This is a genomic window from Myroides sp. LoEW2-1 (assembly GCF_009767705.1).
In the GTDB taxonomy this organism is placed as follows: domain Bacteria; phylum Bacteroidota; class Bacteroidia; order Flavobacteriales; family Flavobacteriaceae; genus Flavobacterium; species Flavobacterium album_A.
Genome location: NZ_WSPP01000107.1, coordinates 1 through 55,019 on the forward strand (window position 1 = coordinate 1; position 55,019 = coordinate 55,019).

A 55,019-nucleotide genomic window follows, 5' to 3' on the forward strand; every position below is an offset into this window, starting at 1 on the left:
AGAACATTACAGATTTATATCCTCATAACTATAAAACATTAAACTCAAACGTTGTAGAAGAATAATTATATCTCACAAGATGTACTTGCTCGGGTGCATACATTCCTTTCATAGTTTACAAATAAGCCTTAAGGGAAAGGCTTATTTAACTCCCTATCCTATGGTAACTTTGCCATTTATACTGTATGTAATTTACTTTGAAACAAGTGCCTTACATCGATCTGATTTTGAAAACCATACCTCAACTATGGGGCACTGACCAAACGTATATTCGAGATAGCATAAGTACCTTTGCTTCTGCCTTAGTAAGTTCGTTTGTTTGCAACCGTAAACTACCTTCCTTTATCAGCATTAAAACTCCTCTCCCTTACCAACCAATAAAGCACTGATCGTTTTATAGCTATAAACCGAAGTATCCACTAATGCTCTTTAATGATATCATAGATGCAGTCTTTCTTTAGAGTTCTTTTAAGTGGAAATCACCATAGACCTCTAAACCTACCATTTGAACAATAATAAAATGCTATACTAAACAAATAGGCCTGGTTAGCTTTAGCACTTGGGAGCTCTCAACTATCAGACAATAGCCTTGTGATATATTCTTCATAACAAGGCATAACACTATCCCTTTCTAACAAAACATACAATCACTTTTATCCACAAAAAAAGGGTGGCCTCTAAACGAAACCACCCAAAGTAAAAATCGATTACTTTATAACTAACTTTAACTTTTTCTCTACTACAGCAGTTACTCTATAGCAAAGTAATAATAACTAACCTTAAATATAACTTTATAACAACCCTAGTTAGTAATCGATAGCTACACGTTGTTCTACAACAGATTTTATAAAAGAAACAACCTTCAAATGTTCAGGATGTTTCGCATAAATATCCAAATCTTCAAAGTTTTCAAACTTCGTAAAAAGCATTACATCGCAATTGCCTGCATCTGCTTCTGGTAGATTAAACTCTACTCTAATTTCGTTCAACTGAACTATCTTATCTTTAAGTGCTAATAACTGTTCTCTCATCTCAAGTTTATTAGCTTCCTTATTCTCTGCTTTCAATTTCCACATTACAATATGTGTCACCATGATGATATCATTTTTAAAATTACGTGTACTAAAGATAAAAACTCCTTTTCGATATTCTACTTCTTTAGCTTATCTTTAATTCGATTGGCCTCTTTAATAAACTTGCCCAGTTGTTCGGTATCACGTTGTTCTAAATAATTTCTAAACGAACTCAACTTATCCAAATAAATATCTAAAATAGGTAATATATGATCCGCATTCTGTTCAAATATAGGTAGCCACATATCTACGGAACTCTTTGCAAGTCGAACGGTAGAAGCAAATCCCCCTGCGGCAAGATTAAATATTGCCGTGTCATCTTTCTCTTTATCCAACACCGCTACAGCAAGTGCATAGGAGATAGCATGCGACAAATGAGATACATATCCCACATGTTCATCATGAGAATGAGCATCCATTAGTATCAAACGCATATCCAAATGATAATACATCTCTGAAATTACATTTAATGCTTTAGGATTTGATTTCTCTGGATCGCAGATAATTGCGACTCTATCTTTAAACAATCCCTTAAATGCTGCCTCAGGTCCGCTAAACTCAGTTCCAGACATTGGATGTGTTGCTACAAAATTACCGCGATTGGCATGATTGGCCACCGCATCAGACAACATTGATTTTGTCGAACCAACATCTAACACAAACTTGTCCTCTGAAATCCTATCCAGGACATAAGGAACCAATTCAACTGTTGCATTTACAGGAGTTGCTAATACAATAATATCAGAACGTGAAATTAAATTATCTAAGTCGACTGCTTCGTCAATAATCTTTAATTCTAATGCCTTTTTTAAGTTAGTATCTGATAAATCACTACCAATAATTTTAGATGCAAATCCTTTTTCCTTTAAATCTAAAACCATGGATCCCCCAATCAATCCAACACCAACTAATCCAATTACTTTTGCCATACTTTCTTTTTATCCCACAAACTTATATAAATAAGTTTATACCAATCAATAGTTTAATTACAACATTGATGAAGGGCAAACAAATTTTGTTTTTGGCAATAAAGATTCATTTCGAATAACATTAAACCCACCTACTACATCAACAATATTTTTTATTCCGTACTTATACAACAATGAAGCTGCTATCATACTTCTGTATCCTCCTGCACAATAGACAATCAACAAATCCTGCTTTGAAACTTCACTTACTCTATCTTCCAGTTGATTCAAAGGAAGGTTTATAGAGTTTTCAAGATGTTCGGCATTATACTCATTGATTTTCCTAACATCAAATAAAACAGCTTTACTCTTTTCTTTTAGTGCGTCTAATTCCTTCGCTTCTATGCGCTTAATTTTTTCAACAGGCAAATTAGCAGACTTCCACGTATCAAAACCACCTTCTAAATAACCAATTGTATTGTCGTATCCTACACGTGACAAACGAATCATACTTTCCTCCTCACTTCCTTTCTCTGTGATGAGTACAATTTTTTGTTTGATATCTTTGATCATCTCTCCTACCCAGACAGCAAATGGCCCTTTCAATCCTATATTCAAACTATTTGGAATAAATCCTTCCGAGAAAGTCTGAGCATCTCTTGTATCGAGAACTAATATTTCTTTGTCGTTCAATAGGCCTTTAAACTCCTCTAATTTGATTGGTTTATTGGCGCGATCTAAAAGGTTATCCAAATTTTCATAACCCTGAATATTCATCAAGACATTATTTGGGAAATATTGTGGCGGAGTAGCTAAGCCCGTTAATAATTCTTTGACAAACTCATCTTCTGTCATATCAGCACGCAAAGCATAATTCGTTTTCTTTTGATTGCCCAATGTATCAGTCGTCTCCTTACTCATGTTTTTCCCACATGCAGAACCCGCACCGTGATTAGGATAGACAATTAAATTATCTGGTAAAGGCATAATTTTGGTGCGCAATGACTGAAATAAATGTCGAGCCAATATTTCCTCAGTAATCTCAGATTTTACTAACTGTACTAAATCAGGTCTTCCCACATCGCCAATGAACAGTGTATCCCCCGTAATAATTGCGTGTTTCTCTCCTTTTTCATCATAAACCAGATACGTACTACTCTCCATAGTATGACCTGGAGTATGTAAAACCTGCACTTTTATTTTTCCAATCTCAAATACTTGATTATCCTCAGCAACAATAGCATCATACCCAGGCTGTGCAGTAGGTCCAAAGACAATTTTAGCTCCTGTTTTCTTCACTAAATCTAAATGACCACTAACAAAATCTGCATGAAAATGTGTCTCAAAAACAAATTTAATCTTAGCTCCGTCTGCATCTGCTCTATCAATATATGGTTGAACATCTCTCAATGGATCAAAAATTGCCGCTTCTCCTTCACTTTCTAAATAATATGCAGCGTGTGCAATACAACCAGTATATATCTGTTCTATTTTCATATAATCAAAATTTACACAAGTAAAATTATCACAGTAATTGTTAAATAAATATGACATATATCAGTCAACAAATTATTTTAGAATCCCGTTTTGTAAAAAATCCAAATACACTGTGAAATATCGTTAAAAATGAGAGAAAGAGAATAATATTTCATAATTTAACGCATAAACTAACAATTATGACAAAGTATAAATTCGCATCACTTCAAGAATTACAAGAAAAAGGCCACAACATTCACAGATTGCCTTTCTCTATTCGTATTCTATTAGAGAATGTTTTGCGTAATCACGATGGATATGTGATTACAGACGAACATTTAGACACATTAATAAACTGGGATCCTAAGGGGACAGATAAAGACATTCCCTTTAAACCTGCGAGAGTTTTAATGCAAGACTTTACAGGGGTTCCTGCAGTAGTAGATATTGCATCGTTAAGAGATGAGTTCATCAGACAAGGTAAGGACGGAAACAAAATCAACCCAGCGATACCCGTTGATTTAGTTATAGACCACTCTGTACAAGTAGATTATTACGGAACTGACTACGCCTACCAAAATAACGTTGAAAAAGAGTACGAACGCAATTCAGAGCGATATGAATTGCTAAAGTGGGCTCAAAAAGAACTAAACAACTTTACTGTAGTACCTCCAGGTATGGGTATTTGTCACCAAGTGAACTTAGAATACTTAGCAAAAGGAATCATCGAGCGCGATGGATGGGCCTTCCCTGACACATTAGTAGGTACTGATTCACATACTCCGATGGTTAACGGTATTGGTGTGATTGCCTGGGGAGTTGGAGGTATAGAGGCTGAAGCAGCAATGTTAGGACAACCTATCTACTTTACTTGTCCAGAAGTTATTGGGTTAAAACTAACAGGAAAAATACCACAAGGAGCAACTGCAACAGATATGGTGTTATCCATTACAAAGTTATTGCGTCAACATGGCGTTGTAGGAAAATTCGTAGAGGTATTTGGCGATGGACTAGACAATCTTTCTGTAACGGATAGAGCTACTATTTCAAATATGTCTCCAGAGTTTGGATGTACTGTAACCTATTTCCCAATTGATGATCGTACGCTTGACTATATGCGCGCAACCAACAGAGAAGAAAAACAAGTACAATTAGTAGAAGAATATTGTAAAAACAATATGCTTTGGAGAACAGGAAAAGAAAACATTGAATACACTACTGTCTTAGAATTAGATCTAAATACACTGGAGCCAACGGTATCAGGCCCGAAACGTCCTCAAGATAAAATATTGGCAAAAGACTTAGGCAAATCATTCTCTACTCTATTACAAGATGAATATAAACGTACTTATGTAACGACAAAAGAGAGAAGAGAACACGCTTGGTTATCTGAAGGAGGATCAGGTACAGAATTTCAATATGAAGAAAGAAAAGAAAGTAACCAGCAAGTTGAAGTAGTACAAGACAGCCTTCGCTCTGTACGCATCAAACAAAAAAACAAAGAATATGTTCTCAGTGATGGAAGTATCGTTATAGCAGCTATCACGAGTTGTACGAATACATCAAATCCAGAAGTAATGATTGGGGCAGGTCTTGTAGCGCGTAAAGCCATACAAAGAGGGCTAAGAACCAAATCTTGGGTAAAAACAAGTTTGGCGCCAGGATCAAAAGTGGTGACCCAATACCTTCAACGCTCTGGATTATTGGAAGACTTAGAAGCACTGAGATTCCACACTGTGGGTTATGGGTGTACTTCTTGTATAGGTAACAGTGGACCTTTGCCATTACCTGTTGCTGAAGCAGTCAAAAAAGGAGACCTTATTGTTGCATCTGTGTTATCAGGAAACAGAAACTTCGAAGCCAGAGTTCACCCTCAAGTGAAGATGAATTTCTTAATGTCACCAATGCTTGTAGTTGCTTATGCATTAGTGGGACGAGTTGATATTGATTTAATCAATGAGCCTTTAGATTATGATCCTAATGGAGAACCTGTTTACTTAAAAGATATTTGGCCAACACATGAAGAAATTAGAGAGGTAATTAATCAATCGCTAAAACGCGAAGATTTTGATCAAGTATATAGTGTCATTTTTGACGGGGAAAAAGATTGGCAAGAACTACAAGCTCCGACAGGACAAAAATTTGATTGGGACAAAGACTCCACTTATATTAGACAAGCTCCATTCTTTGAAAACCTTCCTTCAGAATTAAAGCCTATTAGCGATATTCACAAAGCCAAAGTATTACTTTACCTTGGTGACTCAGTGACTACTGACCACATCTCTCCTGCAGGAGCCTTTAACGAAGAGTCAGCAGCAGGTAAATACTTGCTAAGTCAGGGAGTTTCACCTAAAGACTTTAACTCTTATGGCTCGCGTCGTGGAAATCACGAAGTCATGATGAGAGGAACTTTTGCAAACGTTCGCATTAAGAACAAAATTGCTCAAAGAGAAGGTGGGTACAGTACCTATTTACCAACTAATGAATCTCTGACTGTTTTTGATACGGCAATGAAGTACAAAGAAGATAACACTCCTCTAATTGTCATTGCTGGAAAAGAATACGGAAGTGGTTCATCAAGAGATTGGGCAGCAAAAGGAACTTACTTATTAGGAGTAAAAGCTGTTATTGCAGAAAGCTTTGAGCGTATTCACAGAAGTAATCTAATCGGTATGGGAATAGTACCGTTGCAGTTTTTAGAAAATCAAAATGCAGAAACATTGGGATTAACTGGTAAAGAAACGTTCACTATAACAGGATTAGAAGATGATATCAAACCACACAAAATAATAGATGTCACAGCTACATTAGAGAATGGAAAATCAATTCAATTCCAAGTAAAAGCTCGATTCGATTCACTAATAGAAATTGAGTATTACCGAAATGATGGTATTCTACAATACGTTTTGAGAGATTATCTCAAAAAGTAATACAAAGCAAAAGGCTCTTTCAATATGAAAGAGCCTTTTTTTATACAAATCCCAATTTAATTGCTTTCTGAATCAATGTTTGCGTATCAGCAACTTCGAATACTTGCTTCATTTTTGCCAATCGCTTTTTAATAGTAGGATTAGACAATGGAATGTGATTTTCCAATTCTTGTAACTTATATCCCTTTGACAAAAGAACTAAAATTGATCGATTATAATCATCATACATCATCTCTTTTCGCACAATCTCACTCAAACAATGTTTAACAATATCACTTTGATAACGTTCACCTTTTAAAACATCTTGAACAATGTCTATTAAACTTCCTGGTGAAATTTCATGCTTACTTGCCAAACCATTAGGTCGAATATTCTTGACAATCTCGTAAATGGTAATTACTTCAGTATGCCCTGTAATCATCACTGTTTTACAGCTTGGCATTACCTTATTAAGATAAAGAATAATATCTCACCCATCATTCCACTTAAAGTCAACATTACCTGGAACTGAGAAGTCTACAATTGCAATATCAAAGCTTTCTCCTTTTTCTACAGCAGTATCTATCATAGATTTTGCTGACAAACAATCGAAAGCTTTAGTAAATTTAGATGATACAAATGGGCTTCCTTCCTTACATAAGGCAAGAATATAGCCCTCCACAATTAAGGGGTGATCATCGACTAAGAAGATATTATACATTATGACAATTTTTAATTCACTATAAAGATAAATAAAACATAACAATTTATAAAATTAAGCATTTAATTAACTTTATTGACCCCATAAACATATCTCTGTTAACACCTAAATTAGCAAAACAAGGCATAAACAACTCGTTTTTAACATATTAAAAACAACAAAGACACTTCAAGCTTTTTATCTTTCTATGAAAAAATTTAATTATTTTTATAAAGCAACAAAGTCCCTTTAACAACTATAATGAGATTCTCCTACATACAAGGTATAACCTACATATTAATTATAGCTCTTTTCATTAACTGCAAAAGAGAAGCAAACAGCATCACACATCAACAGTCAGTAGAACAATTACCTCAAAAAAAATCTAATGACAGTCTTGCCAATCAAGAGATGGATAGCCTCCTTCACAAGGCCTTACGGCTAAGAAATAACGAAGAAAACAGAAATTACTCCTTAGAATTACTCAAAAAGGTAAGAAACCTTGATAATTTTCAAAGTCTAACTGCCTTTGATTCACTAAGTAATCAGTTAATATTATATTCCGAGAATAAAAGCGACTTTGAAATACAAGGACAAGTTTTTAAACTAAAGGCTCAAAAACACTATTTCGAAAATCAGTTAGATAGTACTTATCAATTTCTTGTCAAAGCAGAACAAAGTTACAATCAATTACAGGACAGCATTGAATTAGGTAGAATTTCAATTGCAAAAGCTCAGATAGTATTCGAGCACGGTATATATACGGAAAGTGAAAAGGAAATACTCAAAGGATTGCGCTTGCTAAAAAACACTAAAGATAAAACCATACTTTACAAAGCAAATCACCTTTTAGCCATTAACTTAATCGAACTCTTTGATTACTCTGAAGCTAAAAAGTACTTCGCCATTACAAAGACAATTGTCAATGAATTAAAAGACAGTAACGCAATTACACAACAAGAAGCAGAACATTATACTTCACATATAAACAACAATCTTTCTCACTTATACTACTATGAAGGAGATTTACAGAAAGCCAAAAAGTACGCTTTAAAAGGACTTTATGAATATCCTAATATTCCCAAAGAATCACGCCTATACAGCATCTTATTAACGAACCTCATCAAGGCTAAAATAGATTTGGGCGAGTTTGAAAACTTATTAGATTATATAGACGAAATTGTAGCTCTTGAAACAAAATACAACAGTAAAGGTACTTATAGTGGAGGACTTCCAAGCACTTACTTAGTAAAAGCTAAGTACTATATTCATCAAAATAATCTACCTAAAGCTCTCGAATATTGTAAGAAAGCTTATGATAGGGCAAACTATGAAAAACGATATCAGATTGCGAAAGAAGCCTTGGCCTTTATGTCGAAATACGATACCACAAATGCACAAGAACACATCAGTAAGTTTCTTGAACTAAATGATAAATTATTTAAGATTGAACGACAAAGCAAGAACAAATTTGCGCGAATTGAATTTGAAGCAGAACAATTGTCACTGCAAAATCAACAGTTAATAGCTGATAAAAAAAATATCATTCTCATCAGTAGCTTGATATTAATTGTTTTTATTGGAACAATTATCATGCTCATACTGTATATCAAAAACAAAAGCTTAAGGTATCAACATAGAAGTCAATTAGCTGATGAGAAGATTTACAAATTAATATTAGAACAAAAAGACCTCTCAGATAATGCAAAGTTTGAAGAAAGAAAAAGAATAGCAAAGGAACTACACGATGGCATTATTAATAGAATATTCACCACCAGATTCCATCTAATGCAGTTAGATGGAAACTCAAATGAAGAACAAAGAAAGCTTTTGATAAATGAATTACATGTAGCAGAAGAAGAAATAAGAACAATATCAACTATTTTAAGTCAGGAAAAATTGTCGGATCAAAATCCTTTTGATCAACTCATTGAAGACTTAATTTCAAATCAGCAAAATGCTTTTAACAGTCAATTTCACTACAATCCAGACGCAAGTATTAATTGGGATAGACTCAATAGTGAACAGAAGTTAAACGTCTATCGAATACTTCAAGAAGTATTTCAAAACATAAATAAGCATTCGAAAGCAACAGAAGTAATAGTTTCTACCATAAAACTAAGGGATGGCCGATTCCAATTAATCATAAAGGACAATGGCATTGGGTTTAATTCAAAAGATAATAGAATCTTAAGTAAAGGTACAGGCTTAAAAAATATGAAAGAAAGAGCTAAAGAGTTAGGTGCCAATCTGAAGATTACCAGTAAGCCGAATGAAGGAGTTACTATCTTATTAGATTTGGATATATATCAATAGAAAAAGGAGCTTATGAATTAGCTCCTTTTTCTATAAACACTATACTATTTTATTTTGAACAAGGTACTCAGCAATCTGAACTGTATTAGTAGCAGCACCTTTTCTTAAATTATCAGCAACTATCCACATATTAAGCGTGTTATCTTGAGTTTCATCTCGTCTAATTCGCCCCACAAACACCTCGTCTTTTCCCTCTGCATACAAAGGCATTGGATACGTATTTGTATCTGTGTTATCTTGAACAATGATTCCTGGTGTTTCATGCAATATTCGGCGAACCTCAGCTAAATCAAAACTATTCTCGAACTGAATATTTACAGATTCACTATGTCCTCCAACCACAGGGATTCTAACCGCTGTAGCTGTTACAAGAACTGTATCATCTCTTAGTATTTTCTTAGTCTCTTTTACTAACTTCATTTCCTCTTTCGTGTAGCCGTTATCTTCGAAAACATCACAATGAGGAATCGCATTTCTGTGAATTGGATAATTATAAGCCATTTCTCCTTTAATATCCTTATACTCATTCTCTAACTGTTTAACAGCTTTAACTCCTGTTCCAGTAATTGACTGATAGGTAGACACTACAACGCGCTTAATTGCATATTTTTTATGTAGTGGCGCTAAAGCCATTACAAGTTGAATAGTCGAACAATTTGGATTAGCAATGATCTTATCTTCTTTCGTTAAAACATCTGCATTAATCTCTGGTACAATAAGTTTCTTTGTAGGGTCCATTCTCCAAGCAGAGGAATTGTCTATTACAGTCGTTCCGTTTTCAGCAAACTTAGGTGCCCATTCTAAAGATGTAGTACCACCAGCAGAAAATATAGCTATTTCAGGCTTCATAGCAATTGCATCTTCCATAGACTTAATTACAAACTTTTTCCCTTTGAACTCAACTTCCTTTCCAACAGATTTCTCTGATGCTACTGGTATTAATTCCGTTACAGGAAAATTGCGCTCTGCTAAAACTTTTAGCATAATCTCTCCTACCATTCCGGTAGCCCCTACTACAGCTATTTTCATTTTTATATGTTTAATTGATTTTCACAAATTTATACAGTTTCATCCGTATTTTAAAAGCATTTCACTAAATTAAACTAGTTGCATATCTTTCATAACAAGCTGAGTCTTAACTTTTCCCTTCCACTCACTATCTTCGATACTATAAACGAAGTTAAAAAAACGCCTATTGTTGAGTTCTTCAAAGTACTTACCAAAACGAAAAGCAACCACAGGAAAAGATTGTTCTTCATTTCCCCTTTGCTTAACATAAAGGTACATATGCTCTTTATTCTTTCCAATTAAACGCTTCCCTCCCGTATCATAAATATTATTTGAAATAAACAAAGGCATTTCATTATCTGGGCCAAAGGGTTCGAACTGTCTTAAAATGCGAATTACCTTTGGCGTGAGATCAGAAAAATCAACTTCCGCATCGATGACCAATTCAGGAATCATATCTCTTTCATCTAAAGTGCGAGAGACTACTTCTTCAAATTTCTCTTTAAAGGCAGTGTAATTTTCCTTATACAATGTCAAGCCAGCAGCATACTTGTGACCTCCAAACTGAATTAAATACTCCGAACACTCTTTGATTGCTTCATAAACGTCAAAATTCTTGACAGAGCGAGCCGAAGCTGCTAAATACTCTCCACTTTCAGTAAATACAATGGTTGGTCTATAGTAGGTCTCTATTAATCGCGATGCCACAATTCCAATAACTCCTTTGTGCCATGTCGGATTATAAATTACTGTCGATTTATTAAAAACCTCTTTATTATCGACAATCATTTGCAAAGCTTGTTCTGTAATCTGTTGATCTATGTGTTTGCGCTCACTATTAATATCCATGATATACTTTGCAAGCTTAATAGCTTCAGTATAATCAGAAGTTGACAATAATTCTACCGCAAACTTTCCATGCTCTAATCTACCTGCAGCATTAATCTTCGGTGCAATCTTGAAGACAATATCGCTAATTGTAAAGGAGGATTGATCATAAGAAGATAGCAATGCGCGCAAACCTGGTCTCGGCGTTTTATTAATAACCTCTAAACCATAATAAGCCATTATTCTATTCTCTCCAGTCATCGGGACGACATCTGCTACTATTGCAGTTGCAACCAAGTCTAAATACTGAACTAAACCTTTTATATCTCTTTGTTGACTGATACTATAAGCTTGGATCAACTTAAAACCAACACCACAACCACATAGCTCTTTAAATGGATAATTACAATCAGAGCGTTTGGGATCCAATACCGCCTTAGCTTGAGGCAAAATTTCTCCAGGCAAATGATGATCACAGACAATAAAATCAATATCTAACTCCTGAGCATAAGCAATTTCATCAACAGATTTTATTCCACAGTCTATTGAAATAATTAGTTTTACATCATTTTGAGAAGCATAATCAATTCCCTGATAAGAAACACCATACCCTTCACTATATCTATCAGGGATATATGTATCGACATTAGGATAAAAACCTTTAAAAAAAGAAGCTAACATTGCAACCGAAGTTGTTCCATCTACATCATAATCACCATAGATTAAAATCTTCTCATTATTTTGAACTGCTTCCTTAATACGCACAATTGATTTGTCCATATCTTTCATCAAAAATGGATCGTGTAAAGCGTCTAAAGAAGGGCGAAAAAAGTCTTTTGCTTCGTTATAAGTACTGATACCTCTTTGAACGAGTAACTGAGCTATAATTTTATCAACTTTTAATACTTCTTGTAAATGCACAACTGCTTCGGCGATAACATCCGTTTTAAGCTTCCAACGCATTTACTATTTATTATGATAATGAATATTCGTTTCTACTTTAGCAAATTCTTTAAACATATTCATTACGCCACAATATTTCTCAATTGACATGTCAACGGCTCTTTTTAATTTTGCTTCATCAAGTTTACTTCCGTAAAAGTGATAATCTAATACAACAGTATGATAAGTTGATGGATCACTATCAGTTAACTTCCCCTCTGTTTCCATTTTAAACTCATCTACTTCCAAACGCATTTTCTTGATTAAATGTGCTATATCTAACCCACTACAGCCTGCTAAAGCAGATAACATTAATGCTTTGGGTCTAAGCCCTTTATTATCTCCACCATTCTCAGGTCCGGCATCAATTCGAATAGTATCTCCACTTGGGTTTGTAGATTCGAATTGCATATTCTCAATCCACGTTGTTGTTACTTTATGTGACATAATTTATTATCGTTTTTATCAAATGTATCAAAAAAAAGCCAATGTCTGATGCTACTTGTAACATCAGACATTGACCTTAACATATTTTAATTCAGTTATTATTTCTTTTTACCAGAAACAATCACTACTATTTCTCCTTTAGCTGGTTTGGCTTCAAAATGATTTAATACCTCGACAACTGTTCCTCTAACCGTTTCTTCATGTAGCTTAGACAATTCGCGAGAGACTGAGATTAAACGGTCTTCTCCAAAATATTCCTTAAACTCAGCTAACGTCTTATTAAGCTTATGTGGTGAAACATAGATAATCATAGTACGATCTTCTTCTGCTAAAATTAGATAACGTGTCTGTCTTCCTTTCTTATCAGGTAAAAAACCCTCAAAAACAAATTTGTCATTTGGCAAACCACTATTCACTAATGCTGGAACAAATGCAGTTGCTCCAGGTAAGCACTCCACTTCAACTCCCGCTTCAATACATGCTCTGGTTAATAAAAACCCCGGATCTGAAATAGCAGGAGTACCTGCATCAGAGATCAACGCAAATATTTCTCCAGACTGCATTCTTTTAACCAATCCCTCTACTGTCTTATGCTCGTTGTGCATATGATGACTAAACATAGGAGTTGTAATCTCAAAATGCTTTAAAAGTTTTCCACTATTACGGGTATCTTCTGCTAAAATATAATCTACTTCTTGCAAAACTTTAATGGCACGAAACGTCATATCATCAAGATTCCCAATTGGTGTTGGTACCAAATATAATTTACTCATACTATATAAATCGTTTCTCTACAATTGCGACAAAGCGCTCTTCATACTCTTCTTTTCCTTCCCAGTTATTGTATTCAGGTTTCACTAAATGTTCAATCAAGCTCATTGCTTCATCAAAATTACTAACTGTATTCAACTGTGAAAGTACTCGGTTGAAATCTTCTGCACTACCTCCAAACAAATGTTTCTCAAATGCAATCCTATCATTTAATCCTACAGATATAGACGAGTTATAGATGTCATTGATTGACTTTGATTTTGAAATACGCGGCTCTTTAACAGACATCGACTCAAGGTTAAATAACGTATTTTGACTTTGGTCCTCTTTTGCTTCTTCTTTCTCAGATTCGGTCGTTAATGAACTATCTTCATCATTTACTTGTGTAATAGCTTCTTCTGCCTTTAAAGAAGTATCATCAACTCTCTTAAAGTCTAAATCCATAAAATTAAAACCAGAGAAAGGATCCTCTTCTCTCTTCAAAGGAGAAATCGAATCATCAACAGGAACTATTCGATCTGCAACAATAGCTTCTTCTTTCACCACTTTTGGCAAATCAACCTCGACTTGAGCCTTATCTATCTCGACTTGAGAATGAATTAAATGATGAATTTCATCTTTAGTACTGATTACTTGTACTACATCTTCTTCCACCTTTAAGTCATCACCTGTAATAATAGTATTGTTATCTTCAGTCTTAGTGTTTGCAACTTCTTCTTTATTTACAACCAATTGTGGTTGATCTACAGTTACATCACTACTGACAACTTCATCTAAAGTCTCCTCTTGCTCATCCAAAAAACGATGAAGTTCGGCTTTATCTTCATTCTCCGATTCGACTATTGCAGGTCCCATAGATAGATCAGTAGAGTACTCTATCGGAAAAGTTGTAGGAATATCATCGTGAAGAATCTCAGGAGCTATCTTTTGTACAATATCAGAAATCACTTCATCCGCATTAGACAAATAACCTTCTTTCTCAGACTCTATTACGATTGGGTAATCTTCTTCTACCAAGTCAATAGGCATTTGATGGCGATCACTCTCATCTTTTTGATCAAAAGACTTGTTGGCATAATATGCGGTTAAATCAGCTTCAAATGTTTCATTTGTAGTATTTCCTTCTAAACCTTTATCATGGCAATCTTGATAGAACTGCAAGATTAATAGCTTTTCATATAAATTCTTAGCTTCAGTTAAGAGATTAGTTACATCCTTATCTTTCATCTGTAAAATGCGATGAGCAATACTGAGTAATTCTCCTTCTAAGACTTTCTTCATAACTTTTAATTTGGATTAGTAATTTCCCGAGCTTTTTTTGATAAATTTGTACTTTACAAAATAACAAAAATAAACGCTGATTTCAGCCTGAAATTTACAAAATGTTTCTCGAAAATCCTGTTAATCACAAAGAACAATTTGGTTGGATAGAAGTAATTTGCGGTTCTATGTTCTCTGGTAAAACCGAAGAATTAATTCGTAGACTCAAAAGAGCTCAATTTGCCAAACAGAAAGTTGAAATTTTTAAGCCTGCCATTGATACGCGCTACGATGAAGAATTTGTTGTATCACATGATGCTAATGAGATAAGGTCAACACCTGTCCCTTCGGCTGCACATATCCGTTTGTTAGGTGATAGTTGCGACGTTGTAGGTATTGACGAAGCACAGTTTTTCGACGATGAAATTGTAAATGTCTGTAATGATTTGGCAAATTCAGGCGTCCGAGTAATTGTTGCAGGTTTAGATATGGACTTTAAAGGGAAGCCTTTTGGACCAATGCCTGCACTTATGGCTACTGCTGAATATGTAACAAAAGTTCATGCCATTTGTACGAGAACTGGTAACTTGGCAAATTATAGTTTTAGAAAAGCGGCAAGTGAAGATTTAGTCATGCTTGGTGAAACGCAAGAATATGAACCATTGAGTAGAGCTGCTTATTACAACGCTATGAAAGAAGCCGAAAGAATAAAGAATCTATCAAAGAAGTAATTCTATTGATTTGACACTCGAATAACCACCACCTAAAAAGCTTTATGAAAAAAATATATAAGATCTACGTAGATTCGTATAGTGGACTATCGTCTGCATCGTGGATGCTAGCTATCGTGATGTTAATTAACCGAGCTGGCTCTATGGTATTCCCCTTTTTAGGTGTTTACATGACCAAAAAACTCCTGTTTACTGAAGAACAAACAGGATATGTTTTAGCGTGCTACGGTGTAGGGTCAATTATAGGTTCAACATTAGGTGGATGGATTACTGACAAAATCGGAAACTACAAAGTACAATATCTTAGTTTATTAGGAAGTATTCCTGTATTTATTCTACTTCCACACTTTACAACAGTTACTAGTTTAGCCCTCATGATTTTACTTCAGAGTACAGTAAGTGAAATGTTTCGCCCTGCAAACTCCGTTGCCATTACAATGTATGCTAAACCACAGAATATCACACGAGCTTTCTCTTTAAACAGAATGGCTGTAAATCTCGGTTTCTCAATTGGCCCAGCAATGGGAGGATTACTAGCGGCAATTTCCTATAGTTTATTATTCAATATTAATGCAGCTGCAGCTTTCATTGCAGCAATCGTTTTTATAAACTTTTTTAGAGGTAGAAAAACAAATAAAGAAAAATACAACGAAGAGGGTATTTTAGAGGATAGAACAGAGTTAGTAGGCGATAATAACAAATCTCCTTATAAAGACAAAATGTTCATTATTTATAGTGTATTCTGTACACTATATTCTATTGCTTTTCTACAGTTATTCAGTACAATGCCTTTATACTATGAAAAAGTAGGAGGGCTAAATGAATCACAAATTGGTTTGGTACTTGGTTATAGTGGTCTGTTAATCTTTCTAACGGAAATGTTACTTGTTCACCTTGCAGAAAAATATCTTACCATACGAAAGACCATTTACTATGGGGTTCTAATCAGTGCATTATCCTTTTTACTATTAGCTTTTGATCACAGTATTTTTACAATATATTTATCTATATCTGTGTTATGTGTTTCAGAAATGCTCGCAATGCCTTTTACGTCAACTGTAACAGCTATGAGAGCAGGAGCAAATAACAAAGGGGCTTATATGGGGGTAAATGGGTTGACTTTTGCAGTTGGATTTATAGTATCTCCCATTCTTTCTACAAAGATTGCCTCTCACCTTGGTTATGAAACCTTATGGGTGAGTACTGCCATCCTAATCGTTATTGCATCAATAGGTTTAAATTACTCTGTCAAAAAAATGATAGGATAATCAATATAACAATGGAACACGGTGATATGTAAATTAACATTTTCCAACTCTCTTTTCGAGTTTTAAGAAGTCATATTCACCTCCATTGGTCTTATTGTAAAAATGTCCTACTACCTCATAACCCGCTTTTTCAAAAACTTTTATCCCCATTTGATTCAATTTAGCTATAGCTAACACAAACTTACACACTGCTTTTTTAGTGATAAATGCCCATTCTATATAGTCAATTAATTCCTTTCCATATCCCTTTCCCATATAAAGAGGGTTAAGACCAAACCAATATTCTGCTGTATTATTATCGATGAGATCATAATTGAAAAAGGCTAAAATCTCAGTTAATCCTGGCTTTCTAACTGTAAAAGTATTTTGTCCACGTATTTGTGGATCTAAGAAATCTTCTAATTCTTCTTCGTCTTTTGTCATATCATAAAAGCTCAAAATACCAGGATACTTCCAATTAAAAGCTATTTCTTCAGCTTCTTCTTGTTCCATTACTGTAAATTGAAAATCATCTTCTTTCATACCGTTAACTACTGTTAAAGTTTAATTGTAATGTGATTGTTTAATATTCTCTTTCATTTATTTAAATATATTTGTCACTCTATGAACAAATACAATAAATATATAGCGTGGTTACTATGTTTAGTCTTCGCACTTTTTGGTGCTGAAAAGATAAACTTTGCTGTAGAAAATAGTTGTAGTAAAAAACTCACCTATTGTCCTACTGCCAGCCTCTATGTTTATAATATTAGTAGTAGTAAAGTAAACTCAGACAATGAGCCTACTTCAGAAAAATTAACTAACATTATTTGTGAAACTTTTTTTATTAATAATATAGTTATTCCAGAAATTAAGGGATCAACCATACATTACTTATTTGCCCCTTTCTTTTTCAAACATCGCATCCATTCGACACCATATATAACAGCAATCGATCCTCCTCCAATTGCATAGAGTTCTTTATTCTTTTTTCTAATAGCTTTTTATAGCTATTTTTTTTTACCTATTCAAGACTTATTCTTACAACTCATAGCTGACAATTCTTGCTGTCGAACCTCAATATATTAAACGATACATTAAAAACAAAAGTATATTGAAGTACAATAAAATAAGATGGGACATTACCATCCAATTCTCACCAAAACAATATACCTCCCTCATCCAAATACAATTAATCAAATCAAAGTTACGCCAATATAAGTAGTTTAAGTTATAAAACTTAAGGCATAAACATCACTTTTTCATTCAATTTCTATTCTATTAGTAAAAATGAAAAATCTAATTATTTTCCTACATTTGAGAAAACAATCAATTAAACTATGGAAAAATCAAATAAGCCCTTTATTACCTCAGAAATACAAGACAAAATAGCAACCCTAACTTTCTATAATCCTGCCAGCAATTCTTTTCCAAGTTATCAGCTAAGAGAACTTACAGACAAGATAGAAGAGCTAAGCAAAAACAAAGCAATTACAGTAGTTATCCTAAAAAGTGCAGGCACAGGTGCTTTCTGTGCAGGAGCATCATTTGATGAATTATTATCCATCAAAGACCAAGTGACTGGGAAGAAATTCTTTTCAGGGTTTGCCTCAGTAATAGATGCTATGCGCCGAAGTCCACAAATATTTATTGGACGTATTCACGGCAAGACTGTAGGCGGTGGTGTAGGATTAGCTGCTGCTTGCGACTATTGTTATGCAACGGATAAAGCGGCTATCAAGTTATCAGAATTAGCCATCGGTATAGGTCCGTTCGTCATCGAACCAGCTGTATCAAGAAAGATTGGAAAGACTGCATTCACAGAAATGTCACTCGCGGCACATGAGTGGAAAACTGCCACATGGGCAAAAACTCATGGGCTATATGCAGAATTATATGAAGATGATACCCGTATGGACTTAGAACTTGGTGATTTTGCTAAGCGTGTTAGTGAGTACAACCCACAGGCTCTCATCGCGATGAAGAAAATATTCTGGGAAGGAACAGAGCATTGGAGTGAACTTCTCCATCAAAGAGCTGAAGTTTCGGGTAGACTGGTTCTATCTGAGTTTACAATCAATGCACTTAATCAATTTAAAAAGAAATAATAATAGTTATTGAATATAGCATAAGCGAAAAAGCATATAAGTTATCTTATATGCTTTTTCGCTTTTTATTATATACCAATTATCCTATTATTCCTTTTCAAGTTCTTCCTATTTAATCTAAGCTAAAGAAACTTTGTCTTACAATTCCAAATTGTGAGCCATTCATAAAATACTCGTAATCAAAACCTTGCTGTAAAAAAAACACTATAAAAAAACATTACAAACCAATCCAAGGTATTTAAAGGAGAATGATCGGCTATAAAGTACCATTCTAAGTCTATCACTTCACCATCAAACGACAAGCACCAAACGAACAGCTCAAATCAAATACTATCAATAGTCACACATACATGTAAGAGTTCTACGTCATTAACACTACTACATACAGAAACTAATTACACTGAAAGCCCCTTTGTACAACACAGTGTTTTATGTAAAACAATTAAAAATCCAAAAAAATATAATAGCCTACCTCCTATTTTTTATATAATTTTAACAATCTAAAAATAAAGGTACTATAATTGCTATGAAAAGATTACTTACTTTAATCTTGTTAAGTTTCGTTTTGGGGTCTTACAATCTCAAAGCATCTACTGATAACAACACCATCCCTCCACAAGATTTGGTTGGACACCTAGTGGATAAATCTGGTGATGCCCACTTAGCCACGAGATTCTTAGACCACTTAAATATTTCTGCTGGTATCTCGACTTTAGGATTAACTATAGAAGCTGCTACACCATTAGCACCACATTTGAAGATACGCGCAGGGCTCAACTATCTAAATTACAACTCAAGCGCACAGAAACTAAACATAGAAGATCCCCAAGGATATTTTCTCAATTCCTTTGGATACTCGCCAAGATTGGAAGTCGAAGGCCGAATCAAGCTATTTCACGCCCACGCATTAGTAGACTTCTATCCCAATAAAGAAGGAGTGTTTTTCATCTCTGGAGGTTTTTACTTCGGTAGAAATACCGTTTCCGTCAAAGGTGGCTTCATCGATGACAAAGGAAATCCAGCAGATATACTCGTAGGGCACGAATGGCCCACTTTAGAATATGATGGAAATATCTTAGACTTAAATAAAGGGCGATTAGATGCAGAAATGCGTTTAGGAAATGTCGTAAAACCATACTTAGGTATAGGAGTAGGAAGATCTGTCAGTATGCGAAGAATAGGCATCAAGCTCGAAGTCGGTATGCTATATCAAGGCGACTATACTTTAAAACAAAATGGACAAAAAGTAACTACAGGTAAGGAGGCTGACGCAAGAGTAGAGGATACACAAAAATATAACGAATGGCTCAGGTGGTGGCCAAAAGCTGAACTGAAAATCAATTATCGTATTTTTTAATAATCATTTAATTTATGAAAACTAATGCACTATACCTATTGGTTTGTATTCTCCTAAGTATACTTTCTGTTAATGCTCAATCTGCTGATGGTTTTACTTTCCAACCAGAACCAGTTGCAAAACACTACTCAGACATTGCTTTTAGTGAATTATCAGTTGGTATTGGAATAACAAGTATGGGGATTACAGCAGAAGCGAGTTCACCCTTAACACCTAATCTTCAATTAAGAGCTGGTATCAATTTTTTCAAGTATAACTCTAAATACTATGATGGTACTCCCGATGACCCACGAAATGAATTAAGCAAAACTTTTGGCTACAGACCTGATCTGACAATGAAAGGAAAACTAAATATGTTTCATGGACATGCTTTAGTTGACTTTTACCCAGTAAAAGGAGGGTTGTTTTTTGTATCAGGCGGCTTATACATGGGAAATAACAAAGTGGACTTACACGGTTACTTGATTGATAAAGATGGTGAAAGAGCTAATCCACTAGAAGGTGAAGAATGGCCTACTTTAGATTTTCAAGGGAATGTTATAGACATCAATAATGGGAATATCGATGCACAAGCCACTGTTGGTAATGTAATTAAACCCTATTTAGGATTTGGAATAGGAAGAGCGATATCTAAAAGTAGATTGGGTTTCACTTTTGAACTTGGTATGATGTACCAAGGTGATTATACAATCAAACAAGGAGGGAGCAAAGTAGCGTTTGAACTTGATGAAAATGTCGAATATGATGAAGAAGCTGAAAAGTGGCTTAATCGTATCAAATGGTGGCCTAAAGTTTCCTTTCAATTAAAATACCGCATCTTCTAAGAGTAATAGTCCGTAAAAAGGCAGGGTTATATATGAATGTAAGGGCTTTTTTTTCCTTACCTTTGTCAAAATTTTTAGTTATGCCTAAGATTAGAATTACAAAACAATTTACATTTGAAACTGGACATGCCTTATTTGGATATGATGGCAAGTGTAAAAATGTTCATGGACATAGTTACAAATTAGCAGTAACTGTTATTGGTAGCCCTATTGAGGATACAAATAATGTAAAATATGGAATGGTTATAGATTTTGGAGATCTAAAAAAAATAGTGAAGGAAGAAATAGTTGACAATTTTGACCATGCAACTGTTTTTAATAAAAACACTCCACACATTGAACTTGCTAAGGAATTAGAACAACGTGGACACCATGTTATTCTGGTAGAGTATCAACCTACAAGTGAAAACATGGTCATCGATTTTGCTAATAAAATAAAAGACCGACTTCCTGATGGAATTGAACTATATTCATTAAGACTTCAGGAAACAGAATCTTCTTATGCTGAATGGCACCAATCAGATAATCTTTAGAATTTGGAAATAAATATTCAAACAAATAAGAAAGTATATTTTGCATCCGATCAACACTTTGGAGCACCGACTCGTGAAAAAAGTATTCCTCGTGAACAACTATTTTTGCAGTGGCTTCGCGATAAAGAACACGATATGGGAGCATTAATTATACTCGGTGATCTCTTTGACTTTTGGTTTGAGTATAAGACAGTTGTACCAAAAGGGTTTGTTCGAATTCTCGGAAAACTTGCTGAAATAAAGGATCGTGGTGTACCCGTTTACTTCTTTGTCGGTAATCACGACCTATGGATGGATGATTACTTCCAAAAAGAATTGGGTATTCCTGTATTTCACGAGCCAAAAATATTTAATATCAATGGCAAAAAGTTCTTTATTGGTCATGGAGATGGCTTAGGACCTGGAGATCTTGGTTACAAGAGAATGAAAAAAGTATTTACCAATAAATTCTCAAAATGGCTATTTAGATGGTTACATCCAGATATTGGCGTGAGATTAGGTTCGTACTTATCAGTAAAGAATAAACTTATCTCAGGAGAGGAAGATATCACCTATTTAGGGGAAGATAAGGAATGGTTAATTCTTTATGCCAAGCGCAAATTAGAAACGCAACACTACGACTACTTCGTATTTGGTCATAGGCATTTACCTATGGTATTGGATTTAAACCCAAATTCTAAATATGTCAATTTAGGAGATTGGATTAATTACTTTACGTATGCCGTTTTTAATAGTAATCTAGAATTAGTAGAATATAAGAAAGAAATAGAAAACAAAAAGCCTTGATTGTAATCAAGGCTTTTTGTTTTATTAAAATGGTTTCTCTAAGATCCAAGGACAGTGTGTGAAATAATTCCATCCTACATTACCTAAATCAACCGTATTATCAACAAATCTACTATAAGGACGTCCATTTATAGAGACAAAACTATCTGCGTATACAGCTACATCTTCTCCCTTAGCAGCATATTCTTTTTTGATTACCTGAGCCATTTGCCATATCATATCAGGTGAAGTTAAACGCGCCGCTTGCTTAGTAGATAAAACTTCTGCTAATGGATAATAACTTCTTGTTTTCGTATCTTTATTCTCTACAATAAAATCAGTATAACCTACACGAGAACGCAACATCATTCGCCAACTTAGACGATGACCTTCATCTGTCCAAAGTGTATCTCCCTTTATAAAGTGTATTCTCAAAGGCAATAAAACTTGCACAACCATAAACGCACTTAAAACATACAATTGCCCTTTGCTTAAAAAGTTCTGTGTACCGTAACTAGTCAAATCATCAGTCACTTCAAAAACAGGTTTCTTCTTGAAAAACAAACGACGTACTTGTTCTGGTTCATAAAAAAACACCGAAAAACTCAAAGCAAAATATGGAAAAATTCCAATATGTAAAGTTGCAGAGTTAAAAAGGTGAAAAGTCAAAGCTGCTATAACTCCTAATGTACGTGTCTTCTTCCACAACAACATCGGAACAATTAATCCATCGAAAATAATACCCAAATAAGCAATCGTAATGTAAAACCACTTCTGAGTAAACACTTCCTTAAATACTTCCGGAATATTAGCACTTTGGTACATTAAACGAGTAAAAGTTCCATCAAGCCAATCGGGATAAAACTTTGCAACTGTACCAAAAACATATAAAATAGTTACCTGAAAGATAAAAAACCACGAAAAGTAACGCGGCATATATAACTTTTTATCAACCCGACCTGCTTTTACATCCATAGAGGCATATTGATGTGCTGGTAAAAAGCACATATAAAAACAAATCAGCAACAACATATAATAGTGATTGTTATACGAAGTCTTCTGAATAAAATAAGCACCAGCCCATAAAATTGTCAATAGTACAATATTCAAGCGGTAGCGCCACCCTAACATAACAGCAATAGATACAAATCCCATCAATGCAAAATAAACATACATTTGAGGACCAACTAAGACCTGTAAAAAATCCATATAAATATGGGAGAAAGTCATCTGGACATCAACTAAATTTGTACGCACCCATCCAGTAGCTATAGCACCAAAAGACTCACATGCAAATAAAAATCCAAAGAAAATTCTAAATATAACTAGTGGGGAGTTATCAATTGGTTGAAGTGCTTTTTTCCACATACTTCTCAAAAAATTCACGAGTTACCTGTTCATCGTTGTGTAACTTAGCAATTAACTCGTCTAGATTGTTAAACTTTAATTCATCTCTTATTCTGTCTAAGATACGAACTTTTAAAATTTTATCATATAAATCTCCATCCCAATCTAGGTAATTTACTTCTATCGTATAAGGGTGTCCTTCAAAGGTTGGGTTCACACCTACACTCATCATCCCCTTTACGCGTTCACCATTTATTTCAGATTCCACTACATAAACTCCATTCTGAGGTATCAGTTTATAATCCTCGTCAATCTCAATATTAGCCGTCGGAAAACCTAATTTTCTCCCTAACTTCTTACCGTGAACAACGACTCCAGAAAAGAAATACTCGTAATCTAAGAACTCGTTAGCCATTGCCATATCACCAATCTCTAATGCATGGCGAATCTTAGTAGAACTAACAGAAACGTGATCTATTTCTTCTGCTGATATTTCTTCGACCTCGAAACCATATTTCTCACCGAATAGCTTTAAATCGTTAATATCTGCAGTTCTATTCTTGCCAAAACGATGGTCGTATCCAATAATTATCTTAGAAATATTAAACTTATTTACCAATACTTGCTCTACGAACTCCTCTGCAGTTAATTGTGAAAATTCGTAATCAAACTTCTGAACTACTAAATTGTCTAAACCTAAACCTTCTAATAATAGCTTTTTCTCCTCTAACGTATTCAACAACCTAATGCTATTGTCTTGTTTCAAAACCATACGAGGATGTGGAAAGAATGTTAGAACTAAACTTTCTCCATTATCCTTCTTCGCCGCTTCAACTAATCGGTGAATAATCTTCTGATGACCTTTGTGTACACCGTCAAATGTTCCCAATGTTGCTACAACTTTCTTTTCTGCATGAAACTCGTTTATCGAAGAAAATGTTCTCACTTTAATTTAAAATTTTAGATTAGATGTTTACTTTTGAGCGCGCCTAATAGCTCGTAAAGAAATGTAAAAATACGGCATTTTTACAAATTGTATTTACAAAATTTCTTTAATCTACCTATCTACAATTAGGTTTAACATATTAAATATCATATATGCCTCAAAAATCTTTTAAAACAACTGTTACACTATTTTTTTTATTATTCCTTTTACCATTATATGCACAAGTAACAATCATGACATGGAATTTAAATAACTTCGGTTCAAGTAAAACTACTGATGAAATTGAATTCATTGCTAAAACAATTAAATCTGCTGATATCGTCGCTATACAAGAAATAGTCACCAATCCCTCAGGGGCAAAAACACTGGCCGCACTACATCTTGAATTAACTAATTCGACAGGTACCAAATGGGATTACGCTATTAGCCCACCGACAGATAGTAGCCCTTATCGCTCAGAACGATATGCTTACCTTTGGAAAACAAGTAAAGTAAAGCTAAAAAACAGACCTACTTTAGAACAGACTTACAAAGATCAAATCGAAAGAGAACCTTACATAGCTACTTTTGAATACAAAAGAAAAGAGTTTATGATATTCAACTTTCATGCCTTACCCAAAAAACATCAACCCGAAAAGGAGATTAAATACTTCAAATTCTTTCCCACACAATATACTGATCAAAGATTGATCTTTTTAGGAGATTTCAATACTCCCCAAAGTCACAGTGTTTTTAATCCCCTAAAGAAAATGACTTACCAACCCGTTTTTACTGACCAAAAAACAAGTCTAAGACAAAAGTGTATTAACAATGACTGCTTAGCTTCTGAATATGATAATATCTTCTTATCTAAAAAAGATTTCACCATTGAGAGTCAAGATACAATTCTATTCTACGAGGACTTCAATGACATAAAAGAAGCAAGAAAAATATCTGATCACATACCGATAGCAGTAAGAGTAACTCCTAACTAAAGACTGTAAAAAAACAAAAAAAGGACACCTTATTAAAGGTGTCCTCCACTTTACTTATATAAAATTTAATAACTAACGTCTGTTCATATAGATCATCACGTAATACAAAAGTGTACCCAATGATGATATTGCAGCGACCACATACGTTCTGGCTGCCCAAGACAATGCATCTTTAGCACCTGCATATTCTTGCTGGGTAACGATGTTTTTGGCTTCCAACCACTTCAAGGCTCTTGCGCTTGCGTCGTACTCAACAGGTAAGGTAACAAACGAAAAGATCGTTGTCAAAGCAAAAAGCCCAATACCGAATAATAGCAATTGAGGGAAAGTGTTAATCAATAAGATTCCACCTAACAACACCCAAGTTACAATATTAGAAGAAAAGCTTACTACAGGAACCATCTTTGAGCGCATAGTCAACCAATGATAAGCAGTTGCATGCTGAACAGCGTGACCAACCTCATGTGCAGCTACAGCAGCTGCAGCAGCATTGCGTTCATTATAGACAGCTTCACTAAGGTTCACAGTCTTATCACTTGGATTATAGTGATCAGTCAATCTACCTGGAGTAGATATCACGCGCACATCCCTAATACCGTGATCCAACAGCATCTTTTGTGCAACTTCTGCACCACTCATTCCATTCTGCAATTGTACTTTAGAATACTTTTCAAACTTTGATTTCAACTTGTATTGAATGTAATAGCTTGCAATCATTACAGCTATCAAAAGAATCCACATCATATCATTAATATTTACTACTATAAATATAGCAAATCACAAGCCAAAAATAAAATATGTCATTTCGTCAGATTGTCATGATGTAAAACAAAAAAGGGAGTTGCTTTCGCAACTCCCTTTCCTATGTATAATTGATTATTTCAATTTCTTTTTAACTTCAACTTCTTGGAACGCCTCTATAGTGTCATATTCCTTAATATCGTTGTAGTTTTTAATCTGAATACCACAGTCATATCCTTTCGCCACTTCTTTAACATCGTCTTTGAAACGCTTTAAAGCAGTCAACTCACCAGTGTAGATAACCACACCCTCGCGGATAAGGCGGATTCTTGAACTACGGAAAATCTTACCGTCAGTAACCATACATCCAGCAATCGTACCAACTTTAGAAATTTTGAATAACTCACGAATCTCAGCAGTACCAGTAACTTCCTCTTTCAATTCTGGAGATAACATACCTTCCATCGCATCTTTCAAGTCATCAATAGCGTCATAGATAATTGAGTAGTTACGGATATCGATTTCCTCTTTATCAGCTAATTGTTTAGCAGAAGCCATTGGACGAACGTTAAATCCGATAATAATAGCATCCGAAGCAGAAGCTAACAATACGTCAGATTCTGTAATAGCTCCAACTCCTTTATGAATAATATTGATTTGAATTTCCTCAGTAGATAATTTAGAGAATGAATCAGATAATGCTTCCACAGAACCATCCACGTCCCCTTTAAGAATAATATTTAACTCTTTGAAATCACCTAATGCAATACGACGACCAATCTCTGCTAAAGTAATATGACGTTGTGCACGTACAGATTGCTCGCGAATCAATTGAGTACGTTTAGCAGCAATTTGTTTTGCTTCTTTCTCTTCCTCAAATACATTAAACTTATCACCAGCAGTTGGTGCTCCATCTAATCCCAGTACAGAAATTGGACGAGAAGGACCTGCTTCTTTTACAGAGTTTCCACGTTCATCGTGCATTGCACGAACTTTTCCGTGGCTACGTCCTGCCAACAAGTAGTCTCCCACTCTTAATGTACCAGCTTGTACTAATACAGTAGATACATATCCACGTCCTTTATCTAAGTACGCTTCTACTACTGTACCAACTGCAAGCTTAGAAGGGTTTGCTTTTAAATCAAGCATTTCTGCCTCAAGCAATACTTTTTCAAGTAATTCCTTCATATTAAGACCTTGCTTAGCAGAGATATCTTGAGATTGGTAAGTACCACCCCATTCCTCAACTAACAAGTTCATTGAAGCAAGTTTTTCTTTAATTTTATCTGGATTAGCCGTAGGCTTATCTATCTTATTAATAGCAAAGATAATCGGTACACCAGCAGCTTGTGCGTGACTTATAGCCTCTTTTGTTTGTGGCATAATATCATCATCCGCAGCAATCACAATAATTACGATATCGGTAACTTGAGCACCACGCGCACGCATAGCGGTAAACGCCTCGTGACCAGGAGTATCTAAAAATGTAATTTTTTGTCCTCCTTCAAGTGTTACTCCGTAAGCACCAATATGCTGTGTAATACCTCCTGATTCTCCTGCAATAACGTTTGCTTTACGAATATAGTCTAACAAAGATGTTTTACCATGGTCAACGTGACCCATCACTGTCACAATTGGCGCTCTTGGTTGTAAATCTTCTGGTCTATCTGGAGTTTCCTCAATAGACTCATCTAAATCTGCAGTAGTAAAATCAACTTCGAATCCAAACTCATCAGCAACAATAGTTAATGTTTCAGCATCCAAACGCTGATTCATGGTAACCATGATACCAAGAGACATACAAGTACCAATAACTTTAGTAATAGGCACATCCATCATAGTAGCAATTTCACCAACAGTAACGAACTCGGTTACTTTTAATGTTTTGCTTCCAGCCTCTAATGCTTTTTGCTCTTCATCAGATTTTTTTCTATGAACATCTCGTTTATCACGACGATATTTAGCAGCTTTAGATTTGTTACCCTTACCTTGAAGACGCTCAAGTGTCTCCTTAATTTGGTTTTTAACTTCTTCCTCAGTAGGTTCAGCTTTTACAACAGGTGGAGTATTTCTTCTGTTATTTTGGTTTTTGTTACCAAATTTTCCTCCTCCACGGTTGTTGTTGTTACCTCCGCGATTGTTGTTATTACCACTATTATTGTTACCGCCCTTATTATTATTGTTGTTATTGTTTGGTCGGTTATTGTTATTATTCTCGTTGTTATTTGCTCCTTCAGCATTTCCATTAGCTGGCTTAGCAATGCGTTTTCTCTTATTCTTTCCGCTTCCAGGGTTGTTACCATCTTTTGAATTTCCTTTTTTAGGATCTTCTTTTTTCTTTTTAGGTTTATCAAATTGAGATAAATCAATTGTTTTACCTGTAAAAGTAGTACCTGAAAGTTTCTGATAATTTGTTTTGATTACTTCATCCCCTGCCGTAGGCTCAGCTTGCGCATCATTTGCCTCTTTCTTGAAATTCTGCTTTTGGTTTGAAGAATCTTTCTCCTCTACAGTATTTTTCTGTTGTGATTTATTTACTTCTTTCTTAGCTTCCACTTGCTTTTCCGTATTCGTTATTTTAGTTGCTTCGTTTGCATCAACTTTTGGAGCTACCTGTTTTTCTTCAGCTTTAACTGTTTTCTTCTTAGTATCAGCATTAGTAGCTTTTTCTACTTTTTTGTCTACTTTTTCAGCCACTGTTGCATCTTTCACAACATTTTCCACCTTTTTAGACTCGCCTGAAGCAACTTTAGTTTTCTTAGGTTCAAGATCAATTTTACCAACAGTCTTTACAGCAGTAATTTCCTCTGCTTTAGCTCTGATAATTTCTTGCTCGCGTTTAATACGTGCTTCCTCTTGTTTTCTTTTCTCTTCAAGCTCTTTATCGCGCTCCAATTTTAATGCTTCTTTTTCTTTCTTTTTCTCTTCACTTACCTCAATAGAAGCTTCTTTCTTGCCTTTATCAGCAGAAAATTGTTTACACAAAACACTGTATTCTTCTTTAGAAATTTTAGCATTTGGTGTTGCATCGATTTCATATCCTTTGCCTTTCAAAAAGTCTACGGCTCTATCGAGAGAAATATTTAATTCCCTTAAAACTTTATTAATTCTTATTGCTCTTTCTTCAGACATATTATCTTTTTAGTGTATTAATGTGTTGTGTTGTTTTGGTGCTTCAATTAGTCTTCAAACTCTTCTTTTAGGATACGGATTACATCTAATACCGTTTCTTCCTCAAGGTCAGTTCTCTTTACTAATTCCTCAACACCTAGGTTCAACACGCTTTTCGCAGTATCTAAACCTATTTTACTAAATTCTTCAATCACCCACGCTTCGATTTCGTCTTTGAATTCTCTTAATTCAACGTCATCGTCTTCTGGGTCTAATTCACGCATCACATCGATATCGTACCCTGTCAACATTCCAGCCAATTTAATGTTTTGACCTCCTCTACCGATTGCTCGTGATACTTCTTCTAAATCAAGATAAACGTTTGCTTTTTTAGCATTTTCATCTATCACTACTTTATTGATACGCGCTGGTGCTAATGCACGCTTAATAAACAATTCTGTATTCTCTGTATAATTGATTACATCAATGTTCTCATTTCCTAATTCGCGAACGATTCCGTGAATTCTAGATCCTTTTACTCCGACACATGCTCCAACTGGGTCAATTCTATCATCATAAGTATCTACTGCCACTTTTGCTTTCTCACCTGGGATACGAACTACTCTCTTAATTGTAATTTCCCCTGATTCGATTTCTGGAATCTCTTGTTCAAATAATTTCTCTAAAAACTTAGATGAAGTTCTTGACATAACAATTTGAGGTTTTGAACCTTTTAGTTCAACCGCCTCAATAATACCGCGTACTGTATCTCCTTTTCTAAAGAAATCAGATGGAATTTGTTTCTCTTTTGGCAAAACAATTTCATTCTTTCCTTCGTCCATCAAAATTATGATTTTTGGACGAGCATGATGCACTTCAGCTGAATAAATTTCTCCAACTAAATCTTTAAATTGTTTGTATAAAGAAGTATTGTCATGTTCAGTTACCTTAGAATACAAGTTTTGACGTAACGCCAAGATAGCTCTTCGATCAAGTCCTTCCAACTTCACTTCCTCTGACACCTCTTCTCCTACTTCAAAATCTGCTTCAATTTTTCTTGCTTCTGACAAAGAAATTTCTGCATTATCATCTTCTACCTCTCCATCTGCTACAACAATTCTGTTTCTAAACACCTGACAATCTCCTTTGTCTGGGTTAACGATAATATCAAAATTATCGTCTGATCCATACTTCTTCTTCAAGGCATTTTTCAATACATCTTCAAGAATTGCCATAAGCGCTACACGCTCAATATCTTTTTCGTCTTTAAATTCTGAGAATGAATCTACTAAATCTCTATTCTCCATCGGATATTCTATTTTTTTAAAATGAAATTATAACACTCGCTTCTTTAATCTTATCAAAAGGAATTATAGCTTCCTTTTCAACAGTAACCTTTCCCTTTCCTATCGGTTTAGGCTCTCTTGCTTTCCATTTCAGAACAATACTATCATCACCTACACTTTCAAGTGTAGCTTCTATTTTTTCTTGTTCTGTAGTTATTACCTTTAATTTACGTCCAATATTTTTAGGATATTGTCTCAATAATTTTAAAGGTGCTGCTGCTCCTGCAGATGCAACTTCAAGAGCGAAGTCCTCCTCCTCTCTATCTAAGTTATGTTCAATAGCACGACTCACATCAATACAATTCTGCAACGTCACACCTTGATCTCCATCTATAATTACAACAATCTTATTATCAGCCGATATTGTAAAGTCTATCAAAAACAAGTCTGTGTACTCTTCAAATGCCTGATCAATTAATCCTTGTACTTTTACTTTTAACGTCATATGCTATAAAAAGAGGGGACTACTATGTCCCCTCATTATTTAACTTTTTTAATAAATAACGACACAAATGTACAATTTTTTTATTACAAATAAAACTTTTGTCTATTGATAATTATATTCTTAACTTTATTTAATCAATAAAACAACATAATTCATATTCAAATTAATTACATCATGAAAAAGATTCTAGTTCCAACAGATTTCTCTAATCAAGCCTATAATGCAACTAAAGCCGCTGCTATTATTGCCAGAAAAATGAACGCAGAAATCATTTTACTACACATTCTTGATTTGCCACAACAAGGTAGTGACAGTATCAACAAAGGAACTCCTGCTACTGAAGTTATGTTCTTTAAAAAAGCTGCTGATGCAAAGCTTGAAGAATTAGCGCACGACCCTATATTTAACGGAATTACAATATCATCAAGCCTTATCTTAGATCGCACTTCTTTAGGTGTGACTAAATCTGCAGAGAACAACAAAGTGAACCTTATCGTCATGGGATCTCATGGGGTAAGTGGAGTAAAAGAGTATTTCGTAGGATCTAATACCGAAAAAGTTGTCAGAACATCAAATATTCCTGTTTTGGTAATTAAAGGTGAGGTAGAAGATTTTGAGATTAAAGATTTTGTTTTTGCATCTGATTTCTCAGAAGGGATGACTGAGCCTTTTAAAAAAGCACTAAATTTCAATAAAATATTAGGAAGTAAATTCCACCTGTTAATGGTAAACACACCTAACAATTTTAAACCTACTCACGTAGCAGAAGAAATTGTAGAAAAGTTCTTAGATACTTTAACAGACAAAGAGTTCGACCTATGTACTTATAACGATATGAATATCGAAAAAGGAATAATCAACTTTTCTAAGAAAATAGATGCTGATCTAATCGGTATAGCAACACATGGTCGTACAGGTTTAGCTCACTTCTTCAATGGCAGTATAAGTGAAGATTTAGTAAATCACTCAAGTAAATCTGTTATTACTTTCAAAATAGATTAATACTACCTATAGTATATTGTCTACTTACTAAACAAGTTGACAAGTCAACACATATCAGATCCAGAGGGGTAATCTCTCTGGATTTTTTTTATACATTATATTTAAGTGCAATGACAACATCCCTTTCAAAAGACCCAACAACAACCCAACAACAACCCAACCAATACCGCTCATAGCGTAACAAATACCTCCCTCATGTATTTGAATTAACAGTCTATAAAGCAATACTAAAACATCTTTTCGAAAATAAATACAGAGAAAATCTACTGTTTTACTGTATTCACACACCAATCACCAAACATTTTGCACTAATCTACCAGAAGGTCGCCTGCGACTATCTTGTACTTTTCTTGCACCTTTCTTGCACCTTTCTTCGACAAAACCACCCTTTAGGCTAGGAAACTCCAAGAAAACCCCAAGCAATCCCCAAGAAAGTGCAAGCCAACCCCTTTTATAAGATAACCGGATTGACTTCTAAAAACTTCTCGACATTAGTATCAACCTCCGTGATTACACCAATAACAAACATTGGTGTATCTGGAATTAAATAGAAATGCGTCAACATCTCTAAAGTACAGCCCTCACATCACGTTTCTACCTCTTGAACCAACCCTACCCAAACTACAGTACTCAGACACTACCATGTCTATCACAGTGATTACACCCTATACTTTTCTGACCAAACCTTACACACTACACCACTTGATAAACAAAAAAATATCCAGAGAGAAAAAACCTCTGGATACAATATTTATACACTTGTCAACTTTTTCTCAACAGACATAATTCTCCATAAAAAAACGACTTCCTATAATGCTATCTATTTACCTTTATTGCCAAGTAATCTACTATTTACCTTTTTTATTTCATCACTCTCATTCCTATAATACCCGCTGCATGATTTAAAACTTCATTGCGAACCTTAGTTCGCGATGACAGATCATATTGAACAAACCTTACATCTCCACTATCTTCATCATAGACTACACAGAAAAGAGAATTTGACTTATCATCATATTCTAAAGAATAGATTTCACCCGTAGTAAATTCTTCTTTTAAAGTTCCATTGCTTTTATCAATTAAAAAAACTTTACTACCATATTCTCCATTCTCACTATGATTGAATGCACAGTAGTAATTGCCTAACTTATCCATACCAAAACCAACTGCATCGTGCAATGAAAGACCATCTGTCAGTAATGGTACCACTTTGCTTTCCGCCTCAACATCAAAACCACTAAAATCATTGACATTTACCTTTATGACATTATATTCATTCGTATTGACACCATCTGCATCATACATATAACTAAGCCCAACTAACTCAAACTTATTCACATAACATAACGCAAAAGGCAGTCTTTCGACTGCCTTTCTGCATATTATTATTCATTTCTAAAACAGGACAAATACCCTTCAACCAAATCATCAACATACAAATATTCGGGTATTTGCAAGAGAAAATCGATACAAACCATAAATTATAAAAAGAGTAGCGGCAGTCATTTTAATCAAATACCAACTATTCGTCATCATAACCTACCTATTACTAAAAATTGCTTATTTTACAATTTCAATATGACTTTCAGACACCTTTGCAATTGGCAAGAAATGCTTTTTCCCTTCTACCAAAAGACACAAATAAATATTGTCAATAGAAATCACATACCCTTCTAAACCATCAATTCGAACTAACTGACCTAATTCCAAATTCTTTCTTGTATAAAAAGAAAACAGCAGCCTTGTCACCACATCCTTTGCACCTAACCCTAAAGACAGAGCTACAGTCAACAGAATAGCACCGACGATGATCGAAATATTATTCGTAATAATAGAAGTATTAATTCCCATTTGATTCAAAGTCGTAATGACAACAAATACAAGAATAAAGTAAAACAATATATTCCCTATCATTCTCGCACCACTGAAGTCAACAGCCTTGAGCACACCTACCACAGTTTTCTTAATCCAAGTTGCCAAATATAGTCCTCCTACAAAAATCAACAAAGCAACAAATACCTGTGGAATATACAACATTAGATTTCCTATCTCCTTAGACACTATACTTAGACCAAACATTTCGGCTCCAATAACAATCATCAAGAAGATAATGAAGATTTTCATAAAGAAAATAACGATTGCATCAACTTTGATTGCAATATTTGTTTTAGCAAGAAAGTCATTCTCATCAATCAGTTTTTGAACACTATCCAAGCGGATAAATTGAAATATTTTTTTCAATAAGTAAGCAAAAAACTTAACTAACAACCAACACAGCAACACATAACCTAAAATTAATGCAAAGCCTATCACACCACGTATTAACGAATCAAATACTGAGTTCAACATTTCTGTTGGATACTCAAAATTAAACAGTCTATTCATCATTATTTTCGTTCTTTTTTGCGTTTATAATTTTTTCAATCAATTCTTGTTCTTTCTTTTTGTCACTTTCACCTATGACACTACCCAGTGCCTGAGGTACTTTGACAGTATATAACTCAGACACATCTAAGGACAGCTTGATAAAGTTTAGATTATCAATTACTCTATCCTTTATATAGACAGGCAACTTTTCGTCCTGCAGTATTTTTTTAAAAGGATTATCCATAATTATAATGAGTTATAAATTTCAACAATTTTTTTCTTTGCTCTATGCAATCGCATTTTAATAGCACTCTCCCCCATTTCAAGCATTTGAGCAATTTCCTTAATAGATTTATCATCTTGATATTTCATCAATAAGATAATCTTATCTTCTGCATCAATTTGCCCTAAGGCCTCTTGTAACTTACCAACACTTAAAGCAAAGATTTCTTCGTCTGTTATTTCTTCATCAGCCATCAAGTCCTGATATTCCTCATTCAAATCCTCTTCTCGTCTTCTTTTTTTCAAAACCAATTTGGAATAATTCACACAATGATTATAAGTAAAAGAATACAGCCAAGTAGAAAACTTTGATTCCCCCCTAAACTTTTTAAGATTCAGATATAGCTTTACAAAAACATCTTGTGTCAAATCTTCTGCGACATCTCTCGACTCCGCAAAACCTAAACACTTTGAATACACTTTCTGAGCATACCGATCATAGAGAATCCCAAACAAACTTGTATTACCACTATGCACAATCATCTGGACTAAGTCCTCATCTGTCATAGTAGTAAAGTTATTATTCTGTAGATTAACCTTCATACCACTTTATTAGACTTTATCAAAAAAGCCTTTTATATTTTATAATCGAAAGGTTATTACAACCTACCTATTTGCATTAATTTAGAAACATACTTACCTATTACATCAAATTCGAGATTGACGGTTGTTCCCAATTTATAGTACTGAAAAATAGTGTGCTCCTTCGTATAAGGTATAATAGCCACCTTAAACGTATTTACCCCCGAATCCACAACAGTCAAACTAGTACCATCTACCGTAATGGACCCCTTTTCAATTGTAGTATGAATAGAATTCTCACTAAATTTAAAGCCATAGTATGTACTACCAGACACATCTTCAATAGAAACACATTCCCCTATGTGATCTACGTGCCCTTGTACTATATGTCCATCCAATCGACCGTTAAACAGCATTGCTCTCTCAAGGTTCAGTTTCATTCCCTCTGTCCAACTTCCAACAGTAGTTACATCTATTGTTTCTTTTATTGCTGTCACAGTATAGGCATTTCCTTCAATTGACACTACAGTCAAGCAAATACCATTGTGCAAAACACTTTGATCAACTTTCAGTTCACTTGTAAAATCACAACTAACTGTTATGTGAAGATTTGAGCGATCACCTTTAATTTTTTCTATCTTTCCAATGCTTTCAACAATACCTGTAAACATAACTCAATTTATTTTTATTAAATTTGCTTCAAAAGTAGCAATAATTACGCGATACTATGACCCAAAAAAAAGAAAATATAAAAGTAGGGATTTCGATAGGTGATTTAAATGGAATTGGATGTGAAGTAATACTTAAGTCTTTTGAAGACAATAGAATGCTTGAAATCTGTACACCAATTATTTTTGCAAATTCAAAACCTTTATCATACGTAAAAAAGACGATAAACAACAATACAGCCATACAGGGAATTGACGACTTAACACAGGTTATTCCCCACAAGCTAAACGTTTATAACCTATGGAAAGAAAATGTAAATATTTCTTTCGGACAAAATGATCCAGTAGTAGGTAAATACGCTATAAAGTCATTCACAGAAGCTACAAAAGCGCTAAAAGAAGGTGAAATTGACATATTAGTCACAGCTCCAATCAACAAATACAATAGCAACGATGAGGAATTTTCATACCCTGGTCACACAGACTATTTAAACAGTGAATTAGAAGGAGATGCATTAATGCTTTTGGTAGCTGAAGATTTAAGGGTAGGTTTATTAACAGACCATATCCCTTTAAAAGATGTTTCGGCAGCTATAACACCAGAACTCATAGAGAAAAAAGTGAAAACTATCAATCACTCTTTGATCAATGACTTCAATATCTTTAAGCCACGTATCGCAGTATTAGGATTAAACCCACATGCAAGCGACAATGGCATTATAGGTACGGAAGAACAAGAAACCATAATTCCAACTATTAAAAAACTAAGTGATGAAGGTATTTTAGTTTCAGGACCATTCCCGGCTGATGGATTCTTCGGCTCAGAAACACACAAAAAGTTTGATGCTGTACTTGCTTGTTACCACGACCAAGGTTTAGCAGCATTTAAAGCGCTTTCATTTGGAAAGGGAGTCAACTATACTGCTGGTTTGAACAAAATCAGAACTTCCCCTGACCATGGAACAGCATACGAGATAGCAGGGAAAGGGCTCGCTGATGCTACTTCTTTTAGAGAAGCAATCTATTTGGCTATTGACATCTATAACAATAGAGCCTATAATGCGGAGGCTTCAGCAAATCCCTTAGAACCACAAGAAAAAGATTTTGGTACAAAAAAAAATTGATAACTAGCTTGTAATAATAATATTTTTTTATCTTTGCACGCTCAAATCATGTATTTCATGAAAGTTGAAAATAAATTTTTAATTCCTTTTACAGGATTAAAAAATGGAGAGCACAAATTTGAAATTCAAGTAGATAATAGTTTTTTTGACAACTATGATTACAATGACTTCAATACAATTGACGCTCAAATAACCGTTCTTTTAAACAAGAAAACCACGCTTTTAGAATTACATTTTGAAAGCAACGGAATAGCAAATGTACCTTGTGACGTTACAAATCAAGACTTTGATTTACCAATAAACAACGAGTTAAACCTTGTCGTTAAATTTGGAGACGAGTTCAACAACGATCACGATGAGTTACTTATAGTACCATTTACAGAACATCAAATCGACATAGCTCAATATGTTTATGAGATGATAGTACTATCTATTCCGCAAAAGCGAGTACACCCAGGTGTATTAGATGGAACATTAGAATCTGAAGCTTTAGATATCTTAGGATACTATAACGAAGATGATTTGGATTTAGATTTTGATGACGAACTAGACTTTTTAGAACTAGAAGATGATTTCGACGATCAAGAAGATGAAGACATCGATGATCAAGAAAATAACAATGAAGAAATAGACCCTAGATGGGCAGAATTAAAGAAACTATTAACGGATAAATAATATAGTAAAATGGCACATCCTAAGAGAAAAACCTCGAAAACAAGAAGAGATAAAAGAAGAACTCACTACAAAGCAGTAGCTCCAACTATCGCTACTTGCCCAGTAACAGGAGAAGCTCACTTATTCCACAGAGCTTACTGGCACGAAGGAAAAATGTACTACAGAGGACAAGTTGTTATCGACAAAACTACTGAAGTAGAAGCGTAACCTTGAGAAAAGTATTTTAAGAACTCTCACAATGTGTGAGAGTTTTTTTTTGTTTGAAACAGACCAAAAAAATCACTTTATAGCTCCGAAAGAGCTTAGATTCGTTTTTTTTTTGTAATTTTCGCTTCTTTTTGGAATGTTTTTATAAAGTAAAGCAACACCATATGACAAAAATACACGCAGCCATTACTGCAGTTGGATGCTTCTTACCAGAAGATAAACTGACGAATGCAGATTTAGAAAAAATGGTTGACACTAACGATGAGTGGATAACTACACGAACAGGTATAAAAGAACGTAGAATTCTTAAGAAACCAGGAGAAGGTGCTTCTTATATGGCTATTAAAGCCGCTGAGAACCTAATGCAAAAAGCTAATCTAGATCCAAAAGATATTGATTTAGTCATTCTTGCATCTGCTACCCCTGATATGCCAGTAGCAACCACAGGAGTTTATGTAGCAACACAGATTGGAGCTACAAACGCCTTTGCATTTGATTTACAAGCCGCATGTTCAAGCTTCCTTTATGGAATGTCAGTAGCATCAGCTTACATAGAATCTGGTAGATACAAAAAAGTACTACTTATAGGATCAGATAAAATGTCATCTATCATTGACTATACTGATCGCGCTACATGTATCATCTTTGGAGATGCTGCAGGAGCTGTACTTTTTGAACCTAATACAGAAGGCTATGGATTCCAAGACGAATACTTAAGAAGTGATGGAATTGGAAGACAATATCTAAAAATTGACGCAGGAGGTTCTATCTTACCTGCAAGCGCTGAAACAGTTGCCAACAAACAACACTATGTGTTCCAAGATGGTAAATCTGTATTCAAATACGCTGTATCTAACATGGCTGACGTAAGTGAAAAAATCATGAAACGCAACAATCTTAGCCATGAAGACGTAACTTGGTTAGCAGCTCATCAAGCTAACAAACGCATCATTGACGCCACTGCGCACCGCATGGGCTTAGACGAGGCTAAAGTTCTTATGAACATCGAAAAATACGGAAATACAACATCTGCCACTTTACCGTTATTACTTTGCGACTACGAGGATAAACTAAAAAAAGGAGACAATATTATTTTTGCTACTTTTGGAGGTGGTTTCACTTGGGGTTCAATTTATCTAAAGTGGGCTTATACAAAACAATAAAAAACAACTAACCAATTCATTGGGTATGGACATTAAAGAAATTCAAAACTTAATTAAGTTCGTAGCAAAATCAGGTGCTACAGAAGTAAAATTAGAGATGGATGATTTTAAAATCACTATCAAAACGACTGAAACTGGAAACACTGAGACTACTTACATTCAACAAGTACCAGTTGCTTCATCTTTACAACAAACAGCTGTGCCTACGCAAGGAAACGCTCCTGTAGCTGCACCAGCAACAGAAGTAAAAGCTGCTGATGAAGATTCTAAATATATCACTATTAAATCTCCTATCATTGGTACATTTTATAGAAAACCTGCTCCAGACAAAGATCCTTTTGCTGAAGTTGGAAAAACTATTAAATCTGGTGATGTAGTATGTGTTATTGAAGCAATGAAATTATTCAATGAAATTGAATCTGAAATTTCTGGTAAAATTGTAAAAGTACTAGTAGACGACGCTTCTCCAGTAGAGTTTGATCAACCATTATTCTTAGTTGATCCATCTTAAGGAATTTTTATAAATACAATTTCTATTTCACTTTCAAGAAAAGTGAACAACAAAAGTAAAATTAAAATTTCAAGAGATGTTTAAAAAAATATTAATTGCAAACAGAGGTGAGATTGCTTTACGCGTTATTAGAACATGTAAAGAAATGGGGATTAAAACAGTAGCTGTTTATTCAACTGCTGATGCAGATAGCTTACACGTACGCTTTGCTGACGAAGCAGTATGTATAGGACCTGCACCAAGTAGCCAATCTTACTTAAAGATGTCTAACATTATTGCTGCTGCAGAAATCACAAATGCTGACGCTATCCACCCTGGATATGGTTTCTTATCTGAAAATGCTAAGTTCTCAAAAATTTGTCAAGAGCACGGTATCAAATTTATTGGTGCTTCTCCAGAACAAATCGAAAAAATGGGAGACAAAGCTACTGCTAAAGAAACAATGAAAAAAGCAGGAGTACCTACAGTACCAGGCTCTGAAGGATTACTTACTTCATTAGAGCATGCTAAAAAAACAGCTAAAGAAATTGGTTACCCAGTTATGATGAAAGCTACAGCAGGTGGTGGAGGTAAAGGAATGCGTGAACTTTTCAAAGAAGAAGATCTTGGAAAAGCTTGGGAGAGCGCAAGACAAGAAGCTGCTGCTGCATTTGGTAATGATGGAATGTACATGGAGAAATTAATTTTAGACCCACGTCACATCGAAATTCAAATTGTAGGAGATCAATACGGAAAAGCATGTCACTTATCTGAAAGAGATTGTTCTGTACAAAGACGTCACCAAAAATTAACTGAAGAAACACCTTCTCCATTCATGACTGATGAATTAAGAGAAAAAATGGGTGAAGCAGCAGTGCGAGCAGCTGAATATATTAAATATGAAGGTGCTGGTACAATCGAATTTTTAGTAGACAGAGACAGAAACTTCTACTTCATGGAAATGAATACTCGTATCCAGGTAGAACACCCTATCACTGAGCAAGTAATTGATTATGATTTAATCAGAGAGCAAATTTTAGTTGCAGCTGGTACACCTATCTCAGGTAAGAATTATACTCCAAAATTACACTCAATAGAATGTCGTATCAACGCTGAAGATCCATACAATGACTTCAGACCTTCTCCAGGTAGAATTACTACCTTACATGCTCCTGGTGGGCATGGAGTAAGACTTGATACTCACGTGTACTCTGGATATACAATTCCACCAAACTACGATTCAATGATAGCTAAGTTGATTACAACTGCTCAAACAAGAGAAGAAGCAATCAACAAAATGAAAAGAGCTTTAGATGAATTCGTAATTGAAGGAATCAAAACGACAATCCCATTCCACAGACAATTAATGGATGATCCAAATTATGTTGCAGGAAATTACACTACAGCATTTATGGACACATTCAAAATGAAACCTGTAGAAGAAGAATAATAAAAAGCAAGAGCGTATTTATATAAAATACGCTCTTTTTTTATCTGCCTACATTAATGATTTCGCACAGCAAATCACTTTATACCAAGCATTAAACACAAAAAACTACACTTAACACGGTATAGAATTAAGATTTCGAGTAAATAGCTATTTTTTTGTAAAAAAATAAAATATAAATCTGATAATCTTAAAACAAACCTTATATTTGGTTATTATTAATTTATATTATTTACAAATGCAAACGGGCGTAATTAAGTTCTTCAACGAAGAAAAAGGTTTTGGTTTCATCACTAACGACCAAACTAAACAAGACATTTTTGTTCACATCACAGGATTAACAAGCAAAAATATCGAACAAGGCAATAAGGTTTCTTACATTGAAGAAAAAGGAAAAAAAGGCCTTATCGCTACAGAAGTTACAATTATAGAAGGTTAAGAATCATTATATAATTAATCACTGTTACAGAAGCCATCTTAGTCTTAAGATGGCTTTTTATATACTTAAATATACTATTTTAAATTAATCTAAATACGTATTTCACCTTTCCTCTTAATTGAGCCAACACCAACAAACCCAAAGCTTTGTAAAACGCGACCGAGGCACTATATTTGTATATTGTATTAACATAAATACTATATTATATGCAAATAAGTCAACTCGATTTTATACCCGTATTGATGCAAATCGCTTTAGCAGCTGGGTTTGTATCCTTGACAATTTGGGTATCTGGAAAATTGGGACCTAAAAAACATTCAAAAATAAAAGACAGTAATTGGGAATGTGGTTTGGAGTCTTTAGGTAGTGCCCGAATTCCTTTTAATGTTAAATACTTCTTAGTTGCAATCCTTTTTGTTTTATTCGACGTTGAAGTAATCTTCTTATATCCATGGGCTATAAATTTCCAAGAATTAGGCTGGGACGGTTTAGCTAAAATGGGAATATTCTTATTTATTCTTTTAATCGGATTACTATACGAGTTCAAGAAAAAAGGACTAGAGTGGGACTAAAACTTCAAAAGAGATGAGTGAAAAAAATTACAATATGGTAGATGCCCCTGAGGGCTATGTGGGAGAAGGCTTTTTTGCAACAAAGCTTAGCTCAGTTGTTGGTTTAGCAAGAGCAAACTCAATGTGGCCACTTCCATTCGCAACATCTTGTTGTGGTATCGAATTTATGGCAACAATGGCAGCAACATACGATGTTGCTCGTTTTGGTTCTGAACGTATGAGTTTCTCTCCAAGACAGGCTGATATGCTAATGGTAATGGGAACCATTTCAAAGAAAATGGCACCTATTTTACGTCAAGTATACGAACAAATGGCTGAACCTAAATGGGTTATTGCTGTTGGAGCTTGTGCTTGTTCGGGTGGAATTTTTGACACATATTCAGTACTACAAGGAATCGATAAAGTAATCCCAGTAGATGTATACGTACCAGGATGTCCTCCAAGACCAGAACAAATATTAGACGGTGTACTTCGCTTACAAGAAATCATCAAATCTGAATCAGTAAATCGAAGAGGTACAAAAGAATACGACGACTTATTAAATTCATATAATATCAATAAATAAAATGGCACTAGATAATATCACAATTCAAAAAAAGTTACAAGCTACCTTTGGTGAAGCTGTAGTAGACTTTCACGAACAGCACGGTATGCTAGTGTTCGAAGTTTCACACGAAAAAGCACATGATATCATCCAATTCTTAAAAGAAGATGAAGAAATGGGCTTTAACTTTCTAACTGATGTTTGCGGAGTAAACTATGCAGAAGAAGTAGAGAGCAGACAATTAGCAGTTGTATATCATTTGCATAACTGGTTTGAAAATGTAAGAGTGCGTATCAAAACCTACCTAAGCATTAAAAACCCAGTTGTTGATACAGTTTCTGACTTGTACAAAAGTGCTAATTGGCAAGAAAGAGAAACGTATGATTTCTACGGAATTACTTTTAAAGGACATCCTCAATTAAAGCGTATTCTAAATGTAGATACAATGGAATCATTCCCATTGAGAAAAGAACATCCAATGGAAGATGCAGGTAGAACAGACAAAGATGACAGATTCTTTGGACGAACTGTTCATAATTGTTAATTAAACTGGTAAAGAAAGTATTATGTCAGACTTATTATTACCTCCTGAAGAGCGATATGCTAAACTTATAGAAGAAAAGTTTAAGCAAGATGGTACAGAATTACAAATATTAAACCTTGGTCCCACGCACCCAGCTACTCACGGTATTTTTCAAAACATTATCTTGTTAGATGGTGAGAAAGTGATAGATGGTGAAGGAACTATAGGTTATATACATAGAGCATTTGAGAAAATCGCTGAAAACAGACCTTTTTATCAAATCAATGTTTTAACAGATCGATTGAACTACTGTTCATCACCTATCAACAATACAGCTTGGTGGATGACTGTTGAGAAAGCATTGGGTATTGAAATTCCTAAACGCGTACAATACATGCGTGTTATCATAATGGAGTTAGCGCGTATAGCTGATCACATTATCTGTAGCTCAGTTATGGGTGTGGATACTGGTGCGTTAACAGGATTCCTTTATGTATTCCAATATAGAGAAAAAATATACGAAATATACGAAGAGATTTGCGGAGCGCGATTAACTACTAATATGGGTAGAATCGGAGGATTCGAGAGAGAATGGAGTCCTAAAGCTTGGCAATTAATCGAAGAGTTTCTTTCAGAATTCCCTGCAATATGGGCTGAATTTGAAAGTCTATTGACAAGAAATAGAATTTTCATGGACAGAACCATTGGTATTGGAGGTATTTCAGCAGAAGAAGCAATCAATTATGGTTTTACAGGACCTAACTTAAGAGCTGCTGGAGTAGATTATGATGTGCGTGTAGCAACACCTTACTGCTCATATGAAGATTTTGATTTTGAAATCCCAGTAGGAACAAGCGGTGACTGTTATGACCGTTTTTGTGTTAGAAATGCAGAAGTATGGGAAAGTTTAAAAATCATTAGACAAGCCATAGACAAACTACCTGAAGGGCCTTACCATGCAGATGTTCCTGACTACTATCTTCCTCCAAAAGAAGATGTGTATACAAACATGGAAGCACTAATCTATCACTTCAAAATAATTATGGGTGAAGTTCCTGTACCTGTTACAGAATTGTACCACCCAGTAGAAGCTGCCAATGGTGAATTAGGATTTTTCTTAATTACTGACGGAAGTAGAACGCCATATCGATTACATTTTAGAAGACCATGCTTTATCATCTATCAAGCTTATAATAGCATTGTAAAAGATGGTATGTTATCAGATGCAATCATCACTTTATCAAGTTTAAACATCATTGCAGGAGAATTAGACGCATAATACTATGGAAACTAAGAAATATAAACAAAATATAGATATCACTCCAGCTTTACAAGAGCGTATTAACGAACTTCTAAGCCACTACCCTGCTGATAAAAAGAAATCAGCATTACTACCAGTATTACATGAAGTACAAGATGCTCATGATAACTGGCTGAGTGCGGAACTAATGGATAAAGTTGCAGAGATATTGGAAATCACGCCTATTGAAGTTTACGAAGTTGTTACATTTTATACCATGTACAATCAAAAACCAATGGGAAAATACATGTTTGAGTTCTGTCTAACTTCATGTTGTGGAATTAGAGGAGCGGACGATATGATGGAATATGCCTGTGAAAAATTGGGCATACAACCAGGAGGAACAACAGAAGATGGCATGTTTTCGGTTGTTGGAGTACAATGCTTAGGTGCATGTGGTTACGCTCCAATGATGCAGTTAGGAGATTTCTACAAAGAACACTTAACAAAAGAAAAAATCGATCAAATCATTGACGATTGTAAATCAGGAAAAGTAATTCTTCACGACAAATAGTAATATGGCAACAAAAATATTATTAGACAAAATAGATATCCCTGGAATCAAATCATATGAGGTATATCGCCAAAACGGAGGGTATGCATCAGTTGAGAAAGCATTAAAAACAATGACTCCAGATGATGTAACTGAGCAAGTTAAAGCTTCTGGATTAAGAGGTCGTGGAGGTGCGGGATTCCCTGTTGGATTAAAATGGAGTTTCATCGATAAAAAGTCAGGTAAACCAAGACACCTTGTATGTAATGCGGATGAGTCTGAACCAGGTACATTCAAAGATAGATATTTGATGGAACACATCCCTCACTTATTAATTGAAGGGATGATTACGGCGAGTTATGCTTTAGGGGCTAACTTATCTTACATCTATATCCGCGGTGAGTATATGTGGGTTTTCAAGACACTGGAAAGAGCAATTAAAGAAGCATATGCAGCTGGTTGGTTAGGTAAGAACATCTTAGGTTCTGGCTTTGATTTAGACTTACACGTACACTGTGGTGCAGGAGCATATATCTGTGGTGAGGAAACGGCTTTAATTGAATCACTAGAAGGAAAAAGAGGTAATCCTCGTATCAAACCTCCTTTCCCAGCAGTTAGTGGACTATGGGGAAACCCTACAGTAGTTAATAACGTTGAATCAATTTCTAACGTTCCTTGGATTGTAATGAATTCAGGTGAAGACTATTCAAAATTAGGATTAGGTCGTTCTGCGGGAACGAAGTTAATATCAGCTTCGGGTCATATCAGAAAACCAGGAGTATATGAGATCGAAATGGGTATCACAGTCGATGAATTTATCAATTCGGATGAGTACTGTGGAGGTATGATGGATGATCGTCCGTTAAAAGCCTTAGTACCTGGAGGATCTTCGGTGCCAATCTTACCGGCACATTTAATCTATAAAACAGCTAATGGTGAAGATCGTTTAATGACGTACGAATCTCTATCAGATGGTGGTTTTGAGACAGGATCTATGCTTGGATCAGGTGGGTTCATCGTGTATAATGATACAGCTTGTATCGTTAGAAATACTTGGAACTTTGCGAGATTTTATGCTCACGAAAGTTGTGGCCAATGTTCACCTTGTAGAGAGGGAACTGGATGGTTAGAAAAAGTGTTATACCGCATTGAAACTGGACAAGGTACAATGGACGATATCGACTTATTATGGAACATACAAAGTAATATCGAAGGTAATACCATCTGTCCATTAGGTGACGCAGCTGCATGGCCAGTAGCAGCAGCTCTAAGACATTTTAGAGAAGAATTCGAATATCACGTTTTATATCCAGAAAAGGTTAAAGACAGAAATCACTTTGTAAAAGAACCTTTTGAAAATGTAAAACACTTGATTAATAAATAATATATACTAAACAAGTTATTGTTTAGTCAAAACAAGCACAGTTTATGAAAGTTACTATAGACGGACATGAAATAGAAGTAGAACCAGGAACAACCATTCTACAAGCAGCAAGAATGATTGGTGGAGAATCAGTGCCACCAGCAATGTGCTATTATTCAAAACTAGAAGGAACAGGTGGAAAATGTCGCGCTTGTCTAGTTGAAGTTTCAAAAGGTAGCGAAGCTGACCCACGTCCAATGCCTAAGTTAATGGCTTCTTGTAAAACAGGAGTTATGGATGGTATGGAAGTTAAGAGTATATCTTCACCTCGTGTTTTAGAAGCTCGTAAATCAGTAACTGAGTTTTTATTAATCAACCACCCACTTGATTGCCCAATTTGTGATCAAGCAGGTGAATGTGATTTACAAAACTTAGCATTCCAACACGGAAAATCTCAAAAGCGTTATAAAGAGGAAAAGAGAACATTTGAACCAGAAGATATTGGACCCAATATTCAATTACACATGAACCGTTGTATCTTGTGTTACCGCTGCGTAAAAACGGCGGAACAACTAACAGATAAACGCGTACACGGTGTGTGTGGTAGAGGTGAACACGCTCAAATCTCTACTTATATATCAGCAGCGATAGACAATGAGTTTTCTGGAAATATGATTGATGTGTGTCCAGTAGGGGCATTAACAGATAAAACTTTCCGTTTCAAATCTCGTGTATGGTTTAACAAACCGTACAATGCTCATAGAAATTGTCCAACTTGCTCTGGTAAAGTAACTTTGTGGATGTTTGGAGAAGAAATACAAAGGGTAACAGCGCGTAAAGATGAATTTCATGAAGTAGAAGAATTTATCTGTAATGACTGTCGTTTTGATCATAAAGATCCTAAAGACTGGGTTATTGAAGGTCCTCGAAAATTTGAAAAATTCTCAGTTATCAACCAAAATAACTACACGAAAAAACTTGATAAAGTTGTATTGAATACTGAAGAGCATATCTTAGCTGGTCGTGAACAAGACCGCAAAAAGATAAGCATGAAAGATATCCCTTACACAGAACATGAATCTAAAGAATAAAGCAGCTTAGAATGGATAAAACTATTATTATAGACAAAGCGGTTATTATAATTGTTGTATTTGCTGTAACAATGCTAATGGCCATGTATGCAACACTTGCAGAACGAAAGATTGCAGCTTGGATACAAGACCGATTAGGTCCAAACCGCGCCGGAAAAGGAGGTATATTACAACCTCTTGCAGACGGTTTAAAATTATTCGCTAAAGAAGAATACGAACCGAATACACCAAACAAGTTCTTATTCAAATTTGGACCATTCTTAGCAATGACCCTTGCACTAATGACAAGTGCTGTTATTCCATGGGGGGATAAGTTTCACCTTTTTGGACGTGATATTATCTTACAGGCAGCAGACTTGAATGTAGGTGTTTTATATATCTTAGCTGTACTATCAGTGGGAGTATATGGAATAATGATTGGAGCTTGGGCATCTAATAATAAATACTCATTGATGAGTGGTATTCGTGCCGCTTCACAAATGATATCATACGAAATCGCAATGGGGTTGTCATTGATTGCGCTGTTGCTAATGACACAGACTCTAAGTATGAGAGAGATTGCGCTACAACAAAGCGGAATGAATTGGAATGTGTTTTATCAACCAATTGGATTTTTAATCTTTCTTATCTGTTCTTTTGCAGAAACCAATAGAGCACCATTTGACTTAGCAGAATGTGAGCAAGAATTAATAGGTGGTTTTCACACTGAGTACTCATCGATGAAAATGGGGTTCTACCTCTTTGCTGAATACGCAAACTTATTCATTTCTTCTACAATAATCGCTGTACTGTTCTTTGGAGCATATAATTACCCAGGAATGTCGTGGGTTGTAGAAAACTGGGGAGTTAACATTGGTAACGTCATCGGTATCTTTGCCTTATTCGTTAAGATCTGTTTCTTTATCTTTGTTTATATGTGGGTGCGTTGGACATTGCCGCGTTTCCGTTATGACCAATTAATGAATTTAGGATGGAAAACGTTAATTCCGTTAGCCCTTTTAAATTTAGTTGTTACTGCTATTGTAATTTTACTTATAAAATAATTTAAACATGTCATCAAATACTTATTCATTATCAGGAAGAAAAAAGACAGTTTCAGATAAGAAACTGACTTGGACAGAGCGAATCTACTTAGTAGCTATCTTCAAGGGTATGATGGTTACCTTGAAACACATGTTTAAGAAGAAGGTAACGATTGCATATCCAGAACAAACACGCCCTTTTAGTCCTGTTTATCGTGGACGTCATATGTTGATGAGAGACGATGAAGGAAGAGAGCGTTGTACAGCTTGTGGTCTTTGTGCTTTATCATGTCCAGCAGAAGCTATCACAATGAAAGCTGCTGAACGTAAAGCAGATGAAAAACACTTGTATAGAGAAGAAAAATATGCTGAAATATATGAGATTAACATGCTTAGATGTATCTTTTGTGGTCTATGTGAAGAAGCTTGTCCAAAACAGGCAATCTACTTAACCACATCAAAACAGATAGCTAAAGCTGATGTTACTCGTGAAAACTTCATATTTGGAAAAGATAAATTAGTGATGCCTTTAGAGATGGCAATACACAATACTAAACAACAGAATCAAGCTTAATCATGATAGAAATTTTATTTTACATACTTTCGACAATTACACTCGGAAGTGCAGCTCTAACAGTACTGAGCAAAAACCCTATCCATAGTGCATTATGGTTGGTTGTAAGTTTCTTCTCTTTAGCAGGACACTACATCTTATTAAACTCTCAGTTTTTAGGTATGGTTCACATCATGGTTTACTCTGGTGCCATCATGATATTAATGTTATTTACGATTATGTTGATGAACCTTAATATCAGCCATGAGGTATCAAAACCATTCATCACTAAGCTTGTTGCGACTGTAGCTTTTTGCTTAATAGGAATTTTAATGCTGTCTATCGTAATGCGTGGTGCACAAACCTACGATTTACAATATGCTACTTCAGGTCAAGATTTTCAATCAGCACATGTATTGGGTAAAATATTACTAAACGAATACGTAATGCCTTTCGAAATGGTAGCAGTTTTATTACTATTGGCAATGATTGGAGCTGTACTAATTTCTAAAAAAGATAAAACCGAAAAAGGAGCATAATTATGGAAAATGTAATTGAAATCATCGGTATTGACAAATACATATACTTATCGATCATCTTATTTTGTATCGGGGTATTTGGTATACTTTATAGACGTAACGCAATTGTCATGTTCATGTGTATCGAGATTATGTTGAACTCAGCTAATATGTTGTTAGTTGCCTTTTCAACGTTTCACCAAGATGCTGAAGGACAAGTTTTCGTATTCTTTACCATGGCTGTAGCCGCTGCAGAGGTAGCAGTAGGATTAGCTATTTTGGTAACTATATATCGAAACATTGGATCAATTGATATAGATAAATTAAAAAACTTAAAAGGGTAATTCCGCATGGATACAAACGTAATTTTACTTTTATTATTAGTCCCGCTTTTAGGGTCTTTAGTTAATATTTTCTTCGGAAAAAAATTAGGTAATGGTTCTGGAATTATTGCAACTTTAGCAGTTTTAATTTCATTTATCGTTACAGTAGTAGCCTTTGTACAAGTAAATGGTACAAAGACTCCTATTCAAGGAAATCTATTTGAATGGATAGCTGTTGAAAAGTTCTCTATTTCATTTGGATTCCTATTAGATCAACTTTCACTTCTATGGCTATTGTTTGTCACGGGTATTGGTACTTTAATTCACCTATACTCAACAAGCTATATGAAAGGAGATGAGAATTATGGTAAATACTTTGGTTACTTAAACCTATTTATCTTTTTCATGATCATTTTAGTAGCAGGAAGCAACTTATTAATCACTTTTATTGGATGGGAAGGTGTAGGACTGTGTTCATATCTACTTATTGGATTTTGGCATAAAAACCAAGATTATAATGATGCAGCCAAAAAAGCTTTCATTATGAACCGTATTGGTGATTTAGGTTTCTTGATTGGAGTATTTATTTTAGCATTCTTATTCCATTCATTAGATTATATGACTATCAAAACTGCATTAATGTCAGGGACTAACCACCAAATCAACACTTGGATTGGTTGTGCTGCTTTGGCAATCTTTATAGGTGCAATTGGTAAAAGTGCTCAAATACCACTGTATACATGGTTACCTGATGCAATGGCAGGACCGACACCTGTTTCAGCACTTATCCACGCAGCTACAATGGTAACTGCAGGTATCTTCTTAATCACGAGATTAAATTTTGTATTTGATTTAGCTCCATTAGTACAAGATACAATAGCGATAGTTGGGGCATTTACAGCCTTATTCGCTGCATCAATTGGATTAGTACAAAATGACATCAAGAAGGTCTTAGCCTACTCTACGGTATCTCAACTTGGATTAATGTTTATGGCTATAGGATTTGGTGCTTATGAAGTTGCTGTATTCCATGTAATTACGCATGCATTCTTTAAAGCATGTTTATTCTTAGGTTCTGGTTCAGTTATCCACGCTATGGGAGGAGAACAAGATATGAGACGCATGGGAGGACTTGACAAATACATGAAGGTAACATATATCACGTTTTTAATAGCAACTGCAGCAATATCAGGATTTCCATTCCTTTCAGGATTCTTTTCAAAAGATGAAATATTAATGGTTGCATTTGAGCATAATAAAGCCCTATATATCATAGGCTCTATTGCTTCGATTATGACTGCTTTCTATATGTTTAGACTTGTATTCTTAACTTTCAAAAAAGGCTTTAGAGGAACACAAGAGCAGAAAAATCACTTGCATGAAAGTCCAATCTCAATGACTTTACCGCTAATTGTTTTAGCTGTGTTATCCATTTTTGGAGGATTGATCAGTTGGCCAGGTAGTAGTTGGTTGAATCAATATTTACAGCCCGTAATTGTGAAGAGTGCTGCAAACCACCCACATGCCTTAGGATTTGAAGCGTATATGTTGATGGGAGTAGCGACAGTTGGATTCCTTATCGGATTAATTTGGGCATTTAGAAAATACATCCAAAAAGCACAAGTACCACAAGAGGATGATAAAATCACTGGATTCCATAAAGTATTGTACAACAAATACTATATCGATGAAATCTATGATAAATTATTTGTGAAACCAATCTACATCATTGCTACTTTCTTTAGAGATGTTGTCGAAGTAGCCTTGTCAGGTGCTGTATTTGGACTTGGAAAAATTGCAGATGAATTATCGTTACAAGGTAAAAAAGCACAGAATGGAAACATTGGTCTGTACTTATTTGCATTTGTATTCGGAATCTGTTTATTGTTATACTATTTATTCATTGCAAGATAATTAAGAGAGATGAACGTAACTATACTATTATTAACGTTATTAGTTGGTGCAATAGCTACCTATATTTCAGGTAAAAAACCAGCAGCCAAAGTAGCTCTATTATTTGGATTAGTTGCTTTTGTAGAAACTATTGTTTTAATCTGCCAACATAACGCGGGAACAGATGCTGGATATATGACGCAATGGATAAGTAATCCAAATATTCATATAGCTCTAAAAGCTGACGGTTTAGCATTAGCACTTACTCTGTTAACAACAGCGCTAACACCAATTATTATATTTTCATCTTTCGGTGATCATATTGAAAAATCAAACATATTCTACAGCTTAGTGATGTTTATGTCATTTGCTATGACTGGTACATTCTTAGCTGCTGATGGTTTATTATATTATGTATTTTGGGAATTATCGCTATTGCCAATCTATTTCATAGCCTTATTATGGGGTAATGATACTTTTGAAGTAAGAAAAAAGGCAATCTTAAAATTCTTTATTTATACGTTTGCTGGATCCCTATTTATGTTAGTAGGTTTCATTTACTTATACAGTAAAACAGGAAGCTTTTTATTACAAGATTTATATAATGCAAGATTAACAGGTACAGAACAATATTGGGTGTTTCTTGCCTTCTTCTTAGCTTATGCAATTAAGATACCTGTATTCCCATTCCATACTTGGCAAGCAAGTACTTATGAAAAAGCACCAACAGTAGGAACAATGCTTTTGGCAGGGATCATGCTAAAAATGGGGTTATATTCCGTAATTCGTTGGCAAATTCCAATTACGCCAATCGCTGCTAAAGAAGTAATGCCAACTATTTTAGTTCTATCAATTATTGGTGTAGTATATGGCTCTATAGTGGCATTAAAACAAGCTAATATCAAGCGATTCTTTGCTTACTCGTCTTTAGCTCACGTAGGATTAATAGCTGCAGGTGCATACACGCTAACATTAGATGGTATGAAAGGAGCAGTATTACAGATGATCGCTCACGGATTTGTAATTGTAGGATTATTCTTCGTAGGAGAGATAATCTACAGAAGATATCAAACGAGAATGATTGGAGAAATGGGAGGTATACGTCAACAAGCTCCTAAATTTGCTTCTATCTTTATGATTTTAATGTTTGCTTCTATTGGTTTACCTGGAACATTCAGTTTTATAGGGGAATTCAATATACTATATGGTCTATCACAAATTAATTTATGGTATGCTGTAATAGGTGGTACAACATTGATATTCGGTGCATTTTACATGCTTAGAATGTTCCAGAAAGCAATGTTAGGAGAGACAAATGCTAAACCTTTTGCTGATCTTAATACAAAAGAAAGCATAATTTTAGGTGTCTTGGCAATTGTCATCATATTCTTAGGTATCTATCCTAAACCATTGGCGGATTTAATCACACCTTCATTGGTAGAAATCGTTTCGTACATTAAGTAATAAAATATAGGTAGTGCTTCTTTTGAGGTACTATCATAATTCCAAATTATCACAAATGAACACATTAATAGCAATTGGAGTATTAGCAGTTTTAGTACTTATAGCAGAGATTATCAATCTGCGTAAGCTTGTTATCCCTATGACTATAATAGGATTAGTGGGTATATTAGGTTACACAGTTTGTAATATTGACGTAGAGGTTTCATATTATAACAATATGTTTATTACTAAGAAATTCTCAAACGCTTTTAGCTCTTTATTTATCGCATTAACAATTTTCTTAGTAGCGTTAAGTAAAGATTTTTATCAAAAAGAATTTTCTAAGATTTCAGACTATATTTCACTAAAACTATTTCTTCTTATGGGAGCCATCTGTATGGTGAGTTTTGGAAATATGGCCATGTTCTTTTTAGGACTTGAAATCTTATCGATTACACTTTATATACTTTGTGGTTCAGATCGAGCAAATATCAAAAGTAATGAAGCAGCAATGAAATATTTCTTGTTAGGTTCATTTGCTTCAGGAATTGTTTTGTTTGGGATAGCATTAGTATATGGTGCTACTGCGTCTTTCGACATTTCAGAAATCATTACTATTACATCACAGGGAACTCTACCTATATGGTACTCGTTAGGTGTAGTAATGATCATCATAGGGATGTTATTCAAAATAGCAGCTGTACCTTTCCACTTCTGGGCACCAGATGTGTATCAAGGAGCACCAACTTTGACAACAGCTATGATGAGTACTTTAGTAAAAGTAACTGCTGTTGCAACTTTGTTCAAACTTAGTTTCCATCTGTTAAGACAAATGCCTGAAGGCTATATAACAGCGATTGTCGTAATTGCAATTCTTACAATGACTGTAGGAAATATTATGGCGCTACGCCAAGAAAACATGAAGCGATTACTTGCTTACTCTGGTATATCACACGCTGGTTTCATGATGATGGCTTTAACTGCATTAAATACCTCAGCAGCTAACCTATTCTATTACGCGACAGCTTATGCTATTGCAGGTATTGCAGCATTTACTGTATTGATGGCAGTAACTAAAGGAAAAGAAAACCAATTAATTCAAAGCTTCAGTGGATTAGGTAAACGCAATCCATTAATGGCTATAGTTTTATCTATTGCTTTATTATCAATGGGTGGGATTCCAATCTTTGCAGGTTTCTTTGGTAAATTCTTTCTATTCTCTGAAGCTATATCTAAAGGTTTCATCACATTAGTTATATTCGGTGTTATTAACTCTTTTATAAGTATCTATTACTACCTAAAAGTAATTATAGTTATGTTTACTAATAACGATGAAACAGCAGAAGAAACAGCACTAAGCATACCTCTATCTTATAAAATAGTAGGTGTACTGGCTGTAGCAATTAATATCATAATAGGACTATGTCCTTCAATTTTGTTAAATATCTTTCAATAGATAGTCATTAACAAGTTATAAACCGCATTAAAGAGGGTATCTGTTTGGGCAGACACCCTCTTTTTTTACATATTATTAACATTTAAATTCAATCCAATTCCAACGCAAACAAACTTGTAAAAGTGATCGAAAAGCAGTTTCCAACCCAACAAATCTTGACATAATTATAAATAAATTAATACAATTCCCTCCTTTTTCTAATTATAAATTCGCAAAATTAAGTTTAATTGAAATCTTCAAGAAACTACAAAATTACATTAACCACAAATACTCATAAAACTAAATAACTTAATATTAGTTAAATAGCAGAAATAAAAGTAAAAACAACTCAACAAACAAATTTAAACAACCCCTAATCTTATAAATTAAAGATAAAACAACAAACTCAGAATATAATTAATCAAACATTCAAACAAACACAAACCA

The 55,019-nt window shown here is 34.7% G+C and carries 55 protein-coding genes; 33 read left to right on the forward strand and 22 right to left on the reverse strand.

Going from position 1 to position 55,019, the window contains the following annotated elements; genetic code table 11:
- Positions 1-806 precede the first annotated feature (806 nt).
- The 3 genes from GOQ24_RS07060 to GOQ24_RS07070 are packed head-to-tail and all read right to left on the reverse strand — an operon-like array spanning position 807 to position 3,478.
- Positions 807-1,094 carry a Dabb family protein gene (locus GOQ24_RS07060; RefSeq protein ID WP_155090804.1) on the reverse strand — a complete coding sequence of 96 codons (288 nt, stop codon included), beginning with the start codon at positions 1,092-1,094 and terminating at the stop codon, positions 807-809.
- 56 nt (positions 1,095-1,150) lie between these two features.
- Positions 1,151-2,002, reverse strand: a complete 852-nt coding sequence (locus GOQ24_RS07065; RefSeq protein WP_155090803.1) for a prephenate dehydrogenase — start codon at positions 2,000-2,002, stop codon at positions 1,151-1,153.
- A gap of 57 nt (positions 2,003-2,059) precedes the next feature.
- A complete protein-coding gene (locus GOQ24_RS07070) occupies positions 2,060-3,478 on the reverse strand; it encodes an MBL fold metallo-hydrolase (RefSeq protein ID WP_160339392.1) in 1,419 nt (472 codons plus the stop codon).
- Positions 3,479-3,657: 179 nt separating this feature from the next.
- Between GOQ24_RS07070 and acnA the strand changes: the two genes are divergently transcribed.
- Complete coding sequence (acnA, locus tag GOQ24_RS07075) at positions 3,658-6,387, forward strand: aconitate hydratase AcnA (RefSeq protein WP_155090801.1); 2,730 nt, start codon at positions 3,658-3,660, stop codon at positions 6,385-6,387.
- A 40-nt stretch (positions 6,388-6,427) separates the two neighbouring features.
- Here the strand turns inward: acnA and GOQ24_RS16630 are convergent, their stop codons facing one another.
- Together GOQ24_RS16630 and GOQ24_RS16635 are read right to left on the reverse strand one after the other, a co-directional pair.
- Positions 6,428-6,829, reverse strand: coding sequence for a hypothetical protein (locus tag GOQ24_RS16630; protein WP_243731255.1), 402 nt, complete (start codon positions 6,827-6,829; stop codon positions 6,428-6,430).
- Positions 6,830-6,856: 27 nt separating this feature from the next.
- A complete protein-coding gene (locus tag GOQ24_RS16635; protein WP_243731256.1) occupies positions 6,857-7,087 on the reverse strand; it encodes a hypothetical protein in 231 nt (76 codons plus the stop codon).
- Positions 7,088-7,327: 240 nt separating this feature from the next.
- On the opposite strand from GOQ24_RS16635, the gene GOQ24_RS07085 reads away from it, so the two are divergent.
- Positions 7,328-9,382 (forward strand): ATP-binding protein, encoded by a 2,055-nt coding sequence (locus tag GOQ24_RS07085; RefSeq protein ID WP_155090799.1) that lies wholly within the window; start codon positions 7,328-7,330, stop codon positions 9,380-9,382.
- 39 nt (positions 9,383-9,421) lie between these two features.
- On the opposite strand, the gene GOQ24_RS07090 is transcribed toward GOQ24_RS07085, so the two are convergent.
- The 5 genes from GOQ24_RS07090 to GOQ24_RS07110 form a co-directional block, all read right to left on the reverse strand.
- Positions 9,422-10,411 carry an aspartate-semialdehyde dehydrogenase gene (locus GOQ24_RS07090; protein ID WP_155090798.1) on the reverse strand — a complete coding sequence of 330 codons (990 nt, stop codon included), beginning with the start codon at positions 10,409-10,411 and terminating at the stop codon, positions 9,422-9,424.
- A gap of 69 nt (positions 10,412-10,480) precedes the next feature.
- The gene (gene recJ, locus GOQ24_RS07095) at positions 10,481-12,181 is read right to left on the reverse strand and encodes a single-stranded-DNA-specific exonuclease RecJ (RefSeq protein ID WP_155090797.1); all 1,701 of its coding nucleotides are present in this window, start codon (positions 12,179-12,181) and stop codon (positions 10,481-10,483) included.
- A 3-nt stretch (positions 12,182-12,184) separates the two neighbouring features.
- Positions 12,185-12,607, reverse strand: a complete 423-nt coding sequence (locus GOQ24_RS07100) for an OsmC family protein (protein WP_155090796.1) — start codon at positions 12,605-12,607, stop codon at positions 12,185-12,187.
- 98 nt (positions 12,608-12,705) lie between these two features.
- Positions 12,706-13,380, reverse strand: coding sequence for a 16S rRNA (cytidine(1402)-2'-O)-methyltransferase (gene rsmI, locus GOQ24_RS07105; RefSeq protein ID WP_155090795.1), 675 nt, complete (start codon positions 13,378-13,380; stop codon positions 12,706-12,708).
- A 1-nt stretch (position 13,381) separates the two neighbouring features.
- Positions 13,382-14,659 (reverse strand): hypothetical protein, encoded by a 1,278-nt coding sequence (locus GOQ24_RS07110; RefSeq protein WP_155090794.1) that lies wholly within the window; start codon positions 14,657-14,659, stop codon positions 13,382-13,384.
- A 101-nt stretch (positions 14,660-14,760) separates the two neighbouring features.
- Between GOQ24_RS07110 and GOQ24_RS07115 the strand changes: the two genes are divergently transcribed.
- Positions 14,761-15,369, forward strand: coding sequence for a thymidine kinase (locus GOQ24_RS07115; RefSeq protein WP_155090793.1), 609 nt, complete (start codon positions 14,761-14,763; stop codon positions 15,367-15,369).
- Positions 15,370-15,413: 44 nt separating this feature from the next.
- Positions 15,414-16,637 (forward strand): MFS transporter, encoded by a 1,224-nt coding sequence (locus tag GOQ24_RS07120; protein WP_155090792.1) that lies wholly within the window; start codon positions 15,414-15,416, stop codon positions 16,635-16,637.
- A 33-nt stretch (positions 16,638-16,670) separates the two neighbouring features.
- On the opposite strand, the gene GOQ24_RS07125 is transcribed toward GOQ24_RS07120, so the two are convergent.
- Complete coding sequence (locus tag GOQ24_RS07125; RefSeq protein WP_155090791.1) at positions 16,671-17,159, reverse strand: GNAT family N-acetyltransferase; 489 nt, start codon at positions 17,157-17,159, stop codon at positions 16,671-16,673.
- A gap of 81 nt (positions 17,160-17,240) precedes the next feature.
- On the opposite strand from GOQ24_RS07125, the gene GOQ24_RS07130 reads away from it, so the two are divergent.
- The 6 genes from GOQ24_RS07130 to GOQ24_RS07155 all read left to right on the forward strand — a co-directional run bounded on the left by GOQ24_RS07130 (position 17,241) and on the right by GOQ24_RS07155 (position 22,224).
- The gene (locus GOQ24_RS07130) at positions 17,241-17,591 is read left to right on the forward strand and encodes a hypothetical protein (protein ID WP_155090790.1); all 351 of its coding nucleotides are present in this window, start codon (positions 17,241-17,243) and stop codon (positions 17,589-17,591) included.
- Positions 17,592-17,956: 365 nt separating this feature from the next.
- A complete protein-coding gene (locus GOQ24_RS07135) occupies positions 17,957-18,724 on the forward strand; it encodes an enoyl-CoA hydratase/isomerase family protein (RefSeq protein WP_155090789.1) in 768 nt (255 codons plus the stop codon).
- A gap of 526 nt (positions 18,725-19,250) precedes the next feature.
- On the forward strand, positions 19,251-20,081 hold the full coding sequence (locus tag GOQ24_RS07140) for a hypothetical protein (protein ID WP_155090788.1): 831 nt from the start codon (positions 19,251-19,253) through the stop codon (positions 20,079-20,081).
- A 14-nt stretch (positions 20,082-20,095) separates the two neighbouring features.
- The gene (locus GOQ24_RS07145) at positions 20,096-20,905 is read left to right on the forward strand and encodes a hypothetical protein (protein ID WP_155090787.1); all 810 of its coding nucleotides are present in this window, start codon (positions 20,096-20,098) and stop codon (positions 20,903-20,905) included.
- 80 nt (positions 20,906-20,985) lie between these two features.
- Positions 20,986-21,438 carry a 6-pyruvoyl trahydropterin synthase family protein gene (locus GOQ24_RS07150; RefSeq protein WP_155090786.1) on the forward strand — a complete coding sequence of 151 codons (453 nt, stop codon included), beginning with the start codon at positions 20,986-20,988 and terminating at the stop codon, positions 21,436-21,438.
- Between the two features lie 9 nt (positions 21,439-21,447).
- On the forward strand, positions 21,448-22,224 hold the full coding sequence (locus GOQ24_RS07155; protein ID WP_160339395.1) for a UDP-2,3-diacylglucosamine diphosphatase: 777 nt from the start codon (positions 21,448-21,450) through the stop codon (positions 22,222-22,224).
- 24 nt (positions 22,225-22,248) lie between these two features.
- On the opposite strand, the gene GOQ24_RS07160 is transcribed toward GOQ24_RS07155, so the two are convergent.
- Together GOQ24_RS07160 and GOQ24_RS07165 are read right to left on the reverse strand one after the other, a co-directional pair.
- Positions 22,249-23,571, reverse strand: a complete 1,323-nt coding sequence (locus GOQ24_RS07160; RefSeq protein ID WP_160339393.1) for an HTTM domain-containing protein — start codon at positions 23,569-23,571, stop codon at positions 22,249-22,251.
- Positions 23,543-24,496 (reverse strand): bifunctional riboflavin kinase/FAD synthetase, encoded by a 954-nt coding sequence (locus GOQ24_RS07165; protein WP_160339394.1) that lies wholly within the window; start codon positions 24,494-24,496, stop codon positions 23,543-23,545. Before GOQ24_RS07165 ends, GOQ24_RS07160 begins: the two co-directional genes overlap by 29 nt.
- 152 nt (positions 24,497-24,648) lie before the next feature.
- On the opposite strand from GOQ24_RS07165, the gene GOQ24_RS07170 reads away from it, so the two are divergent.
- A complete protein-coding gene (locus tag GOQ24_RS07170; protein WP_155090783.1) occupies positions 24,649-25,470 on the forward strand; it encodes an endonuclease/exonuclease/phosphatase family protein in 822 nt (273 codons plus the stop codon).
- A gap of 72 nt (positions 25,471-25,542) precedes the next feature.
- Here GOQ24_RS07170 and GOQ24_RS07175 read toward each other — a convergent pair whose 3' ends face one another.
- From GOQ24_RS07175 to rimP, 4 genes are all read right to left on the reverse strand, one after another.
- On the reverse strand, positions 25,543-26,214 hold the full coding sequence (locus GOQ24_RS07175; protein WP_155090782.1) for a zinc metallopeptidase: 672 nt from the start codon (positions 26,212-26,214) through the stop codon (positions 25,543-25,545).
- A 132-nt stretch (positions 26,215-26,346) separates the two neighbouring features.
- Positions 26,347-29,343 carry a translation initiation factor IF-2 gene (infB, locus tag GOQ24_RS07180; protein ID WP_155090781.1) on the reverse strand — a complete coding sequence of 999 codons (2,997 nt, stop codon included), beginning with the start codon at positions 29,341-29,343 and terminating at the stop codon, positions 26,347-26,349.
- Positions 29,344-29,390: 47 nt separating this feature from the next.
- Positions 29,391-30,629, reverse strand: a complete 1,239-nt coding sequence (gene nusA / locus GOQ24_RS07185; protein ID WP_155090780.1) for a transcription termination factor NusA — start codon at positions 30,627-30,629, stop codon at positions 29,391-29,393.
- Positions 30,630-30,645: 16 nt separating this feature from the next.
- On the reverse strand, positions 30,646-31,113 hold the full coding sequence (gene rimP / locus GOQ24_RS07190; protein WP_155090779.1) for a ribosome assembly cofactor RimP: 468 nt from the start codon (positions 31,111-31,113) through the stop codon (positions 30,646-30,648).
- A gap of 174 nt (positions 31,114-31,287) precedes the next feature.
- Between rimP and GOQ24_RS07195 the strand changes: the two genes are divergently transcribed.
- Entirely contained in the window at positions 31,288-32,115 is an 828-nt protein-coding gene (locus tag GOQ24_RS07195; RefSeq protein ID WP_155090778.1) for a universal stress protein, read from the forward strand.
- Positions 32,116-32,976: 861 nt separating this feature from the next.
- Here GOQ24_RS07195 and GOQ24_RS07200 read toward each other — a convergent pair.
- From GOQ24_RS07200 to GOQ24_RS07220, 5 genes are all read right to left on the reverse strand, one after another.
- Positions 32,977-33,453: a hypothetical protein gene (locus tag GOQ24_RS07200; RefSeq protein WP_155090777.1), complete on the reverse strand. Its 477-nt coding sequence runs from the start codon at positions 33,451-33,453 to the stop codon at positions 32,977-32,979.
- Positions 33,454-33,675: 222 nt separating this feature from the next.
- Complete coding sequence (locus GOQ24_RS07205; RefSeq protein WP_230381471.1) at positions 33,676-34,503, reverse strand: mechanosensitive ion channel family protein; 828 nt, start codon at positions 34,501-34,503, stop codon at positions 33,676-33,678.
- Entirely contained in the window at positions 34,493-34,726 is a 234-nt protein-coding gene (locus GOQ24_RS07210) for a hypothetical protein (protein ID WP_155090776.1), read from the reverse strand. Before GOQ24_RS07210 ends, GOQ24_RS07205 begins: the two co-directional genes overlap by 11 nt.
- A 2-nt stretch (positions 34,727-34,728) precedes the next feature.
- A complete protein-coding gene (locus GOQ24_RS07215; protein ID WP_155090775.1) occupies positions 34,729-35,307 on the reverse strand; it encodes an RNA polymerase sigma factor in 579 nt (192 codons plus the stop codon).
- 56 nt (positions 35,308-35,363) lie between these two features.
- Complete coding sequence (locus tag GOQ24_RS07220; RefSeq protein WP_155090774.1) at positions 35,364-35,957, reverse strand: riboflavin synthase; 594 nt, start codon at positions 35,955-35,957, stop codon at positions 35,364-35,366.
- Positions 35,958-36,013: 56 nt separating this feature from the next.
- Between GOQ24_RS07220 and pdxA the strand changes: the two genes are divergently transcribed.
- The 21 genes from pdxA to GOQ24_RS07325 all read left to right on the forward strand — a co-directional run bounded on the left by pdxA (position 36,014) and on the right by GOQ24_RS07325 (position 54,593).
- On the forward strand, positions 36,014-37,078 hold the full coding sequence (pdxA, locus tag GOQ24_RS07225) for a 4-hydroxythreonine-4-phosphate dehydrogenase PdxA (RefSeq protein WP_155090773.1): 1,065 nt from the start codon (positions 36,014-36,016) through the stop codon (positions 37,076-37,078).
- Positions 37,079-37,135: 57 nt separating this feature from the next.
- Positions 37,136-37,753, forward strand: a complete 618-nt coding sequence (locus tag GOQ24_RS07230; RefSeq protein WP_155090772.1) for a YceD family protein — start codon at positions 37,136-37,138, stop codon at positions 37,751-37,753.
- A 9-nt stretch (positions 37,754-37,762) separates the two neighbouring features.
- Entirely contained in the window at positions 37,763-37,960 is a 198-nt protein-coding gene (gene rpmF / locus GOQ24_RS07235) for a 50S ribosomal protein L32 (protein WP_155035003.1), read from the forward strand.
- A 164-nt stretch (positions 37,961-38,124) separates the two neighbouring features.
- The gene (locus GOQ24_RS07240) at positions 38,125-39,123 is read left to right on the forward strand and encodes a beta-ketoacyl-ACP synthase III (RefSeq protein ID WP_155090771.1); all 999 of its coding nucleotides are present in this window, start codon (positions 38,125-38,127) and stop codon (positions 39,121-39,123) included.
- A gap of 25 nt (positions 39,124-39,148) precedes the next feature.
- Complete coding sequence (gene accB / locus GOQ24_RS07245; RefSeq protein ID WP_155090770.1) at positions 39,149-39,634, forward strand: acetyl-CoA carboxylase biotin carboxyl carrier protein; 486 nt, start codon at positions 39,149-39,151, stop codon at positions 39,632-39,634.
- 76 nt (positions 39,635-39,710) lie between these two features.
- Positions 39,711-41,063: an acetyl-CoA carboxylase biotin carboxylase subunit gene (gene accC, locus GOQ24_RS07250; protein ID WP_155090769.1), complete on the forward strand. Its 1,353-nt coding sequence runs from the start codon at positions 39,711-39,713 to the stop codon at positions 41,061-41,063.
- 235 nt (positions 41,064-41,298) lie between these two features.
- Complete coding sequence (locus GOQ24_RS07255) at positions 41,299-41,499, forward strand: cold-shock protein (RefSeq protein ID WP_155090768.1); 201 nt, start codon at positions 41,299-41,301, stop codon at positions 41,497-41,499.
- Between the two features lie 206 nt (positions 41,500-41,705).
- Entirely contained in the window at positions 41,706-42,071 is a 366-nt protein-coding gene (locus tag GOQ24_RS07260; RefSeq protein ID WP_155090767.1) for an NADH-quinone oxidoreductase subunit A, read from the forward strand.
- 13 nt (positions 42,072-42,084) lie between these two features.
- Positions 42,085-42,636, forward strand: a complete 552-nt coding sequence (locus GOQ24_RS07265) for an NADH-quinone oxidoreductase subunit B (RefSeq protein ID WP_155090766.1) — start codon at positions 42,085-42,087, stop codon at positions 42,634-42,636.
- 1 nt (position 42,637) lies between these two features.
- Complete coding sequence (locus GOQ24_RS07270) at positions 42,638-43,159, forward strand: NADH-quinone oxidoreductase subunit C (RefSeq protein WP_155090765.1); 522 nt, start codon at positions 42,638-42,640, stop codon at positions 43,157-43,159.
- Between the two features lie 22 nt (positions 43,160-43,181).
- The gene (locus GOQ24_RS07275) at positions 43,182-44,417 is read left to right on the forward strand and encodes an NADH-quinone oxidoreductase subunit D (protein ID WP_155090764.1); all 1,236 of its coding nucleotides are present in this window, start codon (positions 43,182-43,184) and stop codon (positions 44,415-44,417) included.
- Positions 44,418-44,421: 4 nt separating this feature from the next.
- Positions 44,422-44,952 carry a complex I 24 kDa subunit family protein gene (gene nuoE / locus GOQ24_RS07280; protein WP_155090763.1) on the forward strand — a complete coding sequence of 177 codons (531 nt, stop codon included), beginning with the start codon at positions 44,422-44,424 and terminating at the stop codon, positions 44,950-44,952.
- Between the two features lie 4 nt (positions 44,953-44,956).
- A complete protein-coding gene (gene nuoF, locus GOQ24_RS07285) occupies positions 44,957-46,315 on the forward strand; it encodes an NADH-quinone oxidoreductase subunit NuoF (protein WP_155090762.1) in 1,359 nt (452 codons plus the stop codon).
- A gap of 44 nt (positions 46,316-46,359) precedes the next feature.
- Positions 46,360-47,385 (forward strand): 2Fe-2S iron-sulfur cluster-binding protein, encoded by a 1,026-nt coding sequence (locus tag GOQ24_RS07290; RefSeq protein ID WP_155090761.1) that lies wholly within the window; start codon positions 46,360-46,362, stop codon positions 47,383-47,385.
- 11 nt (positions 47,386-47,396) lie between these two features.
- Positions 47,397-48,428, forward strand: a complete 1,032-nt coding sequence (nuoH, locus tag GOQ24_RS07295; RefSeq protein ID WP_155090760.1) for an NADH-quinone oxidoreductase subunit NuoH — start codon at positions 47,397-47,399, stop codon at positions 48,426-48,428.
- Positions 48,429-48,435: 7 nt separating this feature from the next.
- Positions 48,436-48,981, forward strand: coding sequence for a NuoI/complex I 23 kDa subunit family protein (locus GOQ24_RS07300; RefSeq protein ID WP_155090759.1), 546 nt, complete (start codon positions 48,436-48,438; stop codon positions 48,979-48,981).
- A gap of 2 nt (positions 48,982-48,983) precedes the next feature.
- Positions 48,984-49,499, forward strand: a complete 516-nt coding sequence (locus GOQ24_RS07305) for an NADH-quinone oxidoreductase subunit J (protein WP_155090758.1) — start codon at positions 48,984-48,986, stop codon at positions 49,497-49,499.
- Positions 49,500-49,501: 2 nt separating this feature from the next.
- The gene (gene nuoK / locus GOQ24_RS07310) at positions 49,502-49,822 is read left to right on the forward strand and encodes an NADH-quinone oxidoreductase subunit NuoK (RefSeq protein ID WP_155090757.1); all 321 of its coding nucleotides are present in this window, start codon (positions 49,502-49,504) and stop codon (positions 49,820-49,822) included.
- A 6-nt stretch (positions 49,823-49,828) separates the two neighbouring features.
- Positions 49,829-51,715 (forward strand): NADH-quinone oxidoreductase subunit L, encoded by a 1,887-nt coding sequence (gene nuoL, locus GOQ24_RS07315; protein ID WP_155090756.1) that lies wholly within the window; start codon positions 49,829-49,831, stop codon positions 51,713-51,715.
- A 9-nt stretch (positions 51,716-51,724) separates the two neighbouring features.
- Positions 51,725-53,158, forward strand: a complete 1,434-nt coding sequence (locus GOQ24_RS07320; RefSeq protein ID WP_155090755.1) for a NuoM family protein — start codon at positions 51,725-51,727, stop codon at positions 53,156-53,158.
- 55 nt (positions 53,159-53,213) lie between these two features.
- Positions 53,214-54,593, forward strand: coding sequence for an NADH-quinone oxidoreductase subunit N (locus tag GOQ24_RS07325; protein ID WP_155090754.1), 1,380 nt, complete (start codon positions 53,214-53,216; stop codon positions 54,591-54,593).
- Positions 54,594-55,019 lie beyond the last annotated feature (426 nt).

Coding starts and splice junctions, on each gene's coding strand:
- GOQ24_RS07060 (WP_155090804.1), bottom strand. CDS start 1,094: ATGGTGACACATATTGTAATGTGGAAATTGAAAGCAGAGAATAAGGAA.
- GOQ24_RS07065 (WP_155090803.1), bottom strand. CDS start 2,002: ATGGCAAAAGTAATTGGATTAGTTGGTGTTGGATTGATTGGGGGATCC.
- GOQ24_RS07070 (WP_160339392.1), bottom strand. CDS start 3,478: ATGAAAATAGAACAGATATATACTGGTTGTATTGCACACGCTGCATAT.
- acnA (WP_155090801.1), top strand. CDS start 3,658: ATGACAAAGTATAAATTCGCATCACTTCAAGAATTACAAGAAAAAGGC.
- GOQ24_RS16630 (WP_243731255.1), bottom strand. CDS start 6,829: ATGCCAAGCTGTAAAACAGTGATGATTACAGGGCATACTGAAGTAATT.
- GOQ24_RS16635 (WP_243731256.1), bottom strand. CDS start 7,087: ATGTATAATATCTTCTTAGTCGATGATCACCCCTTAATTGTGGAGGGC.
- GOQ24_RS07085 (WP_155090799.1), top strand. CDS start 7,328: ATGAGATTCTCCTACATACAAGGTATAACCTACATATTAATTATAGCT.
- GOQ24_RS07090 (WP_155090798.1), bottom strand. CDS start 10,411: ATGAAAATAGCTGTAGTAGGGGCTACCGGAATGGTAGGAGAGATTATG.
- recJ (WP_155090797.1), bottom strand. CDS start 12,181: ATGCGTTGGAAGCTTAAAACGGATGTTATCGCCGAAGCAGTTGTGCAT.
- GOQ24_RS07100 (WP_155090796.1), bottom strand. CDS start 12,607: ATGTCACATAAAGTAACAACAACGTGGATTGAGAATATGCAATTCGAA.
- rsmI (WP_155090795.1), bottom strand. CDS start 13,380: ATGAGTAAATTATATTTGGTACCAACACCAATTGGGAATCTTGATGAT.
- GOQ24_RS07110 (WP_155090794.1), bottom strand. CDS start 14,659: ATGAAGAAAGTCTTAGAAGGAGAATTACTCAGTATTGCTCATCGCATT.
- GOQ24_RS07115 (WP_155090793.1), top strand. CDS start 14,761: ATGTTTCTCGAAAATCCTGTTAATCACAAAGAACAATTTGGTTGGATA.
- GOQ24_RS07120 (WP_155090792.1), top strand. CDS start 15,414: ATGAAAAAAATATATAAGATCTACGTAGATTCGTATAGTGGACTATCG.
- GOQ24_RS07125 (WP_155090791.1), bottom strand. CDS start 17,159: ATGAAAGAAGATGATTTTCAATTTACAGTAATGGAACAAGAAGAAGCT.
- GOQ24_RS07130 (WP_155090790.1), top strand. CDS start 17,241: ATGAACAAATACAATAAATATATAGCGTGGTTACTATGTTTAGTCTTC.
- GOQ24_RS07135 (WP_155090789.1), top strand. CDS start 17,957: ATGGAAAAATCAAATAAGCCCTTTATTACCTCAGAAATACAAGACAAA.
- GOQ24_RS07140 (WP_155090788.1), top strand. CDS start 19,251: ATGAAAAGATTACTTACTTTAATCTTGTTAAGTTTCGTTTTGGGGTCT.
- GOQ24_RS07145 (WP_155090787.1), top strand. CDS start 20,096: ATGAAAACTAATGCACTATACCTATTGGTTTGTATTCTCCTAAGTATA.
- GOQ24_RS07150 (WP_155090786.1), top strand. CDS start 20,986: ATGCCTAAGATTAGAATTACAAAACAATTTACATTTGAAACTGGACAT.
- GOQ24_RS07160 (WP_160339393.1), bottom strand. CDS start 23,571: ATGTGGAAAAAAGCACTTCAACCAATTGATAACTCCCCACTAGTTATA.
- GOQ24_RS07170 (WP_155090783.1), top strand. CDS start 24,649: ATGCCTCAAAAATCTTTTAAAACAACTGTTACACTATTTTTTTTATTA.
- GOQ24_RS07175 (WP_155090782.1), bottom strand. CDS start 26,214: ATGATGTGGATTCTTTTGATAGCTGTAATGATTGCAAGCTATTACATT.
- infB (WP_155090781.1), bottom strand. CDS start 29,343: ATGTCTGAAGAAAGAGCAATAAGAATTAATAAAGTTTTAAGGGAATTA.
- nusA (WP_155090780.1), bottom strand. CDS start 30,629: ATGGAGAATAGAGATTTAGTAGATTCATTCTCAGAATTTAAAGACGAA.
- rimP (WP_155090779.1), bottom strand. CDS start 31,113: ATGACGTTAAAAGTAAAAGTACAAGGATTAATTGATCAGGCATTTGAA.
- GOQ24_RS07195 (WP_155090778.1), top strand. CDS start 31,288: ATGAAAAAGATTCTAGTTCCAACAGATTTCTCTAATCAAGCCTATAAT.
- GOQ24_RS07205 (WP_230381471.1), bottom strand. CDS start 34,503: ATGATGAATAGACTGTTTAATTTTGAGTATCCAACAGAAATGTTGAAC.
- GOQ24_RS07210 (WP_155090776.1), bottom strand. CDS start 34,726: ATGGATAATCCTTTTAAAAAAATACTGCAGGACGAAAAGTTGCCTGTC.
- GOQ24_RS07215 (WP_155090775.1), bottom strand. CDS start 35,307: ATGAAGGTTAATCTACAGAATAATAACTTTACTACTATGACAGATGAG.
- GOQ24_RS07220 (WP_155090774.1), bottom strand. CDS start 35,957: ATGTTTACAGGTATTGTTGAAAGCATTGGAAAGATAGAAAAAATTAAA.
- pdxA (WP_155090773.1), top strand. CDS start 36,014: ATGACCCAAAAAAAAGAAAATATAAAAGTAGGGATTTCGATAGGTGAT.
- GOQ24_RS07230 (WP_155090772.1), top strand. CDS start 37,136: ATGAAAGTTGAAAATAAATTTTTAATTCCTTTTACAGGATTAAAAAAT.
- rpmF (WP_155035003.1), top strand. CDS start 37,763: ATGGCACATCCTAAGAGAAAAACCTCGAAAACAAGAAGAGATAAAAGA.
- GOQ24_RS07240 (WP_155090771.1), top strand. CDS start 38,125: ATGACAAAAATACACGCAGCCATTACTGCAGTTGGATGCTTCTTACCA.
- accB (WP_155090770.1), top strand. CDS start 39,149: ATGGACATTAAAGAAATTCAAAACTTAATTAAGTTCGTAGCAAAATCA.
- accC (WP_155090769.1), top strand. CDS start 39,711: ATGTTTAAAAAAATATTAATTGCAAACAGAGGTGAGATTGCTTTACGC.
- GOQ24_RS07255 (WP_155090768.1), top strand. CDS start 41,299: ATGCAAACGGGCGTAATTAAGTTCTTCAACGAAGAAAAAGGTTTTGGT.
- GOQ24_RS07260 (WP_155090767.1), top strand. CDS start 41,706: ATGCAAATAAGTCAACTCGATTTTATACCCGTATTGATGCAAATCGCT.
- GOQ24_RS07265 (WP_155090766.1), top strand. CDS start 42,085: ATGAGTGAAAAAAATTACAATATGGTAGATGCCCCTGAGGGCTATGTG.
- GOQ24_RS07270 (WP_155090765.1), top strand. CDS start 42,638: ATGGCACTAGATAATATCACAATTCAAAAAAAGTTACAAGCTACCTTT.
- GOQ24_RS07275 (WP_155090764.1), top strand. CDS start 43,182: ATGTCAGACTTATTATTACCTCCTGAAGAGCGATATGCTAAACTTATA.
- nuoE (WP_155090763.1), top strand. CDS start 44,422: ATGGAAACTAAGAAATATAAACAAAATATAGATATCACTCCAGCTTTA.
- nuoF (WP_155090762.1), top strand. CDS start 44,957: ATGGCAACAAAAATATTATTAGACAAAATAGATATCCCTGGAATCAAA.
- GOQ24_RS07290 (WP_155090761.1), top strand. CDS start 46,360: ATGAAAGTTACTATAGACGGACATGAAATAGAAGTAGAACCAGGAACA.
- nuoH (WP_155090760.1), top strand. CDS start 47,397: ATGGATAAAACTATTATTATAGACAAAGCGGTTATTATAATTGTTGTA.
- GOQ24_RS07300 (WP_155090759.1), top strand. CDS start 48,436: ATGTCATCAAATACTTATTCATTATCAGGAAGAAAAAAGACAGTTTCA.
- GOQ24_RS07305 (WP_155090758.1), top strand. CDS start 48,984: ATGATAGAAATTTTATTTTACATACTTTCGACAATTACACTCGGAAGT.
- nuoK (WP_155090757.1), top strand. CDS start 49,502: ATGGAAAATGTAATTGAAATCATCGGTATTGACAAATACATATACTTA.
- nuoL (WP_155090756.1), top strand. CDS start 49,829: ATGGATACAAACGTAATTTTACTTTTATTATTAGTCCCGCTTTTAGGG.
- GOQ24_RS07320 (WP_155090755.1), top strand. CDS start 51,725: ATGAACGTAACTATACTATTATTAACGTTATTAGTTGGTGCAATAGCT.
- GOQ24_RS07325 (WP_155090754.1), top strand. CDS start 53,214: ATGAACACATTAATAGCAATTGGAGTATTAGCAGTTTTAGTACTTATA.